Raw genomic sequence first — 56,427 nt, 5'->3', positions numbered from 1 at the left:
TGTCAGCCCATAGACACCCGATGGCAAACTAAAAGGTGGCAGGTTCGATGCGCTTTCTACGATCAGCGATCCGACCGTAATGCCCAACGTACCGTTCTGAATGCCCGTTTCCAGTGAAATGGCGATTGAGTCCTGTGTGTTCAGCCCGAAAAGCCGGGCCAATCCCAGCCCCAACAGTAAAAAGACGATATTCAGGCCAATCATGATCGGTGCCAAGGTCGCCAAATTGGAAACCAATACCGACCAGTTTGCTGCGATTGCGCCCAGAATGGTCAAAACAAATAAGGTTGTTGCAATCCGAAAGGCGGCAGTTTCAATCCGCAATGTAAAGGCAGTTATAAAGTGGCGCAAAGCAACCCCAATGGCGACTGGCACAGTCGTGATCAGAAACATCGCAACCGCCAATGTCGTCACATTGATCACGGGTCCACTATCACCCATGAAATAATCGGCCGAACCAGCGACCAGAAAAGGCACCGTTACTACGGCCAACAGGCTGACAATTGCCGTCAGCGTGATCGACAGCGCCAAAGTGCCGCCCGCCAGTTTCGTCAATATGTTTGATGTCACCCCGCCCGGACAAAACGACAGGATCATGACCCCGACGGCCAGTTGCGGTGGCAAGGTCACAATCTGTAACGTCAAAAACGTAATCACAGGCAACAGCAAAATCTGGGCCGTGGCGCCCACCAGAAATGCTTTCGGCACCTGCACAACACGTCCAAAATCGCCCAATGTCAGGCTGATCCCCAGTGAAAACATGATGAATGCCAGTGATAACGGCAATATAACGTCCAGAATGATCTCCACGCAGTGCTCCTCCTTCGCGGGATATTTTTGGGATGGTGAAACGTTTGACCAGCCAACACAAGCCGCTTGATCAAAATCGACAATGCCATCAAATCAGGCGACAAGTTTATTGACATTCTGCGCGTATGATTTCAGTGATATCCCTGTGCTTTGCACTGCGGTCCCGTAGCTCAACTGGATAGAGCACCTGACTTCTAATCAGGATGTTGAGGGTTCGAGTCCTTCCGGGATCGCCATTTCTAAAGTATTTGACGTCCGACATCTAAAGTCCGTTTTTGCGACAAAAAACGGGTTTTTGATGAAGGTGATGAGCGGACTTTTATTTACACAATGATTTCAAGGGACTGCGCCGAACCTGCAATCTCGACCTATCCAATCATCAACAGATACGGATGGTGTTGACAGCTGGAACAAAAACAGTTCACTGAATGTTCCATGGGTTCCGGAACCTCTCATTTTTGCTTGCCCGGTGGTCGTTGATCGTCGGGCGACTGCTCAAGGCCATCCTTGTGCGATGAAAGGATTCTCTCATGACCCTATCCCAGACCACCATTGCGTTTCACACTCTTACCTTCCATGACGACCTACCTGAATTGCGGGATGTCGAAAAGCGTCTGACGAATTTCCTGAAGACAACTCGTGAGAAGGCTCAGCGCGCTGAGATCGCGGCAGGTCGCACGACGGATGATGACCGCGTGTACGCGTACGATTTGATCGATGACGCCGACAAACAGCGGATCAAAGGGCGCGCCATTTGGTTCCTTGAACGGCAGCAAGCTGCGTCTGGCATGCAGCATCTTTCTGCAGAAAACCGCGTCAGGCTGACGGCCCTCAGAGGTGGGCTTCCGGTTGCCCGTGTTGCCACGGAGCATGAGGCCGATGAGATCGCCGCAGCGCTTCACGCTGAGATGCCATGGATGTCTCAGGCCACCGAGGCCGTCTGGCATGGTCTGCGTGCATCTGCTCGGGAAGGGCTGCCCGGACTGCGATTCAACCCTCTTGTCTTGGTCGGCTCTCCCGGGATCGGTAAAAGCCACTGGGCGCGTCGCCTGGCGCACCATCTTGCGGTACCGACGACCATGATTGATGCGACTGGTGAACCCGCAACGTTTGCACTCGTCGGATCTCAGCGCGGGTGGTCCAGCGCCACACCAGGCAAGTTGATGCAGACGGTTTTACGCAATCGACACGGCGGGCCATTAGTCATCGTCGATGAAGTGGAAAAGGCGGGCGATGTCCACTCAAGCAGAGGCACGCGTCACTCGCTGACCGACGCGCTTCTTCCATTGCTTGAGCGAATGACAGCCGCGACATGGGAGTGCCCCTTTTTCCAGATCAAATGCGATATGTCCTGGGTGAATTGGGTGATGACAGCCAATAGCCGCCAAGGCTTGCCTGAGCCCCTGCAAAGCCGTTGCCAAGTCTTGGACCTCCCTGACCTGACGATGGGCCAACTGCGGCAATTTGCAGAGATGGAGGGTGCCCGCCGGTGCTTGCCGGATCCTGCAATGGAAGCCTTAATGGACGTCTTCGACTTCGGGGCGATTGCAAACACTGGACTGAGCCTGCGGACAGTCAGCCGGATGCTCGACCGTGCCGAGACATTGGCCTACCAGCCAATGCTGAACTGAGTTCGCGCCGTGAATTATCAAACTATTCCGGACCATAACGGCGATATCGTCGTTCTGGGCGATCTACATTACGACAGCTACAGCCGCTTCTCCCTAAACCCAATTGATCAATGGGCTCTGCAGGACATCGTCTGGAACGCCGATGCCTTGATCCTCGCCGGCGACCTGACAAACGGTCCAGCTGATCGCTGGACGCAGGTCTTCCAATATCTTTCAGAGTTCATCCTACCTGAACGGATTTACGCGCTGCCTGGGAATCATGATTTCTACTCGGGCCATCTGACCGACGATCATATTTTGGAAAGGGTAGCGAAGAACGCTGGGGCGCACTTTGTACAGAAAACAGCTCTGCTGCATGGTGATACGCGTATCTTTTGCTGCACGTTATGGACCGATTATAACCTGAGTGGCGAGCCATCTATCGCCATGCGTAACGCTGACTTGCTGATGGCAGACTATGACATGATCGGAGCCCCACTAGATCTTAACCCCCCCGCCGACAGTATCCCGATTATGCGGCGGGAACGCCGGTTGAAACCAAGGGAAATCCTTCGCGTTCATCAAGATCATCGGGCATGGCTGGCTGATAGTTTGGCCAGCCAGCATCCCATCGGATCACATGGCAAAACAGTCGTTGTCACGCATCACGGCCCCCATCCGGCTGTCGCTGGCAAGATCGATACACTTTCTGCGGCCTTTCACTCAGACATGAGCGATCTGCTCATTCAGTATCGTCCAGACACATGGTTCTTTGGGCATTCACATCGACGGTTTCGCGCCAAAGTTCATGGAACGGATATCAGGAATGTGTCCATTGGATACGCGGGTGAGTTGATCGATGAGTCGGTTTCATATCTGCGGGATGCTTGCGTATGGAAAAACTAGGTATGACTTGCGGTGGGCCGCGTAGCTATAGGATTTCACCGTAGACTTTGTCAGTCCATGCGTAGCATACTCTCCAGTTCCATACGGATCATTTCGTTCACGGAATTGCCGTCCGCGTGGCTACGACCAATTGGTTGATTTGCTGGTTGATTGCCGAACGGAACGGACACAGCGTCCGCTAACATATCCAGAATAGCAGCACCGCCTGCGATGCCCCACAAGCCTGCGTAGTTGCGGAAGACAGGTCTACAAATTCCCGCCTCTCGTAAAACATCCATGAACTCAGCATTATAGGGGACGCAGTCAAGCTTCAGGAAGATAAGTGTTCAATGTCTCACCAGCAGTGACCAATGGCGTCGCAAACTCTGGAGTTGACAATATTCTATGAAGAACACAAGCTTAACTCCACACGGAAACTTATGCATTTTTGAAAGCTGAGAGGGGCTATTATGACCGAAGAAGAAAAAATCAGAGAAGTTATGATTAAGTTGGTAGAGAATGGCATCTATGACCTTGAGAGCTTTGCTGAGGACTTGGCGTCAAAACTATCAGACAACTGGGATCCGTCTATCGAAGGCGGTGGAGAGCTGGTCGGTGGTTGGTACGTCTTAAGAGAAGGCAACTGATAGAGCCAAGTTATCTTGAAGACGCTAGAATTCCATACTGTTGAAGATACGTATCTGCGGTATGCTAATTGGTTTTCTAGAAGTCTGGACGGCCTTTTAGATAATGATGAATTTTATGAAGATGATCGGTTCCTCCAATTTTTGGGGGAACTATCCGTTTTATGCATTTTACTCGAAAGCTATGACTATCCTAAGGGTTCCACCTCTGGTGCGATGAATGATCACTTAGAAAAACTGATCGAATATTACCTAAGAGCGTATCCATGGAAGACTGATCCGAAATTATATCGATTATCTTGTTTACTTTCAAATGCGACACAATCTGATAAGTCTAGGTCCCTGCTACAGCTTGATTACCTTCGTGATACAGCAATTTCCCAGTTTTTCTCAAAAGAAAGAACGCCATGGGAAATCTTGACATTAAAGTACAGTGAAAGCCCAACTGAACTGTGTAACAGTAACTTACTACCTTCTGAAGTTAACCTAGTCTCAACGTCCTTGCTGAACTCTAGTTGCTCACCGCACCTATTAACTAGGGAGGGGCTATATGCCATAACGCATATTGTACTTTTTTCAACTAGATTTGGAATTTGTGACATATCATCAGTAGTGAGTGACCCTGCAGTTTTGAAGGAACGGCTATTCGAGATCCTCGAATATACATTGCTCGCAGACGAAGCCGATATTTCAGCAGAGTTCATCCTGTCCATACTGGCTCTTGGAGTTAGTTGGGATGAAGTCGCTACTCAATTTAGAGAAACTAACGCAAAGTTCGAATTTCCAGCGTTGTTCGAGGATCAAGAGGCTGTCCAAGCTGAACCACAGAGATTTTGGGACAAATATCACACTTGTCTGGTTGTGTTGATGGTATGTGTTCTAGGCAATAAATCTTATGACAATAATTAATTCAGATACTAAAAGATTACTAAAAGAAATAGGGGCTGAAACGCAGATCTTTGCGGATGTAATACTAGAAAAAGAAAAAAAGACCTTGCTGGAACATATTTTCTTAAGGAGGTTTTCAAACTGCTATAATCTATTTCCAGTTCTAGATGTTGATATGCTAAATTTTGAACTCAAATCAGCTGATATAGGTGCTATCCCTGACTTAGTGGAATGTGACTATTGGTTAAGTTTAAGTGTTGAGAGTGAAAACCCAACTTTTGCTTGCCTTGTTCGAAATGAAGTTAACTACGGGAAATTGGCAAGGGAGATTGTATCAAGCAGAAAATTTGATCCCAAGACCGTGTTTTGGGCTGAGTTTAGACCATATATTCGAACCCTGGGTAACGAATTCTTCTGCGGGTACTTTACTATGCTCCAGAGTCTAAGTGAGCATCGAGATTTTGGTCTAGCTATCGCAAGGCGATGTATTGTAGATGAGAAAATTAGGTTGCTTGAGAGCGTTCTTGAAGTGATGTCTGTTTGTGCGCCGCCCGCCATTTTACAAACGATTGTCGAGGATGTGGTTGGGTTTCTGGCTCATAAAAACAGGCTGGTCTGGACTTCAAACGACGAAAAAGTGAATGATACATTGAGAGCTCTCTGTATTCTTCCTGTGCTTGATGGCTTAAGCAAAGAGGGTAACAAGTTGACACCATTTTTCAGCTATTTGAGGGACGCAAAGTGAACTTTTATCTAGCTTTACCATTTGTATTTTTGGTCCCACCGTGTACCGCTAGCGCAGATTCTCTTCTGGAGCGAAGTCACATTTTTGATGTTTCGATAGGTGAAGTGGTAGTCACGGATTTCCCTGTATTGGTAGATTCGGATCTCAGCCGCATGCCTCAGCCACCAGAAGAGGCGGCTTTGGCCGCAAATATGCTGTTTAGAGATAGTCTGGACGAATTTGAGGCTTTGCTGCGTATGCCCGCAGCAATTGTCCCCTATGAAGAAGGCCTCGAGAGCGTATTCTATCCCGACGACCGCGAAGAAGTCACTGAGACAGAAACGTACCCCGCAAGCGCAACGGTTCTAATCACGTCTTCAAATTTAGGACGGTGTACCGGTTGGGTCGTTGCTGAAAGGACATTAGTAACCGCAGGTCACTGCGTTCATGAAGGTGGTGCTGGAGGAAGCTGGGCTGAAGACGTTCGTGTCTACGCTGGCCGGAACGGTTCAGTGTCACCGTTTGGTAGTTGTGCCGTAAGCCACATGTTCTCAGTTGAAGGCTGGGTAGTGGAAAGGGACAAAAACTATGACTATGGCGTTCTGATTGCTGACTGTGAACTGGTAAGCGTAACTGGCGCATTTGGTCTAGCGGACCCCGATCAAGAATGGTTAGAAAGCGCTATAGAAGTGACTGGCTACCCGGTAGATAAGCCTTTGACGCAATGGGCCGCCGAAGATAAAGTCACACTGGTGTATGAATTAAAGCTCTTTCATCGTGCAGACACGATGTCTGGTATGAGTGGGAGCGCCGTTCATACCGGTGATCTATTTGTATTTGCTGTGCATACTAATGCGCGGCATAATGGAGCACCTTGGCGCTCTAATAACGCGGCTACTAGGTTAACGGAAGCTCGGCTGTCAAACATTGCCCATTGGATCGATTTTGAAGGGAATGACTAAATTGACTTTAATCGTTCTATGAATAAAAATTTGAAATCTCAGAATAGTCCGTAAAATGAAGCTAACCTCGAAAGGGGTTATCTTCGATCTCTGCTTTGGGAAAGCTACATTGCAGAAATTCCTGGAGAACTTGAGGGCAGCTCTGAGTCGCCCGCCATAGTGGGCCAGCGTTCTGAGATATCAGTGGCCACAGAGATCGACGCGGCATCTCCGTGCTCGACACATAGGTATAAGACGGTACCGCCGATTTTGGGTTGCCCCAATAAAAGCGGCACAGCTTGCAGGTAATCTTTGTTCACATCCGAAAAGCTAAGCTAGGCATCGCTGCTACCGAAGAGTTCTTCGACATCGACGCGTAGATACAGGTGACCAAATCCGTCGCTTCCAGATGAAAATGGCTCAACTCCGCCGGCTTGCAACCTGCTCACGAGAGTTCTCCAATCCACGTCGTATTCAGCGGCCATTGATGCTTGGGTAACAAATTTTTCATGAAACGCTGCGATATCGCTTTCTGTAACATAAAAACGCTTCACACCGGATTTTGTCACAACCACATGGCTTGCCGGCGTAAGTCTGGCACGCACAAGTCTTATAAACGCTTGGTCTCCCCGCATGCCGACCGAACGTCCAAATGCTGCTGCCGTGCAGATTACCCCAGGCAGAAGGCGTGGCCCGATCGTGATTTTATGAGGGTTTTCAGCTAACAGTTTGTTCATTTCGGCTTTGGAGACACAAAAGCTTCTGTAACCATCAACGCCTTCGAACTTGGCAAGCTGTAGACGTCCATCGCGTATGGCCTCTATAACAAAACCAACATCCAGTTTTGTTCTCGACTTAGCTTGCTGGATGACCTCCCAGTGTTTTTCGTCGGTGACCGTTTTTGCTACCAAATCATTGAGATCATTAACAAGATTTATCCCATCTTCGATGCGCCAGGGAGACTTGACAGTTGAGATATTCGTGACAGGAATGAGTAATTTCGCCTCGGCCAAAGACTTAAACTGCTTGTGTCGCGCCCATTGCCTCACGCATGGCGATCGGGCCTACTAATTTTGGGATTTCTGCGATCAGTTTGGCATACCGTACGGCATCAAACGTTTTTCGAGATGCTGGCCTGGTGTCATCCGCAGGGTAGGCTCCCGCCTCAACAAGAAGTTGGTCCAAAAACTTCTCACCCACTCCCGCTTCTTGAGCTGCTGACAACAAGCAATGAAGTTTTCTTTCTGGTAGCGTAAAGCCTAGAATTTCTTCATTTGCGGCGACAGGCCAAACCAGAATAATGCGGTCCCAAAGGACGTGCCGAAACCCGTCAAAAGCACGATCGTTGCGATGCGCTCTGGCGAGGCTTCTATATAGATCCCCAAAGGCCTTGTTTGGTAGATCACCTGCACTTGAAGCGTCGGCAGCAAGTTCTTTGTAGGCATCGCTGACCGCGTCGTTCCCTTTTGATGCTATGTCAAAACCTGTGCGTTGTGCAGCCCTCATATAAGTGAAGTCGTTAGGGTGTTTCTCGTTTCGCAGCCGCAACATCTCTGTTCCTAGAAGTCGGCAAAATGTTGTCGCTGCGTAGAGGGAATTATCAACCAAGCACGTGGGATCATGTCCGTTTTCGAGGCGCTGGTCGAGCCACAGATCATAAGCGGTCGGCTGGGTTTGCGTCAGATCAAATTTTCCGTCCTGAAGATCCTTGAGAACATCGAAAAGCCTTGCTCCGATATTGAACCGTTCAACAGGCTTTTTCCGCTCCCAAAGTGTAACTAAGGGGTGTTTGTGTCGAACGCAGACTGACATCTCTCGCAGTTGCCATTCACCGCGCATCGCCATCGCGGCCAATGGCCTTTCTGGATCCGTTTCAGCATCTTCTTGCAAGCAAATGGGGCATCCACGAACCCTCGGGTTCTTCAGGGCGCGGGAAACGAACTCCTCACCACGGAAAATCATACGCACATCGTCGGATTTTTCCGCTGTCCACGCTCTCAAAGTAGAGACAGATTTGACATCGAGGCCACCGATCGCAGCGATGATATTCAGAACCTCCTCATTTGGGTCGATCAGCTTCTTCATCGAGAAGCCCATATCGACGCAGAAATCCACCGTATCCACCCGGTTCATCGCGGCCATGCGTGAAACGAAGGAATGCAACGTTTCACGGTGAATGGGTTCAGGTCTTAGAGCTAACGGCTTCATGAAAGATCTTTGTATCAGGCTAAGGGGGGTGTACCCCAATAAAGGTGTCAGGCAACTGAAAAGCGGTACTTTCAATCGATTGAAGTTTAAACTGATATGCGCCACTACTCGTGGATAAGTTGTCCCTCGAATTCGACGGGCTTAAAATATTTGAGGACATAAATGAGCATTGAAAAGACGCTATTTGCAGCTGCGGACAAAATGCGCGGTTCGATGGATGCCGGTGAATACAAGCACATCGCACTCGGTATGTTGTTCTTGCGCTATGTTTCGATGTCATTCGAGCGCTTACATACCCGGCTCAGCGAAGATGAATACTCCGACGCTGAGGACCGCGATGAATACTTGGCCGAGAGCATCTTTTGGGTGCCGGAAAAGGCGCGCTGGTCCATGCTCGCCAAGCAATCCAAAGACGCCAAAATCGGCATCATGATCGATGAAGCCATGCGCGCGATTGAGGCTGACAACGAAACCCTCAAAGGCGCATTACCTAAGGTCTTCGGCAAGGAAAGCGTCGATCGCGCCATGCTCACCGGCCTGATGGACCTGTTTTCTAACATTAAGCTGGAAGGCACCAAGGACGACTTCGACCTGATCGGGCGCATCTACGAATACTGCATTGGTGAGTTCGCAGGCGCTGAAGGCAAGCGTGGCGGCGAATTCTACACACCCAAATCCATCGTTGATACGCTGATTGAGATGATCGAACCGACCAAGGGTCGCGTTTATGATCCGTGCTGCGGCACCGGTGGTTTCTTTGTGCAATCTGAGAAATTCATCGACGCCCATTCTGGCCAGATCGGCGACATCGCTATCTACGGTCAGGAACGCAACCACACCACCTTTGGTCTGGCCCGCATGAACCTTGCCATTCGCGGCATCTTTGCCGACATCCGGTGGAATTCCGAAGGTACACTGGTGAAGGATGCTTTCCCTGATGAACGCTTTGACTACATCCTCGCTAATCCGCCCTTCAACATCTCTGACTGGTCGGGCGAACTACTGCGTGAAGACACGCGCTGGAAATATGGTGCGCCGCCTGTGGGCAATGCCAACTTTGGCTGGATTCAGCATATTCACCATCACCTTTCCGCGTCCGGCATCGGCGGGGTGGTCATGGCGAACGGCTCCATGTCGTCGATGTCAGGGGGCGAGGGCGATATCCGCCGCGCATTGGTCGAGGGCGACGCGGTGGATGCCATGGTGGCCCTGCCGGGGCAGCTGTTTTACGGCACGCAAATTCCGGCCTGCCTGTGGATCATGGCCAAGGACAAATCCAACGGCATCGCCAAGGAAGCCAAGTTGCGCGACCGGCGCGGTGAGGTGCTGTTCATTGATGCGCGCAAGATGGGCGCGTTGGTGCCTGGTAGCCGGAAGCAAAAAGAGATGTCAGAGGAAGAGGTCGCAAGCGTCGCGCGCGCCTATCACGCTTGGAGGGGGGAGCCGGACGCGGGGGCGTATGAGGACGTGCCGGGTTTCTGCAAGTCCGCCAGCTTGGATGAGATCGCCAAGCACAACTACGTGCTGACCCCGGGACGGTACGTGGGCGCAGGAGCCTTGGAGGATGACGGCGAACCGTTTGAAGAGAAGTTTAGACGTTTGATGGGAGAGCTGCGCGGTCAGTTTGCCGAAGGGCGGCGGCTGGAGAAGGAGATTGAGGAACGGCTAGGGGCATTGGAATGAGTATTGCGCTTCCGGATACTCTGCCTTGGCCAAAAGTGCAGATGCGCGACGTTTGCACACTTCACTATGGAAAAGCGCTTACGGCAAGCAAAAGAAGGCCAGGAAACATCCCTGTATATGGTTCTAACGGGGTCACAGGGTGGCATGATACTGCGCTCAAGTCTGGCCCAACTGTAATGCTGGGCAGAAAGGGACAGGGTCCTCTGGGAGTGAAGTGGTGTGAAGGGCCCTTCTGGGTTATCGACACGGCCTACTACACATCATTCTCTAATGCTGTTCTGCCGCGATTTTTCTACTATTTCACGAACTTGATGGGGCTGAACCATCTGAAGGACGGCACGTCCAACCCCAGCTTAACAAGGGATGTTTTTTCGTTTCAGGACTTTCCTTTGCCTCCGGTCCAAGAACAAGCAGAGATCGTATGCATTTTGGAAACGTTGGATGACAAGATCGAGTTGAACCGCAAGACGGCGGCGACGTTGGAAGAGATGGCGCGGGCATTGTATCGGTCTTGGTTCGTCGATTTCGACCCCGTCCACGCCAAAGCCGCAGGCCGCGCCCCCGCCCACATGGACGCCGCCACCGCCGCCCTCTTCCCCGACAGTTTCGGCGAGGATGGCCTGCCGGATGGGTGGGAGATGGGAAGCGTGGAAGAAGTTTTCAACGTTGTAATGGGACAGTCACCTCCCGGGAACACTTACAATGAAAGCGGCGAAGGTCTCCCCTTCTTTCAAGGTCGGACTGATTTCGGTTTCAGGTTCCCAACTCGCAGAAAGTATTGCACCGCTCCAACTCGGATCGCACCTTGGGACAGCATCCTTCTCAGTGTTCGAGCGCCCGTGGGCGATCTCAATCGCGCCTGGGAAGAATGCTGCATTGGACGCGGTGTTGCTTCGCTTTCTGAGAAGTCTGGACGAAGTGCATACGGTTACGAGGCCATTTGGGCTTTGTCGGAAGATTTAAAATCCTACGATAGTGAAGGCACGGTATTCGGCTCTATCAACAAAAAGCAGCTTGCCGGATTGGAAATCGTGGTTCCATCCGAGCCGCTAAAAGACGCCTACGAAGCCGAAGCCGTTGCAATTGATGCAAGAGTTCGAAACATCACCGCTGAAATCCAAACCCTCGCCGCCCTCCGCGACACGCTCTTGCCGCGCTTGATGTCCGGCGAATTGCGCGTGTGTGAGGCCCGCGAACAGGTGGAGGAGATGGTTTGACTGCTATCGCCTCAGGAGATTTTCGAGCAAAATTGCGAATATGGGCCGATTGGGTTTGGAGTCGGCAAGAAGCGGCGTTTCACAAGGGGCTGAAGCTACAGGAAGAAACGATTACCGAAATGCTTTTGTTGCGCATTGCAGAACACACAGAAGGCCTTGGCGTTCATGTGAAGATGTTCAACAAATACGAGGAAGGTGGCCGCGCCGCCAAGAAAGGCAAGCCAGCCGTCCAAGGGAATGGTGCCGACTGGGAATGGTTTGTTGAGACGCCGGAATGCATGGTGGGGTTTCGCGTGCAGGCAAAGGTCTTGTTTCATAAGCAAGACAAGCGCGGCGGCTATGTTTTAGGGCGCTACGATGGCTTGAAAGTTGGAAGCCTGCAATCTACCGATCTGATTTCGATGGCTGGCGATGCAAACCCCATTTATTTATTTTACAACCACGGTTTGGTGAAGGACGTTCATCTTTTTAACAACTCTGGGCCACCCGACCATTTTGGTCAAACCTGCTGGGGCTGTTCTGTCGCAACTGCGGATTTCGTAGCTGCCAAGAAGAGTAATAAACTCTCAGCTCTGATTGGTGGAATGGTACCATGGCACCTTTTCTTTGGAATTGGAAAAACATGCCGAACCAAGGAGGCCATGAAAACCATGGCGGGAAATCAAAGCTTCAGGCGTGCCACACACCGCCCTGAATGGGTTCCGATGCTTTCAGATACTATCGGCGCGTTAGATGAAGATAGCAGAATATACTTGGATGAATTCTTATCCGAAAGACGGCTTGAGGGCGTCGCTCATATTAAGATTGATGAATAGCGAGATATTTTATGTTCCAAGTTAACCGTTCCGAAAACCGCCTGCAGAAGCTTGAAGAAAAGCGTTTTGCCGATCTCAATCTGCGTGAGCGAGAACATTTGCAGGAATGGCTGGCAAATCAACCAGACGCCCTGGGTGAAGAGCTGTTGATCATCCAAAAGGAGTTCGACGGGTTCGCTGACACCCGCGAGCGGCTCGACCTTTTGGCGCTCGACAAGGACGGGCAGTTGGTTGTGATTGAGAATAAGCTCGATGACAGTGGTCGCGATGTGACTTGGCAGGCGCTGAAATACACAGCCTATGTGTCAGGTCTGACGAAGTCGCAGATCGTTGATATCTATCAGCAATACCTCGACCGTTACTGCGGTGGCGGAAATGCTGTCGCCAACATTTGCGAATTCTTAGAGGAAGAAGAGCTGGACGAAATCGTCCTGAACCCCGGTAACGATCAGCGCCTGATGTTCATCGCCGCCAATTTCCGCAAAGAGGTGACCGCTACGGTGTTGTGGCTGCGCGAGCATGGCATCGACGCACGATGCTTCAGAGTGACGCCTTACACCTTCGGCGACGAGTTGTTTGTCGACATTCAACCCGTCATCCCCACACCAGAAGCTGCGGATTTCATGATTGGGATGGCAGAGAAAGAGACCGAAGCTCGCGGGGCGCAAGGTGAACAAAAAAACCGTCATAAATTGCGACGCGACTACTGGGAAATGACGCTCGATGCACTGAAGGAGGCGGGAGATACGCTCTATCAAAACATCAGCCCGGGGAAGGACCATTGGCTGAGCGCCGGGTCGGGGCTGCGGTCATGCCCCTACGCGCTCATCTTCGCTAAGTCTGAGATCAGGGTCGAGTTCACTTTTGGCCGGGCTGATGCCGTTGAGAACAAGTGGTTGTTCGACCGGCTGATTGAAAAGAAGGACGAGATCGAAGCCGCGTTTGGTCATGAGATCGAGTGGCTGCGCCTGGACAACAAGAAGGCCAGTCGCCTGCAGTTTGGGCGCCCCTGCGAAGGGTATAACCGCGAAGGATGGCCTGAATACGTGGCATGGCATGTCGAGCACATGCAGAAGTGGGAACGCGCGTTGAGGGGCCCCTTGGCGGAGTTGAACCAAGGCCTGAAATCCGGGGAGAACCTGATCTGATGGCTTGGGCAAGCGAAGCGGACCTTGAAGCGGTGTTCATGGAGGATTTGGGAACTCTTGGGTATTCCTTGCATCATGGATCCGAAATTTCACCTGAAATGCGAAATCCGATGCGTACCAGCTTTCGCGAAACTTTCCTGCTAAGGGTTTTTTTTGAGGCCCTCAAACGCTTGAACCCGGAGTTGCCAGATACGGCGATACAGGAAGCAGCCGCTCGCGTGCATGATGTGGTGTTTGCGACAGATCTGGTTCAGGAAAACCGCAGGTTACACGATCTGCTCGTCAATGGTGTGGCCCTGAGTTATTTCGCCGACGGCGAGGAGCGGAACGCGCGGGTGCAGCTCGTTGATTGGACCAACGAGAACAACGACTGGCGTGCCATCAACCAAGTTGACGTGGTCGGAAAGAACCCTCGCATTCCAGATGTCGTGCTGTTCTTGAACGGGTTGCCGTTGGTTGTAGTTGAATTGAAAGGCACTGAAGGTGCGTACATCGACGCGGCGTATCGCCAGATCGATACCTATAAGGAAGATATTCCTGACTTATTCCGGTCAACGCTGCTGACGGTGATCTCGGATGGGTTCAACGCACGCTATGGTTCTCTTTCTGCCGGTCTTGACCGCTTTATGCGTTGGCGCACCGTAGATGGGGAAACGATCGAGGCGGAAAACTCGACCCTTGCATTGCAGACACTGACTCAAGGTTTGCTGACCCCCGAAACGCTCTTGGACATGTTGCGATGGTTCGTAGTGTTCGAGGACGAAGGTAAAGGTCCGATCAAAAAAATTGCAGGCTATCACCAGTTCCACGCTGTGCGCAAAGCTGTCGAAACGGTGATGGCGGCCAGAGACACAGACGGAAAAGGCGGTGTCATTTGGCACACGCAGGGCAGTGGCAAGTCGCTTCTGATGACTTTTCTTGCGGGACGCGTAATGCACCACGCTGGGCTGGAAAACCCAACACTGCTTGTGTTGACGGACCGGAATGATCTCGACAACCAATTGTTCGGAACTTTTGGCCGCTGCAAAGATCTACTGGGGGAAGAGCCGGTTCAAGCCGATAGCATTGTCGCACTCAAGGCGCTTTTGAACCGTGAGGTGGGCGGGATTGTCTTTTCGACCATCCAGAAGTTCCGCCCCGAAAAAGGTGATATTTTCCCTGAGCTTACGTCTCGGTCAAATGTGATTGTGATGGTCGACGAAGCGCATCGTACACAATATGGGTTTGAAGCTAAGCTGAAAAAAGACACGGGCGAAGTTCAGCACGGGCTGGCTTATCAGTTGCGGCAGGCGCTTCCCAATGCGGTCTATGTGGCCTTCACAGGTACTCCGGTCGATTTGGTCGGTGCAAACACCAGAAGCGTGTTTGGCGAATACATTGATGTGTATGACATCGCGCAAGCCGTTGAAGACGGCGCCACGGTGCCGATCTACTACGAAGCCAGAGTCGCGAAAATCGAAATGGACGACGACTTGAGCAGTGAGCTTGATGAAGAGTTCGACGAGGCCACTGAAACACTGGAGGAGGATCAAGCCGCTGCTGCAGCGCGGAAATGGTCCCGTGTCGAAGCATTGGTCGGGGCTGAGAAACGTCTGGATACCGTGGTTGAGGATATCCTCACACATTTTGATGCCCGCATCGAAGCGATTGACGGGAAGGCCATGATTGTTTGCATAAGCCGCCGGATCTGTGTTGAAGTCTATGAGCGCATCGTAGCGGCGAGACCTGATTGGCACAGTGACACGGATGACAGCGGCACCGTGAAAGTCATTATGACAGGGAGTGCGACCGACCCAGCGGAATTCCGACCTCATGTACGCTCCAAGACCCGTCAGGAAACGATCAGGAACCGTGCGAAAGACCCTGATGACCCTTTGAAGATCGTTATCGTGCGGGACATGTGGCTAACTGGTTTCGATGCGCCCTGTATGCACACATTATACGTGGACAAGCCCATGAAGGGGCACGGCTTGATGCAAGCTATTGCGCGCGTAAACCGGGTTTTCAGGAATAAGCCCGCTGGCCTGATTGTCGACTATATCGGTATTGCTGCGGACTTGAAGAACGCATTGGCGCACTATTCACAGTCAGATCAACAGCAGACCGGTATTAGTGAGGCAGAAGCAGTCGCAGCCTTCATGGATGCACTTGATGTGGCGCGGTCACAGCTCCATGGCTTCGACTATTCCACCACTCTGGGTGGCACGCCGGCCGATCGACTGAAGATACTGCCAGCGGCGTTGAACCACGTCCTTGAAAAGGAACGAGATGAAGGCGAAGGTGCTGGTGCCGTAAAGCGCTTCAACGATGCTGTTGCGGGGCTGGTGAAGGCCTTCAAACTGGCTTCTGGGAGTACTCAAGCAAAATCAAGCACCGAAGAGGTCGCATTTTTCTCTGCTATTCGATCCGGATTGGAGAAAGTCGGTGCGGTTGGTCGGGTTGGTCACAACGGTTCGCCTGACTTCGCAATCCAGCAATTGGTGAACCGAGCCGTCGTATCTACGGAAGTCGTCGATATCCTTGAGGCCTGCGGGTTCGATAGACCGGACATCAGCGTCTTGTCAGATGCATTCATGATCGAAATTCAGAATATGAAGCACCGGAACTTGGCTGTTGAAGCGCTCAAAAAGCTCTTGAATGGAGAGATTACTTCGCGGACTCGCACGAACGTTGTACGCAATGAAGAATTCTCAACACGTCTTGAGCAGGCCATTGCCAGCTATCATAATCGCAGCGTTGACGCGCTTCAGGTGCTGCAAGAGTTGATCGAGATTGCCAAAGATCTGCGAGATGAGCCTGAGGATGGGCTCAGTCAGGAAGAGCGAGCATTCTATGATGCGTTGGCTCAAAATAACAGCGCTGTCGAGATAATGAGCAATCAAGAGCTGCGGGTCATCGCAGCCGAACTCGTCGATACGGTTAGGAAGAACTCAGGTACAGATTGGTGGCGCCGCGATAATGTCAGGGCAAAAATGAGGGTGACCGTTAAGAAAATCCTGCAACGGCATGGCTTTCCTCCAGACCTTGCCACGGATGCTGTGAAGACAGTGTTGCGGCAAGCTGAGGCACTAGCAACTGCAATTCTTTGAGAGCCAGGTAAGATGGCCGTCAGGTGCTTCATGTTTGAGGTACCGGTCTAACGATGTGGCGCGCTACGAGGTGCGAAAAAAAGTTCCAGTGTCGAAAATTTAGGTGCTAATTCACGGTAAAAACCGGAACGCTTTTGCATGGTAGGGTAATCTCTCTATTCGGAAGTGGTTTCTTGCTGCAGAGGACGTAATTCGATGTAATGCCCTAGATAGGGCGACCGATTTGCTGACAGGCCACCAGTTCAAGGGTCGCATCGGACTTTATATAAGTTAGCTCATGCGCTGAAGAGGGTTCTGGAAGATGAGTTCTCTACTTTGGCCCCAGGACTTTTGTATCGCTGCATATACTCGGACGAAGTCCAGTCACTACCAAATCTAGTCCAACGATCACCTGACCGCATGTGACGTTTATGCAGCCCGTTGCTCCGGGTGCCCCACGCGATCAGTGCCTCTCAAAAGGGACAATTTCTTTTCAAAAAATTTCTCGCAGCTCTATAAAAGCGAATTTTTTCCTCCTAGTTCAATTTTAGAACGGGGAAAACGGAGCTCGGTAAATGGATGGACAGGCGAAAATTGCTGATGGTTTTTGGCTAGGATTGAAGGCATGCGACGAACGCCACTCTTCGGATTTTCGCACTAAGCGTATGTAAATAAATGATTATTTGACTCGACTCGATTTCAGGTCAAAGCTTAAGTTCACCAAGTGCGAATTTTGACCAAACGGAACACAAGTCTGCGATAGGAAGGATTTGAATGAAAAAATGAAAGAAAAGAAAAGGGGCGAACCGCTGGAACGGCCACCCCCTTAAGACTGGAAAACCAGCCTGCTTCTCACGGCATGTGTATCTGAGTGATCGATCTCAGACAACGACTTTCCGGTTTCTTTGCTGACAGCGCGAATAGCGACACAGTGCTACCCTGGTCGATCGCGCAGCTAGCAATCTTTCGAAGTATCGAGGCCCCGGTCCTCTGAACCGGCCCCACTCAAAAAGCGAACACAAAAACGCATTCCTTGCTGGAATGTGACCGGAGAAATTATGCCTTACAACCGAACAGAAGAGAACCAAGATCAATACGCCAACGCTACTTTTGGCCCTCCGCCAATTGCCGACCCAGATGATCCATTCAGAGTAGTCAACTCCCATCTCGAAAAGATGGAACTCGGCAAATCTAGCAGTTCTTGCAAGCTGTCCTTTGTAACACGGCTTAACCGACACGCTGCCCTGCAGGAGTTTTGGTGCGCGTCCTATGAAGAAGCTTGCGTTTATCAGAACTTGGCTGGTCACCGTGATGTCATCAACTTCAAAGAGCAGCTGACCCGCGTTGATTTTGTCAACAAGAAGGGCAAAGCGACCTACACAAAGGTCGATGCTCATGTGTTGCTGAAAGATGCGAAGGAAGTCCTGTTCTCCGTCAAATACGATGAGAAATCCCAGCGTACATCATATATTGCGGAGATCGCACACATTGCAGGCCAGTGCAGCCGGCAGATCGCTGATCGGTTCAACCTAGGTTCGCGATATGCGTTTCATCCGATCTTTCGCAAATGTGCTGCCGAAATCCACTCAGCACGTCGTGGCTGGGACCCCGAGGCAGACCGTATCGTGCTTGAAGTGGCAAACGACCTCGGCAGGCCCGCGACCTTCGGTGAACTGGTAGAGCGATCATCTTTGAGAGGCCGCGGGCAACGTGCCGCTATTCGCTTGATCGGTGATGGGGACATCAAGAAAGACCATCTTGATCCCTTTGCCGTCGGCACACTTTGTGAGGTGGCAGCATGAACTTCTTCGGCAACCTTACGCAGGCTGATCGCGTGCTCTTTGAGGGCTACGAGGTATGGAACGTAGCGCCAAGGACGGACACTGCGACCAAGGAAGTCACGCACTATTCGCTGGCTGTTTGCACTGGAGATGACGCGAAGGTCAGGATTTTCCGGCCCAAGGAGATCAGGGAATTGATCAAGACCGAGCGGCTGGTTATCGACCGCGGTTACTATAGTGCAAAACGCGCTGAAGTTCGCAGAATGTATGGGCGCAAAGAAATCTACTTTGCAGGTAAAAAGCGCCGAGAAACGATCGGGCGCAAGGTTTTCCTCGCGCAGCGCATGGCACAGTGCTGCCGTGAAGGCATGACTCGGACGAGGCCAGGAGTTGACCAGTACCGTGCGAGGTTGCAAGCGGACTATAAGCAATTCCAAGTTCGTACGAAATACGGAACGGAAAGAGCAAACACCAATCAAAGGCTTCATCCCCTGCCATGCAATGACACGTTGCTTGGATACCTCCGAAAATTTGAGAAGTCGGCGGGAGATCCGAATGTGTTCAACCTCGAACGCGGCGGGTCCACAAATCCAGCCGTTGTAGACGACAACTTGAATTTTGTCCTGAGTATCCTGCAGCAGTATGCACAGGGCGGACCCAGCCCCAATGATGAGTTGCCAACCGGTAAATCATCAAAACGAGAGATTGCTGAGCGAGCGGTTGAAGCAGTCGCCAAGGAAAATGCTTCTCGTTTGGAGCTGGGACGTACAGACCTGATTCCAACAAGGAGTGAGCGGACTTATGAACGCTACATCGACTTGTATCTGGACCCCTTCACCGTTGCGGTCCAGCGAGAGGGGTTGGCAAAGGCCACTAGAGATTTTGGAACATCAGAAGCGGGTTTAGGCGTCAAGCAGCTGGGCGAGGTCGTCCAATTCGACGCATGGCAGTTTCATATTGTGTCGCTCGATACCACTCGGGCCCAATACAACCAGATGACAGAAGACGAACGCAGGAATGTGAAGCGCGTTCGCCGTTGGGTTGTCGCCGCAATCGACGTCGCCTCCAGAGTTATTCTTGGGTATTCGATCTGCCGCAGCCCAAACCAAAACTCCAGCCTCGAGGCGCTGCAAATGTGTTTTATGGATAAGACATACCTGCTTCGCAACGCTGGAATTCATGATTCTCACTGGAAGTACGTTTGTCCAATACAGCTTGTATCGACTGACTGTGGCTCAGAGTTTGGGAAGCATCCGTTTGGAGGCGCTGAATTTGCGGGAGCCGTGAAGCGACTTCGCTCGTCTTTCATGAATACGACTGCAGGTGTTGCCTTGCTGCGCGGTCATATCGAGAGGTTTTCCGTACTTGCGAGTTGGGTTTTGCCCGCCAAACCCCTGGCTGGACAGCAAGTAAGCCCTCGAAATTGAATGACCGCAAGCCCTATGAGGAGGCATGCATTACGGACGACGAGCTTGATGGAGTCTTTGTTACGTTTGTGGCGAAGTATCATTCTTCTTCTCACGGGGGCCTCAACAGTAAAACACCAGCTACGGTCTGGGAGGACCTGAGCAAAGACTGTTCCTTTGATGATACGCAACTTCCAGGTCCACAAGACTTGCGAGAGGCCTGTGGTTTCTCGACGACAGCAAGGATTACACAAGAAGGCATTCGTTACGCCGGTGCTGTCTATCAGAACAGACTTATCCGCGAGGACAGGCTGACGCCCGTTGCGGAACGGATCGCGGCTCCGGACGGTGGGGTAAACATCATTGTTGATCCAAGGGATATGGGAGCGATTTCAGTAGTTAGTCGCAACGATACTTTTGCCGTTCCGGCCCTTGATGACACCATGCGCGGCAAGACGCTGCGTGAGTGGTCGGCGGAATGTCAGACGAGACGGGCGGAAGCCGACGCTGATAGAAAGATGCGGCGTCATCAGCGCGACGAGGCAGATCGTGCGCGCGCCAAGATCACTCGAAACGCGATGCGGCAGAGCGACACTGGCCTTTGTGGATACACGCAAACCGAAGTTGATCGAGCGAGGCTCGAGCTGACATTCGGGAAAGGCTCGAACGAAGAGCCTTACGTTGGTCGCGATGAATATCAGGATCCAGTTTATGGCGGCTTTGAGACCGCTGAACCTGAGCCAGCATTCGCTGAGGACGAACCCACCACCGAAGAGCCGGGGGATGAGTACGGCGTGAATGCGGTGGTTCAACCTGATGGGCCGGGTAGCATGGACCGGTTCAGGACCAAAAAGAAATTCTCGAGCTGAGAAGAATAAGGAGTAGTTACAATGGCTATGGCGACAACAGCGCAGCTGGAGAACTTCCAGAAACTGAGGGCTCAAGCACGCTCAAACATCGATCTCATGGGAGTCTATTTCGAGACCCCTGATTTCAAGAAATTCAAAGAGCGCGTGTTTTCAATCCTCGTCGAACGGGAGGAAAGCCTGAAAAGCGGCCGTGACAAGGTCCGTGGCGCGGCGCTTATTGGACCGCCTGGGATAGGCAAGACCCGTATGGTGGAGCAAATCGCAGCGGACTTCCGGTCCGTCGCGGAAGCCGCAGGCGGGCTAGAATTTGGGTCTGAGATTTGGTCAGTCACAGTGCCTAGCAGGGCAACTGTAAAGGAGACCTGTGAATTGATCTTGGGCGAGCTGGGATACCCGATCTCGTCTCGGCGAGATGAAGGGTATCTGGTCCGGCTTGTGGTAAACAAGCTTCAAGATCGCGGGATTGCCGCCCTTCACCTAGACGAAGTTCAGGACAGCGGCCGCTATGTCACCAGCGATAGCATGCGCCACTTCACTGGCCGGTTTCGCAATTTCATGCAGAGCAAGCAATGGCCTGTCTGTGTCATCATCACCGGGACTTCCGAGGCCAAGACGATCATCAATCAAGATGGGGCACTGTTACGCCGGACAGAGCCCATCGAAGTCTTGCCTATGACTTTCCCGAATGATGGTCCTCTGGTCAGAAAATCGATCAAGGACTTATTAGCACAGACTGGCCTGAAGGATGAGGGTCTACTGGATGAGAATGAGTTCATCAAAATCCTAATGCATGCGTCAGCGGATCGCTTTGGAATCGCAATCGAAATCTTCATCTCGGCAACCGGCATTGCTCAAAAATACCGCAGCGATACCCTCTGCGTGGAGCACTTCGCCGAGAACTACTATGAGCGTATGAATTGTGACGATGCCCTGAATCCGTTCCTCAGCCACGATTGGCGCAACATCAACACGACGGTTGCAATGGATCGACATCTTGAAGAAACGAGGGCGACTCGAAGAAAACCACGCAAACGCTAGCTGCATAAACAGGCCAAGAAACCGAAGCCGCTCAGGATTGGGCGGCTTTTTTCGTGCCTGAACGAAAAAACGAACGGAAACACTTTGTCGAAAGACGGGATTAGCGTGTCGCAGAACGCAAACAGATTTGTCGACCTTGAAAATGTTATATATAAATATCAATTACTTAAGTTTTTCGAGAACGGTCTTTAGATGTCGAACGTCAGTATTGAACGTCAGATAACTGTGACCTTCACATCATAAACTGACCCAAAATCAGAATAATCGGCCAAGCGGCCCTTCGCACCGATCGCAGGGAAGGTCCGGTTTGAGCCCAATTAGACCGATGCTGCGATGTGCGCGCGAATGTCAGCTCGGCTTCAAAACCGAGGTTGTCACAAGTAACGGTCAGCCTTGCCCGAGTGTCTGAAGAATTGCGTTCACAATCTTTTGCCCGCCTTTTGAGGAGGGCTCAATCGGAGACATTTCCGAGAAGTCATTTTCGTCTGTGCATACCACGTCCAGTCGAACGACCGATACGCCGCGAGCCTCAGCGAGCCGCAGGATTATGGCATTAAATGCGCCAATTGCAGATGGAGCATGATCCCTCATTTCCGGCTCTGCAAAGGGTATGGCGGTGTAGATGGTGCAAGCACTTACTCTGAGGCCACGCTCAGAAATGGTATCCAACATCCAACCATACGCGATTTCAAAATCCGCCAGCGGTGATGCGATGAGCTCCTCAATCTTGGCTCCTTCCGCAACCTTAATGAGTAGATGACGGAATTTCATGAGATCGTTTCCACCTATGCTCACAACAATATCCGTCGTGTGGGTCGGCACCTTCTGAAGCTGGTTTGGAATGTCTTCAATGCAGTCGCCATCAACAGCGACCTTGAACGCCGACCAGGTCTTTGTGATTGAACGGCGCATCTGTTCGATGACGCCGGGTTCGCCTGGAATGTACTCATCGTTGTCGAAGATGGAGTCACCCATCAGGCAAATATGCTTCTCAGTCATCGGATTGCTCGTTCATGAATTTATGCTCGACAGATCATTACCTTATTGAGCTGCAAATTCAATCGCCGTTTCCGAAAGCAGCCGTTCGTTCAAATTCAGAGAGCGGCAGCATTGTCTCGCACTGCGGACCTTTGTATAAATAGTGACAAATGACTGATTTAGATCAGAAATGCTTGACACTCATGCTAATATTACCTGACGCCAACAGTGATAGAATTCACAAAATCCCCTACGTCGCTTCTAAAATGCGTGACGTTCCATAGTTCTTATTTTCAATATCCTATGCACGTTCTGCCTGTTTCATTACGCTGTTGACTATGCATAAAACGGCAATTCTTGCTTGTGACGGCAAAGATACATGGGCAGGGTCTTTAGACAGGAATGGACAAGGAAACGTGCTATGGACGCAGTCAAGGCAGGGTGTCTTTGCGGTAAAGTTCGGCTTGTGGCCCAAGGTAAGCCCTATCGCGCCGGGCTGTGCCATTGTATGGGCTGCCGCAAACATCACCGGGCGGTTTTTCTGCCCGGCGGGTCCTCAGTCTTTTCGCGTAGCGAAGACGAAATCCACCTTGATCACTCGATGCATCCAATCAATTCATACCAACATACGAACTTTGGACGACCCGCCGAGAAGCCTGGTTATCGTCCTTGCCGGACATGAAGCTGTACAGCGGTGACAGGGAACGGGAAAACAGAGGTGAGGAATAGTTGCATCCGATAATTCGGACATATATTCCCCAGACTGGAGCATTTGAGATGACATATGACATCGTGGATATGGCGACCTGGCCACGGGCGGATCAGTTTCGGTTTTTCCGCACATATGACCGCCCGCACTATGCGGTGACGTCACGGCTGAATGTCAGCCATCTTATGAATACGCGCAAGGGACAAGGTGTTTCCCCATATCGCGCGTGTCTGTTTGCCATCGGCACAGGCCTTCATTCAGTGCCTGAACTGCTGATGCGGTTTCGCGACGATGTGGTCGTTCTGCATAAGATGACGGACCTATCGATGACCGTCCCGACGCAAAGCGGCAGCTTCAATTATGCTTACGTACCTTATCAGGAAGATTTCGCTAAATTTGATGCACAGTGCAAAAATATCATCGACAAAGCTGCGCAGAAAACACAGTTGGCTGCGAATTCGGGCGAACGTGATGATGTGGCTTATCTGTCTTGCCTGCCGTGGCTTGATTATACCTCAATCAACAATGCCATGCCCGGACCATCAGATTGTATCCCCCGGGTATCATGGGGAAAATTTGTGAAAGAGGCAGATAAAAACTGGCGCATGGCCATGACCCTTGAAGTGCATCACGCGCTTGTCGATGGCGCGCAGGTTGGCGATTATTTCGCTGCCGTGCAAAAGGCTCTTGATCAGATTTAAGATCCACACAACAGATGCCTTTGACTGCCACTGCAGCCGATATACCGTTGCAGTATTCTGCGCCTCGGGATACAGGTATGAATTCCAAACCACTTCCGAAAGAGCTGTCGTGACAACAGCACACCGTACACATCCCAGTTCGCACACAGCAGTCCTGCTGCCACCCGTCTGCCGGCGTCGGTATATCGCAAACAGTTGCCTTGAAATGATAATCCAAAGGAACCCAACACAATGCTTTTAGGTGTGATCGGTGATGATTTCACAGGCTCCAGTGATGTGGGCAACATGCTGGTTAAAGGCGGTATGCACACTGTTCAATACGTCGGTATTCCGAACGTGCCTGCGGACCCTTGGGTCGAAGCAGGGGTGATCGCGCTCAAGTCCCGCTCAATCCCGGTGCAGGCGGCCATTGAACAATCGCTGGCCGCGTTGACATGGTTGCAGGATCAAGGGTGCCAGCAGATTTTGTTCAAATACTGCTCGACCTTCGATTCCACCCCCCAAGGCAACATCGGGCCCGTGACCGAGGCTTTGGCGAAAGCATTAAGCGCCCAAGGCGTGGTCATCTGCCCGGCCTTTCCCGCCACGGGACGTTCGATTTATCAGGGGCACCTGTTCGTCAAAGATACTCTTCTGAACGAAAGTGGTATGGAAAATCATCCGTTGACGCCGATGTCCGACCCTGATCTGCGCCGCTGGCTGCGCCATCAGACCAATGGCGATGTCGGCCATATTGCTTATGAGACAGTCGCAAAGGGCGTAGATGCGATCCGTCAGCGGATGAATGATGAAATCACATTGGGGCGTAATCTGGTTGTCGCTGACGCGATCCTAGACGATGACTTGCACGTGTTGGGCCACGCCTTGGCTGATCGCAAATTGCTGACTGGCGGGTCGGGCATCGCCCTGGGTCTGCCAGATAATTTTCGCCGCAATGGCAGTTTGTCAGGGTCAGGCAAAACATGGACGCCGCAGCAGGATGGCAAAACGGCGATATTGTCCGGATCCTGCTCAAATGCGACACGCGAACAGGTCAGTCGCCATATCGCCCGCCATCCATCCCGTGAAATCACAGCGCAAGCCATTATGTCAGACACATTGAATGCAGCCGATCTGGCAAATTGGGCCAAAGCCCAAGATGGCCTGCCGCTGATCTATTCTTCGGCCGATCCCAAAGCCGTACGCACCGCACAGGATCAATACGGTGGCGATGAACTGGCCCACCGGTTCGAAACATTGTTCGGCCAAATCGCCCGCGCGCTGGTCGCAGACGGTGTGACGCGGCTGATCACGGCGGGGGGTGAAACATCAGGCGCGGTGGTCGAAGCGCTGGACCCGGACCAACTGGAAATCGGACCTGAAATCGCCCCTGGCGTCCCCGCAATCCGTGCGCATGCCGATCTGGTCCTTGCACTAAAATCAGGGAACTTTGGCGGCCCAGACTTTTTCGAAGATGCCAACGCGATACTGTGCAAAACGTAACGGTTTCCAGATCCTAAAAGGATATGACAAGACATGAATTTTTCTGCAAATCTGGGGTTTCTGTTCACCGATCTGTCGTTGCCAGACGGCATTCGCGCGGCCAAAGCTGCAGGATTTTCAGCCGTTGAATGTCATTTCCCCTATGACACACGGCCTGCTGATATTATGACCGCACTGACCGAAACCGGCCTGCCCATGCTGGGCCTGAACACCCATCCCGGTAATAGGGATGCTGGTGAATTCGGGCTGTCTGCCATGCCGGGTCGCGGTGCTGACGCCCGCGCTGAAATTGACCGCGCTTGCGATTATGCCGTGGCCACCGGAACCCGGATGGTTCACGTGATGGCGGGCCGTACAGATGGTGGCCCTGATGCCGATCAGGCGTTTGTCGACACGCTATCCTATGCCACTGAACGCGCCGCCACCAATGGGCTTGATATCTTGATCGAGCCGATCAATCACCGCGATGTGCCCGGCTATCATCTGTCGCGCGTCGAACAGGCGGTTGACCTGATTGACCGCATCGGGGCACCGAACCTGAAGATCATGTTTGATTGCTATCACGTCCAGATCATGCAGGGCGATCTGATCCAACGGTTCCGCACACACCAGCACATGATCGGTCATGTCCAGATTGCTGCGGTACCTGACAGGGGCGAACCCGATCAGGGCGAACTGTCCTATCACCACATCATCCCCGCACTTCGCGACCTGGGGTACACCGCCCCCATCGGTGCCGAATACAAACCCAGGGGTACCGATACGGATGCCGGTCTTGGCTGGTTGTCGGCCTATTCTGGCTAATAACCAACTAACTGTCTGCGAATTTATCTGAGAGTTTTGGAAATAGAACGAAATCGTTGTATTGTTGTATTTGTCAAATGATATGGCAGATGAAGATTCTAGATCTGATAGGTAAGCATGATTAACGAAGTATCAGACACATTTTCAAAAAAGGAAAAATTATTCTATATTTCCTTTTTCTACTATCTTTAGTTATCACATTTTCCACTGCCGTTATGACATACATTCAAAGCCAATCTATTGCGGATACGCAACTAGAGCTTTCCCACCTTAGCCTGCAATTGGAAACGGAAGAGCGTCAACGACAAGCAGATATTGATCAGCAAAAGATACAGATTGAAAAAGCGGTGCTGTCATCGAATGAAAGCCGCCTTGCCTTGGAAGAGAAGGCAAACGAACTTCGGAAAGTAATCGCAGAATTTGATACGACAATCAAAGAAGCAGAAGAAGCAAGACGCCAGATAGAGTTCAAAACAGAATTATTAACGAAATTTGATGGCTTACTCCCAAACGGCATCTTGAGAGTATCAGAGATTAACGTAGACCAAGAAACGGTTTCGATAAGGTTATGTATTATTAATCAAGGCACTACGCGTATTGAGGCTTCTCCTGAATTTGCAACTATAAATATTGTCGAACAAAACAAGGTAACAAATACAGAAATAGAAATTGAAGACACTACATTCACATCAAGCACAGTGATAGCGGGGCAAATACTGGATACTTATGAAAATATTTATCTTGAAAGACCCCTCAATAAAAATGAGAGAATATTTCTTGAAGTAGGCTATCTTTTCTCACTTGAGCCAGCAATGAAAGATCTTATTAGATCTGCGGCAAAAACATCGAATATCGAGTTTAACGAAAGTTTGTTAGAGTTTAGATCTACTGCTAGTTTTTGGTATTCTCCAGGTGGCGCCATTACTGAAAATGGATGTAAAAACGAATTTTAAAAACTAGTTTTATGTAGAGAGCTTAGGAAAGATAAGTGATCCTGAAACAAAAAACGCCGCTTGAAAAAGCGGCGTTCTGATCTGCATCGAATTTGGGTAAATCTAAAAACCCAGACCTTCGTATTTCTTTTTGAACTTCGACACGCGTCCGCCAGTGTCCAACAAACGGCTGTTGCCGCCGGTCCATGCGGGGTGCACAGTTGGGTCGATATCCAGCGACAGTGTGTCGCCTTCCTTGCCCCAGGTTGACCGCATTTTCAGAATATCGCCGTTCGTCATTTTAACGTCGATAAAGTGATAGTCGGGATGTGTTTCTTTTCTCATCAGTCCCGCTCCTTTATGCTTTTTTGGGCTTGTATGTCGTATCTTCGGCGATACGGGCGGATTTACCGCGACGGGTGCGCAAATAATATAGTTTCGCACGACGCACGCGACCACGGCGGATAACAGCGATGCTGTCGATGTTGGTCGAATGCAGCGGGAACACACGTTCCACACCTTCACCGAATGAAATCTTGCGCACGGTGAACGATCCGGCAATGCCTTCGCCGTTCTTGCGCGAAATGCAGACACCTTCGTAGTTCTGCACACGGCTGCGCGTGCCTTCGGTCACTTTATAGCCGACGCGAATGGTATCGCCGGCTTTAAAATCAGGAATATCATTCCCAAGCGAGGCGACTTGTTCCGCCTCAAGTTCTGCGATCAGGTTCATCTGATCCACTCCTATCAATGCTCACGGTTTTTTCCGCGAAGTTTGCGCGCCCTCAGAGCTCTTGGTCTTCATCCGGGTCCCTATCATGCATCGCACAATAAGCCCGCCAGAGATCAGGTCGTCGTTCCTTTGTCAGCCTTTCGGCTTCTGCGCGCCTCCAGGAAGTGATCTTCGCATGATGGCCGGATTGAAGTATTTCCGGTATCGCGCGACCTTCCCAAACGGCGGGCCTAGTGTATTGTGGGTGCTCCAGCAATCCGTCTGAAAAACTTTCATCTTCAGTGGATTCGTGATTCCCAAGCACGCGCGGTATAAGCCGGACCGTCGCATCAATCAAGGCTTGTGCGGCAATCTCACCCCCTGTCAGGACAAAATCACCCAACGACACTTCCTGAATGCCGAAATGGTCGATTACACGCTCATCCACGCCTTCGAACCGACCGCACAACAATGTCATCCCGTCGCCTTGCGAAAACTGCTGTGCCATGGCTTGCGTCAACGGTTTGCCCCGCGGAGACAGATAGATCAGCGGCCAAACCCCGTGTGTATCACGCTGGGCATGCGCAATCGCCCGGCCCAAGACATCCGCCCGCATTACCATGCCAGCCCCACCACCCGCAGGCGTGTCATCAACATTACGATGCTTGCCGTCGCCAAAAGGGCGCAGATCGACAGTTTCCAACTGCCAAAGCCCATCCTTCAGCGCCTTGCCCGTCAGACTTTGGCCCAACACCCCCGGAAATGCTTCGGGGAACAAAGTGATCACCTTCGCCGTCCAAGTACTGGCCAACTTGGGCGCATGCGTCATCAACTCACGCGGCTGCGCCGTGACACGGATCGACTTGCGACCATGGGATTTCGGGGCATCTGTCATAGGGGTGGTTTAGGATAAGTTGGCTGGAATGGGAATGACGGGATTTAAAGACTTGAGCAGAAGAGATTAAATGATTTGAGTGAAATATATTTTTGTTCGATGAAAATAAGTTTTAGTGGTTGTTATGCAGGACAGTGCAGACGGTACCTCTAGTCATATGTTATGAAAAAATTCAAAATTTAGAGAATATTCATCATGGATCGATTGAGCGAGATTGAAACTAGCATTCTTGATGACGATGATGGATCATGCCGAGATGTGAATTTTTTACAACCGACGTGGGACGGTGTTGAAGAGTTCATAAAAAGGTCAGAAAAACTGTTTCGTGAGTACTCTTCAGCTGACGGAGAGGGCAATTCGCTTTTAGAGCCATATTGGAAAAGCGTTAAAGCTAGCGTACAGAAAACTGGGTATGTTCATTTGAGTTACGCAAACTCTTTCGAAATTATCAATAACGTGCAGATTTTTGTTTGTAGTGAAGACGACGGATCACCATTTATAGAACTGACTTTCTTTCCAGAAGATGTTGCTGTCGTAAGCAACTTGGAAACAGTCTTCATTGGTTGGGTCGGCGCTGCAAAATTTACCCTTCAGGCAAGTGAATACTTTTGCCGATATGAAAATGCTTCTTGGACAATTGGGGATATAAGCCCAGGATCTGGGGTATTTTTAGCCTCTGAAAATATCTCCACTTGAACGCCAAACTCTTTACTGGTGGCAGCGTGAAAATAACGAAAGCTGCTGGAGGCAGTTCATGTATCCCAAAAGCAGAATTGGTGTGCGGTCGCCCGTTCCGCTAGATTGGTACGTCAAAGGTTCACTTTGCTTATTCAAATGCGAGAGTGGTAAACATTTCTTAGGTGTATTTTAACCCACCTTAACGCCCGACCAATTCATACCAAATCCCTACAGCATCGCCCTCATTGACTTGGTGGCATTTTGACCCCGACTCAGTGCGCGGTGCAGTTTTGTACAAAAATTTAAGTACAAAACCCGTGTACAAAATATACAAAACTGCGTGACGGGGGGGTCTGTCGGCCCATCTGGCGCAACGGTCGGGCCGTTCATCTTCACCGAACGCATTTAATTTCCCGGGAAAAACCCCTCGGGCGGGTCGGCGATGATACGGCGTGTGGCCATATCGACTGTCGGGATAATATCGCGGGTAAAGGGCAGCAAAACAGTGTCCTTCAGACCCGGTCCGTGCACCTCAATCAGGTCGGCAGCACCGTGGTTCATCACGGATTTTACCTGTCCTAAAATCGTGCCGCCTGTGTCCAAAACATCCATGCCGATCAGGTCGGCGTGATAGTATTCATCTTCGTCCAAATCTGGCAGATCGTCACGATTTGAATAAAGCTTTACGCCTTTCAGATCGTCTGCTTCCTCTTTATTTTTCAATCCCTTAACCTGTGCAACAAAGCCGTTTTTCATTGGGCGGGACAAAGTGATGTGAAACTCTTTTTCACCCGTCTCATCGCTCAGCCGATAGCCGAAAATCGCTTGTGGATCGGCGCAAAAGCTTTTCAGCCGCACTTGGCCTTTGACCCCATAAGCCCCTGCAATTACGCCCACACAAACCAGGTCTGTCATCTGTTTTCCCCTGTACAAATCCCGCGCACGACTTCCCCGCCTGCTTGGCTGCATTTTTCGCTATGCTGCACCATCTGATACACAATCCCTGCGACAAAGGCAGCCGCCGTGAAGATCAAAAGCCGGATCAATCGGAACATTCAGACCTCATCGCTTTAGCTAACATATTGAAATCATTTTCAGATATTTCAAATTGCGCCTGTTCAAAACTTACGCCCCAGTCAGTTGTATCTATAATAAATTCAAGACGATCAAGCACAGACTGCACTGCTGTATCGCCCGTCTTTTCATACGAACACGTCCGTACCCACGCTTTGAATTTCGGATGGTCGGGCCAGTCATCCTTGTAATAAACCGTGTCGCCAACCACCTGGCCCAATGCTGTAAAGCACTGCAATGCCCCACCACTATGTGATTGCTTTGGGGAATAATAAATCACCCCGTCGCCAGAATTCATATTTTGAATGACGGCTTTCTGACCCCCTGAAAACAAACAGATATTTTCTGTAACAGCGGCTGTGACATAGGACTTATCCGCAACACCAATCCAATATCGCGTGCCCATCACCGTGTCTCGATCGTCAAATTGGCCGCGCGCGTTTCCCAACCCGCTTGTTCCAGTTCCGGGGTCAGATCGGGTGTCTCTGGCCAGCCTACGCACAGGTATCCAACCAATATCCAATCCTTGGGGCAATCCAGATCATGTATCAGCTGAACCGGGTCAAGGATCGATACCCAGCCAACCCCCAATCCATACGCCCGCGCTAAAAGCCAAAATTGCATGATCGCACTGACTACCGAATACCGTCGCATTTCAGGCATTGTAGCAGTGCCAAGGCCATGACCTTTTTCCGTCGTGTCATCGCAAAAAACAGCCAAATGAACCGGGGCATTTTGCAGGCCCGCCAGCTTTAATGTTGTGTATAATTCTGCCTGATCTCCGTCGTATTCTGATAAAGCTTCCGCGTTGTTTTTATTGAAATTTTCAATAACTTTAGCGCGGGCAGGGTCGCTTTCGACACATATAATTCGCCAAGGTTCTGACAATCCGACAGACGGGGCAGTCACAAAAGCATCAAGGCACCGCGTGAGCAGTGCCTTGTCCACCGGATCAGTGCGAAAGCGGCGCACATCGCGCCGCCATCGCATGAGCTGGATCAGCTCACCCTGGAAAAGATCCGAGAAGTCATGCATGCCGTTGAAAAGGCAAACTTACTCGCTTGCCGCTTCTTCGGTTGCATCTTCTGCTGGCGCTTCCTCGGCCGGGGCCGCAGCTTTGGCCGCTTTTTCTTCAGCGCGCTCTTTGGCTTTTTTGCCAGGTTCGGCTTTGTTAGGGTTGTTGCGTTCTTTCTTGTCCATGACGCCTGCGGCTTCCAGCATACGGGCCACACGATCAGTTGGTTTAGCGCCTTCACCCATCCAATGTTTGATGCGATCCAGATCCATTTTCACGCGATCTTCGCTGTCTTTCGGCAGCAATGGGTTATACGTGCCCAGTTTTTCGACATAACGACCATCGCGGGGCATACGGCTGTCAGCCGCAACGATACGATAAAAAGGACGCTTTTTTGAGCCGCCCCGGGCGAGCCGGATTTTCATAGCCATTGTGTATTCTCCTATTTGGCTTGGACAGGGAAAGCCCCTGTTATTCTTGATGTTTTTCGTGGTGTTGGATGACTTCCTGAATGATGAAATTCAGAAATTTCTTAGCAAATTCGGGGTCTAAGTCAGCCCGACGTGCCAAATCTTCTAGTCGTTCGATCTGGGTGGCTTCGCGGGTGGGATCGGACGGGGGAAGGTCGTGTTGGGCTTTGAGTTTGCCGACAGCCTGCGTGTGCTTGAACCGTTCGCCCAAAGTATAGACCAGGATCGCATCAAGCCGGTCGATGCTGTTGCGGTGGTCTTTCAGAACCTCGGCGGCGTGGGCTATTGGATCGGTCATTCTTTTGTTCCCAACGGATGAACCCAAGCGTAAACGGCATCATTGTGTGGTGCGGTTTGATCATCCCGTACAGCGCCCAGTTTCTGGGCCAGTCTTTCTGAACGGATATTCCCATCGTAAATATAGCTGACCAATTTCGATGGAGTCAGAAAGGTCTTGGCATAGTCAAGCGCCACAGTTGTTGCCTCAAATGCAATTCCGCGACCTTCGGCGTCTTCAAATAGGCTCCAACCCAATTCCATATGCTGTTTTTGTGGCGGGTGGTGAATGCCGCAAACTCCAACAGGTTGGTTGTTTTCTTCGATCATCCACCAACCAAAGCCCATAAGATGCCAATGCCCGACAAAGGTTGCAAATCGGCGAAACGCGTCGGCTGTATTATCAGATTTTCCAACCGTTCCAATGGCGCGATCAGATTTAAAAAAGGCTTCAACCGCAGGGTAATCATCCATAACGGCTCCACGCAGGATCAGCCGTTTTGTGCGTAAAACGGGGATCATTGCAGCGCCTCCGGTGCCGGGTGGCGGTAGACCAAATCGCCGGGATCAAGCGGCTGGGCGTCTTTATCCAGCGTCGCGCCAAGGCGTTCGGCCAATGCGATAGAGCGGGCGTTGGCGGGGTCGATATAGCTGACGGCACTGGGCCAGTTCAGCACTTCATAGACGTAGCGGCGCGCCTCGACCGCCGCTTCATAGGCATAGCCCTGACCTTCGTGCGTTTGCCAGATGAACCAGCCGATTTCAGGGGCGGGCCATTCGATAGGCTGCCAGGGGCCGACCATACCGATGGCGTCATCCGTGCCTTTCAGACAGACCGCGAATGACCCGAAGCCGCGCAGCTGCCAGTGGCCCAGTTCAAAACCGAAGGCACGATAAGCTTTCGCTTCGGTCAGATGTCCACCGGCATAGCGGGACCGTTCCGATGTCATGAAGTCACGAAACCCATCCCAGTCCTTGGGCTGGGGCATCCGCATCGTCAGGCGTTCGGTCTGCAAAACAGGGTTCATCGCGCAGCCCTGCCGTTTTTCCGCAGCACTGGTTTGCGCCGCAACCGTGGCTTGGCCTTACGCACGGCGCGCAAACGACGCGCCGCCTGGCCCGCATAGTAGGGCACAGCCTGGCGGGCCGATTGGGCCAGCGTAGGAAGATCGCCGATGGGAATCATTTCTTCTTGCCGAACCCTGATAGACCGGGGGGCAGCTGCATGCCGCCACCGCCAAGACCGGGCAATCCCCCCGGCATCTGGCCCATTTGCTTTTGTGCTGCTGCAATCTCGGCCTCGGAAGGGCCGCCTTTGCCAAACATCCCGGCCATCGCTTTTTTCAGCATCCCGCCTTTACCCATCTTCTTCATCATATCGGACATCTGGCGGTGCTGTTTCATCAGCTTGTTCAATTCGCTGACTTCAAGGCCCGCCCCTTTGGCGATCCGTTTTTTACGGCTGGCTTGCAGGATTTGCGGGTTGGCGCGTTCTTTCTTGGTCATGGAGTTGATCAAGGCGATCTGGCGGCGCAGAATACTGTCATCCAAACCTGCCTTTTCGGCCTGTTTCGCCATCTTGCCAGCGCCGGGCATCATGCCCATGATCCCTTCCATGCCGCCCATTTTCAGCATCTGATCCAGCTGCATCTTCAGGTCGTTCATGTTGAACTGACCTTTCTGAAAGCGCTTCATCATGCGTTCGGCTTTTTCAGCCTCGATCGTTTCCTGGGCTTTTTCCACAAGGCTGACGATGTCGCCCATGCCCAGAATACGACCAGCGATCCGTTCAGGGTGGAATTCCTCAAGCGCGTCCATCTTTTCGCCAAGGCCCACGAATTTGATGGGCTTGCCGGTCACAGCGCGCATAGACAGCGCCGCACCGCCGCGCCCGTCACCATCCATCCGGGTCAGGACCACGCCGCTGATGCCGATCTTGCCGTCGAATTCCTCGGCCACCTCAACCGCGACCTGACCGGTCAGGCCATCGACCACCAGCAGGGTCTCACGCGGGTTCACCGCATCGCGGACATCTTCGACCTCTTGCATCAGGGTCTGGTCGATCTGCAGACGTCCGGCGGTGTCCAGCATATAGACGTCATAGCCGCCCAGGGTCGCCTGCTGCTTGGCGCGTTTGGCGATCTGCACGGCAGTCTCACCGGCCACAATCGGCAAGGTGTCCACACCGATCTGCGTGCCCAGAACCGCCAGCTGCTGCATCGCGGCCGGGCGATAGATATCAAGCGAAGCCATCAACACCCGCTTGCCGTTCTTTTCGGTCAGGCGCTTGGCCAGTTTACCGGTCGTCGTGGTTTTTCCCGACCCCTGCAAACCCACCATCAGAATGGGCGTGGGTGGATTGTCGATCTTCAGCGCGCCAGGGTCTTCTTCGTCGCCCGCCAGAACATGAACCAGTTCGTCATGCACGATCTTGACGACCTGCTGACCGGGCGTCACGGATTTGGTCACCGCCTGACCGGTGGCTTTATCCTGAATGGCTTTGATAAAATCGCGGGCCACGGGCAGCGAAACGTCCGCTTCCAACAAGGCAACGCGCACTTCGCGCAGGGCCGTTTTGACGTCTTCGTCAGACAACGCACCTTGCTTGGTCAGCTTGTCGAAAACGCCAGAGAGACGTTCGGATAGATTTTCAAACATGCCCTCGGCCCTCCTTCGGCCTGATTAACCCATGTGTCGCTTAACGTAGGAAGCGACCGTTCAAAGCACAATTGCACCCGTGGGCGAAACTCGCTGACGGATGGCGATCTCTTTCAAGTAAGAGACCGGAAGTTTTGAACTTCCGTTGTGATTAAGGCGGATTTAGAGGGTGAGGTAATCTGAGTCAAGCCAAACCTAAAGGGTCAGGCCAACTTGCGCCACGATACCAAAGTGATCTGATCCAAGTTGCGGGCGGCTTTCTATCTGGCCGTGCGCTGGTGCAAAAATATGGTCAATTGGTAAAACGACAAGATCGCGCAAGGGAAAAGTACGTATAACAGGCCCGGCAATCTTGGTATCTGTAACATCAACAAAATGACCAAGAATGTATGACCACGGTACCATATTGAAATCGCCACCTATCAGAATGGGACCGTCAAGCGGTTCTAAAATATCAATAATCTTCTCAGCTTGTCCGCGTTGACCATGGGGCCATGGCCAATGCAGGTGGATTGAAACCAGCCAGACTTTACCGTCTGGCGTTTCAAACTGCGCGGCCACCATACCAAGTTTTTCAGGGCAAATGACAGAATCCTTGATGATGGGCCATCGCGATGCAATCGCCACATCCCCGATCGCAGCAAAAGGGCAAACAGCCTGATATGGCACCGCATTTTCGATACCATTCAGGACGGACCAATTACGACGACTGACTTCTTGTAATGTCACAAAATCTGCGTTTGCCGCGTTTATGTCATTAATGATTGGGCGATGATCCACCATCCGGAACGACAGGTTTTTCTGATACAGTGCATATGGTGATGCTAAATCTTGCGATCTTTGAAAATCGATTAGAATTGGTAATGACGCGAAACCCGCAAAAAAAATTATAAGCAGTACAGCACGCCATTTTTTGAAGAATGCTAATATAAAAGCGGTCATCAGACATAAAATTGCAAGCTCAATTCGAAATACAGCCAATGAGTCACCTAATGGATGAACGGCACCACCATAGCTTGCAAAAAGCGGTAAAAGAGGACTGCTGATTATGATTATTCTTATAAGGATTTGATTTCCAACTTTTCACATCATTATATGATTACAGCATATAAAATACCTAGTTTGGCGAATACTGCAGAATTTTTAAATACAAGGTACATTCATGGAAGCGCTATTACTTATTATTGGTGAACTACTTGTTTTTGCAATTTATCCATTTCTAAGTGTGATCTTTGGTATTGTTGCGGCGATATTAGAGGCCGTTGTTACCTTTTTTATTATGATCTTTCAGGCTTTGTTTGAAGCGAAGCGCGATAAAAAGACTGAACAAAAGACACCCGATCAAGCACCTGCACCTATAAAACGCAAACGCAGAAAATATCTGCATTGGATCGCAGTACCGCTGGTCTTTGTTGGTGTTGCGGTGGTCACAATTAACTATCTGGCTTTTGATGCTGCTGTGGGTCTGGCTTTGGGGCAGATCGAAAAGCGTACCGATTATGAAATCGAATATACGGGTGCATCGGGTGATATCTTTACGGGCCAGCTGACCATCCGTGATCTTGAGATACGCGATAGAACGGGTCTTCGTGATACAGGGTTGATGATGGGCTTTGCGGAAAATCTTGAGATTGACGTGAACATGTGGACGTTGCTGTCGCGGGATGTTGTGATCGAAAAGCTGGTTCTGAATGATGCCGTGGGCACAATCGTTCTGCCGCCCAAAAGAGAAAAGCAAAACACAGATAGGTCCCAACGTGACGGTGAACCCCGTCGCAAACGCGGTTTTACAGTGAATGATCTTGCATTCTCCGATATCTCGATCATTGCCATTGGCGCGGATCAAAAATCGCATTCGTTACAGATCGCGCAGGCCACCAGCCAACCGTTCCGCAGTCACATGGCGGTTTTTGATCTGTTTTTACGCTCTAATCTGGATGCAAATGTGAATGATGTACCACTGGTGGTGCGGACCACAGTACTGTCAGAGTACGGGCGGCGGACAGAATGGAGGTTTGATGATGTGCCGGTTACCACGGCCGCATCATTTGTTGATCGTGCGCCCTTTACCTGGCTGAATGGCGGAACGATTTCGGCGCATGTTCAGGACGAATGGGATCTGACGGACGATTACATCGACATGGATTGGCAACTTGATCTGAAAGACACTAAAATAGACGCACCCGATGATGCTGGGCGTACGCAACGATTAGTGATTTCAGTGCTGGATAAGGTTGTCGAAGATCGTGGTGGGAACGCTAGTTTGGGCTTTCAGATGCGCTTTGATCAGGACGGGCTGCGCAACGGTGCCACCACAGATATGACAGTGTTTTGGGATGCGCTGCTTGACGGTGTCATAAAGGCAATTTCGGATAATCTTGGGGAACGCGCCGAAGAAACCGAAGAGCGTATAAATACCTTGGGCGATCGGATCAAAGGCATTTTCCAAAGTGATGATCAGATCGCGCCGGAATAAGCCTGCGCGCACCATTTATTGATTGTGTCGACAATATTCTGCGGTCCGCGTTGATCGGTATAAACCTCATGCAAGGCATAGATGCCTTCGTCTTGGCCTGGCCCAATCTTCACAGACGGACGGTACAGTACAACATCCGACTGCATATTCCCTTTTTTAACGCTCAGGTGTTCTTCAAGAACGGCCTGCTGCACATCCGACAAATCAAACTGGACCTGGTCGTATTTGAAAACTGTTCTTCTACGTAATGTGACCGTACCATTTTTGGCATCAAAGATCGCTTGTGTGCGTTCGACAAAAAACACAAACAGCAACCCACCTGTCAGCCCACCGATGATCAGGGGAAAAAGCCCCTTCCAACTGCCCGACAGGATCGTTCCGATGCTGACCCCCGTAATCGCGAATGTAACGGCAGCGATGCCAATGCCATGAATCCAAGGTGTGTAATCAAGGATAAGCTGATCGGGGGTATTGCGTGTGATTTTCATGGCTTAGATGTGAAACGACTTTGTGGCCGAAATAGGGAAAGCATGATCAAACATATGGATGGAATAGCTGGGCCGATGTATGGATTGCATTGGGCGGACGGCGGGTCGATCCGGACGACATTACTGTTTACAGAATGGCGCGGCATCAGGATTAAAAACTGGCACACACCACTGTAGCTTGATCTTAACTTATCCACACCGCCATGTATAACCGAGCGCCGTCTTCTTATGTCATGGAATGAACAAAGCCTTAGGCAATATAAAACGGCGCGAAAGAGGATCCTTCGCGCCGTTCGTCTTCTTCCCGTGAGTATGGCGGGTCGTTAGGTATTAGGTTGAATGACGATCTCAACCCGGCGGTTTTGCGCGCGACCTTCTGGGGTCAGGTTGCTGGCGACGGGCTGTTCTTCACCGCGACCGATGGTACGCAAGCGACGCTGGCTGACGCCACCTTCGGTTAGAACTGATCCAACAGACCGCGCACGACGTTCTGACAAATCTTGGTTATAACCTGCAGGTCCGGTGTTATCGGTGTGACCAATAATGATCACGCTGCTGTCAGGATAATCGTTCAGGCTGCGCGACAGAACAAACAGATCGCTGCGTAGATCGGGACGCACGCGTGTACTGTCCACTGCGAACAACAGATCCTGAGGCATTGTCACGATCAGGCGTTCGCCTGTGTTAACAACATCGATGTTGTTATTCAGATCATTGCGCAATTCGGCAGCTTGTTTATCCAGCTGGCGGCCAATCAAAGCACCACCACCTGCACCGGCAAGACCACCGATGATTGCACCGCGACGGCGTTCATCGCCATCGTCACCCGCTGTTGCCGATCCAATGATCGCACCAGCAATACCACCAACGATTGCACCGGTTTTGGTGTTACGGTTCGGGTCCGTTCCACCAGAGGTGTTTGGATCCGTACAAGCCCCCAGCAACATAATGGAAACCGTTGCGGCAAGACCTAGAAATTTCGCTTTTATCATATTCGCCTCTTCATATTTTTTGGCAGCGCGTACGCTTGACTGCTCAACTATCTGCTATAATCGCTTTGTTATCCAATATCACCCGATTTTTTGGCGGATATTTGCGTAAGTCAAAGCGACTATACATTAATCAAACGCGTTTATTTTTAGGAAAATTAGCATTCTATATTGATGAGTTACAAATATTAGGTTTCTTTTGAAAGGTCTATACTTATGAATTTTCCATGCGCAAAAACAGAAAATTGCGAAAGTTCGCGCCATTCTTTTGAGCTCTTTAATGTCGGTTCGTCATGAATATCACATAGTGTCGCTTCGCTTGCCAGATTGACTAATTTAAGAAAGTTATAGATCAACTCTTGTTCGGTATCGCTAAAAACGTCAGGTGCAGCTGAGTGATCGATTGGCAACCAATCATCGACCATATTGATTACTTCGAATGCTCCAAAAGGTGCCATAGCTTTGTAAGAGGATGTAAGATCCAGCAATTAAATCACTCTGTTACGAATGCGTTTATGTATTACTATTTGGTCAATTTCTTCCATAACAATTGTCTAAATCACATGGCGAATAAAATGCAAAATACCTATGCCTCAGCCCGAGCCGCCTCATACGCCAGCATTGCGCGTTTGACGGGCAGGCCCCAGTGGTATCCGCCCAAGCCCCCGGACTTTCGCATGGCGCGGTGGCAGGGGATCAGCCAGCTGACCGGGTTGCGGCCCACGGCGGTGCCGACGGCGCGGACGGCTTTAGGGGATCCTACAGCGTTGGCGATTTCGGAATAGGTCGTGACCTGACCAGTTGGGATGGATAACAGGGCCTCCCACACTTTGATCTGGAACGGGGCCCCCAAAAGATGCAATGCGGTTTGACCCTGTTGGCCAAATGTGGCAGCGACCCATTGTTCTAGAAACCCCTTGTCTTCGCGGTACTCAGCTTTGGGCCAACGCGATTGCATATCGGCCATTGTGGATGCTTCGCCCGTTTCGGCGGCAAAGGCCAAACCACACAGCCCTTTTTCCGTCCCCATCGCCAAAGCGCGGCCAAAGGGGCTATCGAACCAACCGTACCGGATGGTCAACCCTTCACCGCGGCGGGCATAATCACCGGGACTCATCGCTTCCCATTTTACAAAAAGATCGTGCAGGCGGCTTGTGCCGGACAAGCCGGTGATGTTTGATGTCTCAAGCACTGTAAACCGGTCTTGCAACAGCGCCTTGGCGTGGCCCAATGTTAGATATTGCTGATAGCGTTTGGGTGATACGCCGACCCATTGACTGAACACACGCTGGAAATGTGACGGACTCATCTGCATTTCATTTGCCAACTCATCCAGTGACAACAGCGCACCATCGTCACGGTCGATGATATCCAAAGCACGGCGCATAACTTGATAGTGATAGGTCGTGTCGGGCATTGTTCTTCTCCTGTGTCACCAAGCTAGACTGTCCGCTGTCAATCTGCGACCCGTTTCTTGCGGCAAATTCACTTGCCTGATGCGTCGGGGCAAGGCATACCGCCCGGAATGGCAAAACAGCTTGATTATCACACGATCCGCAAGATCTTTACCCGCTTTCAAGAGGCTGAGCCTGAGCCAAAGGGCGAGCTTGAGCATACCAACGCCTATACATTGGTGGTTGCTGTGGCGCTTTCGGCCCAAGCGACAGACGTTGGGGTTAACAAGGCGACGCGCGATCTGTTCAAAATCGCGGATACGCCGCAAAAGATGCTGGATCTGGGCGAAGATCGATTGATCGGATATATCAAAACCATCGGTCTTTATCGCAACAAAGCTAAGAACGTGATGAAACTTAGCCGCATTCTGGTGGATGATTATGGGGGGCAGGTCCCAAATTCCCGGGCGGCGCTGGAAAGCCTGCCGGGCGTCGGGCGCAAGACGGCCAATGTTGTGTTGAATATGTGGTGGGGCCAACCCACACAAGCGGTCGACACCCATATTTTCCGTGTTGGTAACCGCACAGGCATCGCGCCAGGCAAAGACGTCGTAGCCGTAGAACGTGCCATCGAAGATCACATTCCTGCTGATTTTCAGCTTCATGCCCATCACTGGTTGATTTTGCATGGTCGATATGTGTGTAAGGCCCGCAAACCCATATGCGCCAATTGCCTAATCCGTGATCTGTGCCCTTTTGAGGATAAAACCCTATGAAAAAGTACCAAGTTGTTGGCATTGGAAATGCCATTGTTGATATTCTAAGCCATGCCGAAGACAGCTTTCTAAAGGACGCAGGGATCGAAAAAGGCATTATGCAACTGATCGATATGGATCGTGCCGTTGATCTTTATTCCAAGGTCGGCCCTGCACGTGAAATCAGCGGTGGGTCCGCAGCCAATACAATTGCCGGGATTGCACAGCTTGGGGGGCGGACAGCCTATGTTGGCAAAGTGAAAGACGACCAGCTTGGCGCGATCTTTGCCCACGATCTGCGCGCGCAAGGCGCAGACTATGACACTGTATTGGCCCCCAAAAGCGATCCGCAGGAAACAGGCCGGTCGATTATCGTTGTGACCCCCGACGGTGAACGGTCGATGAACACTTATCTGGGTGTGACGGAACATCTGAAAGTGTCTGATATCATCGACGCGCAAATGCAGGACGCCGAATGGATTTATCTGGAAGGATATCGATTTGACGGACCCGAAAGCCATGATGCTTTTGCCAAGGCGATCAATGCCTGTAAGGGGGCTGGTGGCAAGGTGTCATTGACACTTAGCGATCCGTTTTGCGTTGAACGTCACCGCGATGCGTTTCGCACGATGATCCAGGATCATGTGAATCTATTGTTTTGTAATCGGGCAGAATTGATGGCGATGTATCAAGGTCTGGATTTTGAAGATGCTTTGGCGAAAGCTGCTTCTGAAGTTGATATATTAGCCTGTACTGACAGTGAAAACGGCGCGCATATTTTGTCAGGCGATCAGCGTTGGCATGTGCCTGCTTATCCAACAACAGTCGTCGATGCGACGGGTGCGGGCGATCTGTTCGCTAGTGCATTCTTATGGGGCATTGCCAATAACTATGATCTAGAGGTCTGCGGCCAAATGGGCTGTATTTCAGCAGCCGAGGTTATCAGCCACATTGGCGCGCGCAGTGAAGCCAATCTGAAAGACTTGTTTCAAAAACAAGGTATTGCGGTTTAGGCTGAATTTCTGCGTATCGTAAAAATCGTTTAGCGTTCCCGTTCGGAAAGACTGTCGTTACACAGTTATCGTGAAAGTCGTGCGATGGATTATCTTTTTGTCCTGATTGGGCTGGTCGGCCTTATCATAGGTGGTGAATGTCTGGTTCGCGGCGCGGTCGCAATTGCCAAAAAGTTTAATGTATCGCCAATGATTATTGGTCTGACCTTAGTCGGTTTTGGAACGTCGACCCCAGAGCTTGTGACCAGTGTTCAGGCTGCGTTTGCAGGATCAGCAGGCATTTCCATGGGTAACGTCGTTGGCAGCAATATTGCAAATATTCTGCTTATCTTGGGCGTGGCTGCCGTTATTTGTCCGTTGGCGGTGACACCCTCTGCATTGCGGCGCGACGGGGTGGTATTGGTGTTGGCATCTTTGCTTTGTCTTATTGTGGTGATGAACGGGTCGCTTAGCCGTCTTGTTGGGATGTTGTTGATAAGCGGGCTTGTTACCTATCTTTTGTTCACGATCAGTGTCGAGCGTCGGAACAAAACCAAAGCGACTGAAACCTATCAGGCCGAAGCGGATATTGTGACGACGCCAAATGGGATGATGGTGCCGGTGGTCTTTCTTGTTGGCGGTCTGGTCCTAACGATTTTCAGCGCGCGCTTTCTGGTGATGGGGGCCGTTGCAATCGCACAGGATTTGGGTCTGTCAGAGGCCGTGATCGGTTTAACAATCGTTGCCGTGGGAACATCGATGCCAGAGCTGGTGACATCCATCATCGCCGCACGCAAAGGTCAAAGCGATGTCGCGTTGGGTAACGTTATTGGCAGTAATATCTTCAATATACTTGGTATTCTTGGCGTCACCGCTGTTCTGCAGCCTTTCCAAATTCCTGCCGTGATTGCGGAATTCGATATCTGGGTGATGGTGGCTGTAACCTTGGGGTTGGTTGTTTTTGCAATCACAGACTGGCAAATCAAACGTCGCGAGGGCGCAATCTTCGTTGGCGGGTATATTGTTTATTTAGGTTGGCTTTTGCTTCACGCTTAGACTTTGCGACAATACAAGAATGCTAAGATAGTAAATTCACAACTTAAAGGCGTTTTTTTGGGATATCTTCTTGTATATATTAAGGAATTATGTTTCATATATGAATGTCTAAACTACATTTTGTATGAACTGGTCAGGTGGAATGCTGCGGTTTATAAATTCGCTTTCTCAAAGACAGAAATCCATCATTCTTCTTGGGTTAGACATCTTTCTTGTTCCGATTGCGGTTGTTTGCACGATACTTCTTCATGCTGATTTGCTAAGCCCACTTTCGCGCTACTCAAGTATGTGGCCGCTATTGCCGCTGCTAATGCTTTCAGCGGGTCTTATTGCACAAACAACTGGCATCGCGCGCACCATGCTGAACGCCTATGCTGTATCGGCCTTTTTGCATACGGCCCTTTTTGCGATATCGCTTTCTGTAATCGCTTTTCTTTTATCGCTGCTAAGCGCAGTAGACACGCCGGTTACCGTTTTCGTATCATTTGCGATCAATTTCTTTCTGTTATCTGCAGGCAGTCGGTTGATTTTAATACAGATTATGATGGCGCTTTACCGGGTGAATGAACCCGTAAGGCGCGTTCTGGTTTATGGGGCTGGGCGTACAGGTATTCAATTGGTGACAGCACTGCGCCGTCACCCGCGATTGCAGCCTGTCGCGTTTGCAGATGATAATGCAGCTTTGGCTGACCTAACAGTCAAGGGTTTGCCGGTTTTTCGGACGGCCAATCTTGAAAACACGATTCAAGAAATGAAAATTCAACGCGTTATTCTGGCAGTTCCATCTTTGTCTGATGCAAAATCAAACCAGTTGACCAAACGGATTGAAAGGCTTGGTATAGATGTTCAGGCTTTGCCGTCTTTTGCGCAATTGACCGGTGAAGAGGTTCCTTTCGATCAGTTGTCGCCGTTACGTATCAGCAATCTTTTAGGTCGTGAGCCACAGGAAAATAAATCGGCGACAGTTTGCGAAGATTATAAAAACAAGTCAGTTCTGATCACTGGGGCAGGTGGAACCATCGGATCTGAGCTGTGTCGTCAAATTCTGGACTGCAAGCCACGACGCATTGTTCTTTTCGATCTAAGCGAACTGGGCCTTTATACAATTCAACAAGAACTGCTAGCATTGAAGTCTGCTGAAAATACGGTTGAGATTGTGCCAATTCTGGGGTCCATCACGAATGAAATTCTGGTTCAAAAATCGCTGCAAATGCATAAAATTGACGTGATTTTACATGCGGCAGCATATAAGCATGTGCCGCTTGTTGAACACAACCCGATAATCGGATTGCAAAACAATGTCTTAGGTACAGCTGTTCTGGCAAGTGCGGCACATAAGTATGGCGTTCAAAGGTTTGTGCTTATTTCAAGCGACAAGGCTGTGCGCCCTGCGAATATCATGGGGGCTTCAAAGCGGTTTAGTGAACTGATCGTTCAGGATCTAGCCACGAGGGCCAAGGCGACAACGTTTTCGATTGTGCGATTTGGTAACGTTATGGGATCATCCGGATCGGTGTTGCCCTTGTTCGAAGATCAAATCTCACGCGGGGGGCCAGTAACGGTTACGCATCCTGATATCACGCGATATTTCATGACGTCGCAAGAAGCTGTGAAATTGGTCTTGAAAGCAGGTCATTTTGCCAAGGGCGGGGATGTCTTTGTTCTGGATATGGGCAAGCCAGTACGCATTCTGGATGTGGCGCACCAAATGATCCTGGCAACAGGCTATTCAGTCAAAACCAAAGATAATCCACACGGTGATATTGAAATCATGTTTACAGGGCTGCGCCCAGGGGAAAAGCTGCATGAAGAGCTGATGGTGAATGCGGGTGACCAGATTACGCTGCATGATAAAATCTTTCGTGTCCGCGAAGCCTATTTGTCTGAACTTGAAATGGCTCGCGCACTTCGGATGCTAAGTGATGCAATTTCTGAAAATAATGCCGATCAGGCCCGCGCTGTTTTGACAGACTGGATATATGGTTACAGCTTTGCGGCCCAAAAAGCTGGATCATAGATGGATGTTTTCCTTCCCTCAACCATGGTTGTGAGTCATAATACGTCAAATAAAAAAATACATCGCAAAAATAAGCGATGGAATAAAATGAAAAGAGGCAGTGCTGTGGGATATGTTTCGCGACATAGCTTTCTGGTTATATTTTTCGGGGTCTGCGTGTTGGGCCCCAGTCGGGCTGAGCAGCCTGATATTATAACTTTGAATTTTCAGGGCGTGCCGGGTTTGATCGATATGCCCAGTGCACAAAGTTTGCCTGATGGTGAATTGGGTGTGAGTGTATCGCATTTTTCCGGCATCACGCGAAACACACTGACCTTTCAGATTACAGATCGTTTGTCCGGTAGTTTTCGCTATAGCGGCACACAGGATTGGCCGAACAGTGGGTTCGACACCTATTATGATCGTAGTTTTGATTTGCGTTATCGCGTTCTGGATGAAGGGCGAATTTTACCGGATGTGACAGTGGGCCTTCAGGACTTTGCTGGCACGGGTCTGAACTCAGCTGAATACATAGTGGCCACGAAAACCATCGTTCCCAAACTGCGCTTCACGACAGGTGTTGGATGGGGTCGACTTGCGACCTATGGTGAATTTTCCAGCGTATTTGGTTCAGATGACCGATCCACGGATTTCGAACCAACGGGCGGCACAATTAACGAAGGGCGCTGGTTCCGGGGGCCGATGGCTTTCTTTGGTGGTGCTGAATGGGATGTTGCCGAAAATATAACGCTGCAGGCTGAATATTCTTCTGATGATTATGTCGAAGAATCCAGCCGTGACATCGTGGACCGTGCAGCCCCTTTCAATTTCGGGATACAGTATCGCCCGCGTGACGGTTTGGCTTTGGGTGCCTATTACATGTACGGCAGCGAAATTGGGGCCCAGGTATCGTTCATATTCAACCCCAAAAATTCAGCTTACGGCACGGAAACGGCGCCCTTGCCGGTACGTGTTACCGAACGTGACCTGCAAGCCAGCCAATCTTGGGGCGCCGCACCAGAGCTTTCGACTGCACAGAAAGACCAACTCGCGCTTTCGACCGTTCAATTGTTCAAGGAACAGGGGCTTGAGATGGAGTCCCTTAAGATCGACGGTGCAATTGCCACAGTCTGGTTCAGAAATCCGACATACGATATCGAAGCGCAAGCCATTGGCCGGGCTGCGCGATCACTCACGTATTCCATGCCCGAGCAGGTCCGCCGTTTTGTTCTGGTTCCAACGCGCCTTGGGGTACCATTGTCCAAAATCACGATTGATCGCGGTGATCTGGCGCGTGCCGAGTTCGATATAAATGGTGCTGCCCGTCTGAAGCAGCAGGTCAAAATTGAAGACGCTGCCGATACGCCCCTTGGCGGAGAGCGCGTTGACGATCTGTATCCCCGCTTCAATTATTCAATTGGCCCTTATGTTTCGACTTTGTTGTTCGGATTGGAAAACCCTGTACAGGCTGATGTCGGCGTTCGTGTTGCTGGCCGCTATGATGTAGCACCCGGATTGTCGTTCAACGGGTCGATCCGCAAACGTCTTATCGGCAACTTAAGCGAAGGTGTTGACGTCAGCGAATCTGAGCTGGAGCCCGTTCGCACAGAACGTCCACGTTATGATCGCGAAGGTGATCCTGCATTGGAACGTCTGACCGTTGACTACCATTTTCGTCCTGGCACAAACCTTTATGGCCGTGTATCAACTGGATATCTGGAACGTATGTACGCAGGTGTTTCCACAGAAATGCTTTGGAAGCCAGTCGATAGCCGTTTAGCCCTTGGGGCTGAATTGAACTATGCGCGCAAGCGAGATTACGATCAAGATCTACAACTGCTGGATTTTGACGCATACACTGGATTTCTATCGGCCTATTATGATTTTAATAACGGCTTTCAGGCTCAGGTTGATATTGGGCAATATCTAGCGGGTGATCAGGGCGGAACGTTCACGTTGGCGCGTGAATTTGATAATGGCTGGCGCGTTGCAGCCTTTGCAACTTTTACTGACGTGTCATACGAAGAATTTGGCGATGGGTCTTTTGACAAGGGTATTACTTTGACCGTTCCTATATCGACCGTAACCAGCAAACCATCGCGCGAGACAGCCAACCTTGTTATCAGGCCCTTCCAGCGGGATGGTGGCGCACGACTGCAAGTCGAAGATCGGTTGTATCCAATTGTGCGCGATTATCATGAACCGCAGCTAAACGATACGTGGGAGCGCGTTCAAAGATGATTTTTCGGATCAAACCGATCGTGTGGCTGCTTTGTTTCCCCATGCTTGCGTCTTGCAGCAGTGGCAGTGGGCTTGAAACATCAGCATTGCAAGGATTGACCACCACATTGGCCGATGTCTTTCGCGGCAATAAAGACCGTCAGGCGGCAAATGCAAACTTTAATCCGGCGACATCTATTACACGTGCGCAGGTTGCATCTTTGCCCGCCAGAACATGGGTTGCACATCTTGACGAACGGAACGCATGGGCCAGCTTGACCTTGCTTGGTAATAACCGCGGTGTGCGTACATATCTGACCGAGGATAGCATATCAGTCAGCCTGCGTCAGGGTGTTTTGGTTGCAACGCGCGGATTGGGGAATGACGTTCATGTCGCAAACCCAAACCCTACACTTGCTGCTTTATCTTCGCAGGGAACGCGCGGGCGTTATACGCGCGAGATGACATTTCTTGACCCAACATCACAGAAAATCAGCACATTATTCAGTTGTACAATGACCCCAATCGGGCCGACAGCAGTTACAATTGCGCAGACACGTCAAGCGACGCGGCAATATTCAGAAGATTGTCAAAGCGACACTCGAAAAATCACAAATCTGTTCTGGACGTCAACATCTGGTGCGATGACCCGTACACGCCAGTGGGTCAGTCCAACAGTTGGGTATTTAGATACCTATTTAGTAAAGCCCTGAGGTAAAACGGCAATAAATTGTATAAATTTAAGACAAGGCGTGCTTGTTGTGAATTTTTACTGTATGTTGTTATCAAATGCTTAATCGACAAAGGAAGCAGATCATGAAAAACCTTACTGCGCTGGCAACGATTACTGCCATTGTGCTTTCATCGACTTCCGCATTTGCGGGCAGTGTTGGTGGCGCCAATGTTGAAGGCGAACCTGTAGTGGTTAGCGAAAATCAAGGTGAACCCCAAGGGTCACTTGGTCTTGGCGGTCTTGGAACAGCTGGTGTTGTTCTGGCGGGTGTTGCCTTGCTTGCAATTGCAGCGGCTGCATCAGATGATGGCGATTCATCTTCTGATCACTAAAGAGCTACGAAATAACAAAACAACGCCTGCATTTGCGGGCGTTTTTTGTTTCTGATCTTCGTCTGGTGGAAAGATTTTTATAAATATTTGTTTTTGAAAGAAAATGTTGATATTTATGATATCAGAAAAGCCGATTTTATGCGGCACTTTTCTAAGATGCCCACGTTTTCATTGCCGGTATTTTACCCAAATTTAGTTAAATCACGTTTTCAACCGCAAGAAGGCTGGCGGCGGTATGCAACCTAGCATTTATGATACTGCATTTGTTGCTGACCTTTTTGATCGGTGCTCGTCAAATTATCGAAGATGGAGTGCTGTAAGTTCCTTTGGTTTTATCTGTCTGTGGCGTCGCCAGTGTTTTGCCCGTCTGATCCGGCCAAAGCAATCTGGTTTGTTGCAGTCGATCTGATGGCAGATACGCGTAGAGGTTTGGCCACATCTTCTTCGGCGGTTCACAGACCTGGACAGAATCACAGCACTTCATATTTCGCACCGTATGCATTTGGAGGCGGTTGAACGCCTTCACGTTCAATATGCAAATAAGATCACGCATCTAGAGGCGGATATCTTACAGATGGATCTTCCTGCTGACTATGCGGATCTTGTTGTATCAACATTTGGTCTCAAAACCTTTGATACAGACCAGCAATCTATTTTGGCCAATCAGATTGCTCGCATCTTGAAGCCAGCGGGCAGTTTTCTTTGATTGAAGAATCAGACCCAAAGGGCTGCCTATTACGCCAGATTTATCGCTTATATCTTGGCCAAATTTTACCTCAAATCGAAAGGTTTTTTTAAAGGGCACCCATGACTTTAGCATGATCGGCACTTATATGCGTAATTTTGAAAACAGTGGCTATATAGCCAATGCATTACGCAGTGCTTGTCTGACGGTGACAATGAAGAAACACGTATTTGGCTGTGCAACACGTGTCGCTGGGTATAAGCTATTACAGCCTTTCATGGATACGTCGTGATCACAGCTTAGCTGGATATTTTCATATTTAGACAGGTCAATACAGCGGGTAAAAAGCTGCATCACCACTATCTTTGTGCGACACCTGCTTTGATCAGACCTTCAAGAAAATGCCGACCGCCATTGGTTTCAAGTCCCGGATAACCCGCTTCATGCAAGGCTTTGATAGAAAAATGCGGCTCTACGGCAAGCAGGCGTTCCAGATACTGACTGGCTTTATCAAATTCACCAAGATGGGCGTGACTTGACACCAAAACGCGCAACAGTGAATTGAAGTCAGGCCGTTCCGACAGTGCCATGGCACCGGCTTCAATCGCTGTTTTGTGCTCACCTGCGAAATTCGCTGTAATTGCACGTGTGGTTTGGAAATAGTAATTGATCGGACTTTGTGCACCTAGATGGCAAGCCCATCGTGCCATTGATGCTGCGCGCTTTGGCTGCCCGGCGTAGGCATGCAGCATTGCGTAAAGATCCCATGCCAGGGTTACTGTTGGATTACGCTTTAACGCACTTTCAAACAGACCGGCTGCAAAATCGTATTCACCAAACAGATATGAATGAACATGTGCGACAAGCGTCGCGACAAGTGCGTTGTTACGATCCAGTTCAAGTGCATTACGGGCGTGGGTTTGCGCCTTTTCAATCACTTCGGCGTCTTCAAAGCTGAACCGTTGACCCACACGAAATGTCATCAGAAACGCCATCCAAGCATTGGCTTGAGCGGAATTATTCAATTTCAGATGCCACTGTAAAATACGCTCGGATCGGTCCAGATCGTCCCGCGATAGTCTGAACATATAGGCTACAGCGGCTGACAAACGGGCATCTTCTTCAGCAATTTCAGACCCGTCGCGATGCAGAAAAAACTGAATGGTTTCATCAACGCTGCGAGAAATCAGATCATGCGCAAACGATGATCCCAAACGTCGTGCATCCTGACGATACGTGCTGCGTTCGGCTGACCAAAGCAGCGTTGCATCCTGTGGGTTTTGAAACATCAAGGCTGTTCGCAGTGTCGACGGACCTGCATAAAATCGCATCTGCATAGACAGCGCACTGCTGTTTGGCGGTGCTGATATCCATGGCGCGTTAACGGATGGCGCTGCTGCAGTGGCAAGATCGACAACTCTCAGATCACCGACTTGAATCAGTGACCGGGTTAGCATCTGCTGTAAATCTGCCTGTACTTGTTCAATCGCTAAGCCGTCACCATAGATTTGGGCGGGCAAAAGCGTAATCAGCCATTCGCGTTGCGCGTTTGTTGCAGGAACACGATTGGGTTCAAAGTTTCCCTGACGCGGTAAAGAATCGGCGCGTTCTGATTTTGGATCAAGGGCATGCTGGAAATCTGCGTCTTCGACACGGCGTTCCCAGATCTGACGTTCATTTACAAGCCATTCATCAAACTCTGGATCTTTGACCTCAAGACCTTCGAGAAAATATTCGGATGGGCTGAAAGCGGCTTGTTCATTGTCGTCGAATTGTCGATTGGGGTCCATCAAAGCAAGTGCATCAATGTCGATCGCATCCATGTTCAACGAAACGGTGTTCTTGTCCGCCTGAATAACATCATCCGCAATATCACCAAAGGCACGACGAATATCTAATAATGCCTGACGCAAACTGGCAGACGCCTGGTCTTCCGCGCTGTCACTCCATAGCTTATGGCGCAGCCAAACGCGAGTTCTAGATCCGCGGGGTGCCACGGCCAACATCGCAAGTATCGCGCGCGATTTCTTGGATTTGGGCGTGATATCAGCTTCGTTGGCATCCAAAACTGTAAACGGCCCAAAAAGAAACATCTTTATAGCCGGATCAGCTTCATTCCAGATATTTTTAAGTGCTTTGGTAATAGCAGGCCCCTGTTGCGTATTTTCTACGTTAGTCACGTTTGATTCTTGCGCAGAGTCCCACAGGGGTAAAGCGAAAACTCGCAAAATGCTGCAATATTTCTATAGACATAGATCTGTTCTGTATATTGTCCGCTTTTCCAACCAAATATAATCGATTAAGGCTGGTGTAAGATACCATGGTAAATTACTATATTTGTATTATCCATTTCGATTTTTGACGAGGCATTGCAATGCGGATATTTTCGGCTTTTGTCGTATTTCTATTATCATGTTCGATCAGTTTTTCCGAAATCATACTTCATGAAACCCCTGGTGATCTTTCGCCAACACGGGATTTGGAATGCATTGCCTTATCGGACATCACCTCTGATCTAACGCCACCAGATCTTGGTCTGGGTGTTCAAGACTGCATGAAGCAAGGTCGATTTGATGATGCCGTTGAACTGTATATCGTCATGCAACTTTTTGCGCGATATGACACGCAGCGCGTGGCTGATATTTCTGCGCGACAGGCAAGCCACGTACTCTCTATCGAAACCTCTGCGTCGCAGGGAGAAGTTGCACAAAAAGAATTAGGACGTGCATTTACCCGTTTTGGCAAAACCGGTTCACCAAGACATTCGGCAGTGTGCAATCATGTTGGCAGTCTGGCACCGCCAAGCTATCATCCGTCATACATGATCAAGCATGGTTTGGCTTTTATTCAGGGTAAACCACGCAAAGATTTTGTTCCCGGTTTTAATGCCAGCGCAACGTGGTCCGATGTTCTTGAAAGTTATTTGAAATGCAGCTGATCCATCAGCTTGGACGACCATAGGCAAAAATTCACTCGTACGGGGTGACGTATGGGAAAAGATGCTGTAATAAAAATCTGACAACACGACGGAGGAATGCCGGATGATTCATAACAGGACCCCAGATCAGCGCTAAACGCCGGTCCTGTTAGGCTTGGCGAACACGCGCCAGCCCCCATCCCATATATTCCACCTTTTGTTCCCAAGGAACACCGTCATGTTTCGCTTTTTCGAAAATCTTGTTGACCCTTTTCAACCTTTTGCGGCTAAGACTCCGCCCAAGACGTTGCTGCCTTATATCTGGTCGCAGGTCAGAACACTCAGGGGCTGGTTGCCCATTATGGCGATCACCAGCCTGATCGTCGCGGTCGGTGAAAGCTTGCTGATCTTTTATTCCGGGCGTGTGATCGACCTGATGGGTAATTCAGGGGCTAGCGTATTTTGGGATGCGCACGGCATCGAGATGATCATCGCAGCCGCTATTATCTTGCTGCTTCGGCCACTTATGATTTTTCTCAACCATTTGTTTTTAGAACAAACACTGGTGGGAACGTTGCATGTACAGGCACAATGGCGGTCGCATCGGCATATGCTGGGTCAATCCATGGGCTTTTTTCAGAACGACTTTGCTGGTCGTCTGGCAAACCGCGTTATGCAAATGGGATCTGCGACCGAGGATTCTGTTTACATGATGATGGAAGCGATCTGGTTTTCGCTGATTTACATCATCGGTGCCACGCTGATCATCAGCCATATCAATCCTTGGCTAGCGTTGATGTTGTCGATCTGGCTGGTGCTGTATCTTGCATACATGCGGGCATTGGTGGTGCGTGTCGCACATGCTTCGGAAAAATGGTCCGATGGTCGGTCATTGGTGACGGGGCGGGTCGTGGATGCTTATACCAATATTGAATCTGTCAAGCTGTTCGCTAACGGCGAGGCCGAAGAAAAATATGTGCTATCCGCTTTCAAGCGGTTGCAGTTAAGGCTGCATCGATTTTTACGGCTGGCCACAGAATTACATCTGGTTCTGAACCTACTGAATGGTTTTTTGCTTGTTGGTGTGGGCGGCACGGCCGTTTACCTATGGTCACTTGATCGCGTTACCGTTGGTGATGTGGCTGCCGCAATGGCATTGGCGATCCGTTTGAACGGGATGAGCGGCTGGATCATGTGGGTGTCTATCCGGCTTTTTGAACATTTCGGTGTGATCCGCGAAGGTTTGCGCAGCATTTCCGTGCCGCACTCTGTTGTCGATGAACCCAAGGCACCTGCTTTGAATATGGGCGTGGGTCATATTGAATTCGATACGATCAGTCATCACTACGGCAAAGGGAAAGGTGGGCTGGATCAGGTCAGCTTGACGATTGAACCAGGTCAGAAAGTGGGTCTGGTGGGTCGGTCCGGTGCAGGAAAGTCATCCTTAGTGAACCTATTGTTGCGATATCGCGATGTCGAACAGGGGCGCATCCTGATCGATGGGCAAGATATTGCAGGTGTGACCCAAGATAGTCTGCGCAAGACGATTGGCGTTGTCACCCAAGACAGCTCGCTTCTGCACCGTTCAATCCGGGCCAATATCCTGTATGGTAGGCCTGACGCGACCGAGGCGCAGATGATCAAGGCCGCAAAACATGCTGAGGCGCATGAATTTATCCAAGGGCTGCGCGATCCCAAAGGGCGAACAGGGTATAACGCCTATGTTGGGGAACGTGGTGTGCAACTGTCGGGTGGCCAACGCCAGCGGATCGCGATTGCGCGGATGATCCTCAAAGATGCCCCAGTTTTGGTTCTGGATGAAGCCACAAGCGCGTTGGATAGCGAGGTCGAAGCCGCTATTCAGAAAACGCTTTATGGTGTGATGCAGGGCAAAACCGTGATCGCCATTGCGCACCGATTGTCTACCATCGCACAGATGGACCGTATCGTCGTTCTGGATGCGGGACGCGTGGCCGAAGATGGCTCGCATGATCAGTTATTGAAATATAATGGCATCTACGCGGGTCTTTGGCATCGACAGTCTGGCGGTTTTTTGGGCGATGCTGCTGCAGAGTAATCAAGATCCCGGGCTTGATCCGGGGTCTTGCTATTCTGATACGTGATCCATGAATACAACTTGTCAATTCAACGGTGGTTTCGTAAAGTTTGTACTGCTCTGATACAATCTAAAAGTAAAAAAACCCCAATGCTGGATCTTGAAAAATTGCAGCCGATTGCCAAAGGCGGCAAAAAAGATGTCTATCAGCATCCGCATGATGATGGTTTGTTAATCAAGGTGATTTCAGACAGACGTCAGAAAAAGGAAGCGTGTCGGGGTCTGTGGGAGAGGTTGAAAAAGCCCAGTTATACCCGCGAATATCTGCGCGAAATTGATATGGTTTACAGAACTGTCAAAAAGGCGGGCAATTACGATAAGCCATTGCCTATTCCATCCATTATTGGATTGATTCACACCAGCAAGGGCCTGGGTTTGACCTGTGAAAAAATATGCGATGGACATGGGGATCTTGCGCAAACATTGCGGCAGATTATCAAACAAGGCGAATTCGATGATATAATGCTAAACAAGTTCAACAATTTTGTTCAAGCTTGTTTCGATCTGCAGGTTGTTACGACGGACCTGATGCAGGACAATGTTGTTTATGACCGCAAAAACGACTGTTTTCGTGCGATCGATGGGTTTGGTGAGTTGACTGCAATTCCTCTGCGCGTCTGGTTTCGATCCCTGAACGATCGCCGATTACAACAGCAGTTTCAAGTAAAGTTCGCTGATCGCATGGCCTTTAACTGGAATGCGAAAGATCGTCGATTTTCATTCTAATCGGCGTCGCTTTGAAATTGCCACCCTTTGCGCCTTGGTACGCGAACGGCCAACATTGGTTTTAACAAGGGACTGCGAAACCGGTTCAGATCCAATGCTTCGTGCACACCTATGGTTTCTTCGCCCGCAAATTGGGTGCGTACAGCCGCGCGTGTGTAAAATGGTGCATCCAGCATTGGTTTGACTTCATGTGGCCGATATCCAGCATCGGCCCGAGTTTCGCGGCGAACCTGCCATTTTGATCTTTTGAACGGCACCTTGGGTGACGCATCCAAAACACGAATATCACCTGTATCTTCGAACTTTAAACCGACGGCCAATTTGGATCCATCGCGCCGATCAGCGTCATAAAAGCAAAGCGATCCATCCGACAAAGGATATCGACCCCATGTCCAATAGCTAAAGTCATCTTCAAGTGCTCGGGTGCCGAAGTTCGCGTCAAAATATCCGTGCCCTTCCCATTGCCAGCCTTTACTTTCTAGATCGACTTTGATGTGTGCTTTTGGCGCAAAGGGCCGCCAGACATGGGTTCCGGCGGGGGTCAGCGGCATTTCGACATGGGTTATATGATCAGGCGTTATGACGATTTGCCCGCGAACACGGCTGATGATCGGAGGGCCTGAAACCTCGTTAATATTAATCACTAGCTGTGATTCGTTCCAGTGCATCTGGCTGGGGCCAACCTGGAATGTATTGTCTGATACGCGCAATGCGGCTTCGCCGCGATCTGTCATCGTAAAACGCCCGCCTTTACCATAGGTTGCAACGTTGATGCAGCAGTGATTGGCGGGATTCTTGCGGCCCGACCAGCGGTACCAAGGCGAAAAGACCGACCCTATAAAACCGATGACCGAGACGGCTTTTTCACCGCAGTCGCTGATCCCGTCAATGTACCACCAGGCGTAACCGTCTGGCGGGACGTCGATGTTAAAGCAAGGTCGGTCAATATCGCCTCGGCCGCGTGCCGGGCGGAGAGGGTGGCCATCGGAATGCCCGCCCCCGGATGGGTTCCGCCCCCAGTCAGATACAAGCCCGGTAACTTCGTTCGCGTCGTCGGTCGCGCAAAGGCTGCCATCATCCCATGTGGGCTGCGCCCGTAAAGGGAACCGGCCGACGCTGGAAACAGCTGATTGAAATCTGCCGGTGTCGTCAGGCTGGAGGGTCCCGGAAGTGGATCGAAGGTTAGTCCGAACCGGGCCAGTGTCTTGAATACCAGTATCTGGCATTGTTCAAACTCCTGTTTATGGGTCTCTTGTGGCGGGCCGTTCATGATAATCTCAAACCGCCCATTACCTTGGTCGCAGACATAAAGTGTGGGGTCAGTGGGCATTTTGCCCTGTTGCAAGGCATCAAATTCAGCCTGGGGGGTTACGCCGAAAAAGACATTATGATGGGCAAGTTTGGGGCCCTCATAGTTAGCGGAAAAGGCCCAC

Annotated in this window: 59 protein-coding genes, 1 tRNA gene and 1 pseudogene (2 of these 61 running past the window's edge); 35 read left to right on the top strand and 26 right to left on the bottom strand. The window is 50.6% G+C overall.

Annotated elements, in window-relative coordinates:
* Positions 1–810, bottom strand: the 5' portion of a protein-coding gene (locus HRQ87_RS00560; RefSeq protein ID WP_174134413.1) for a bile acid:sodium symporter. It extends 66 nt beyond the left edge of the window; 810 of the gene's 876 nt are visible here — the first part of the coding sequence; it begins with the start codon at positions 808–810; its stop codon lies off the left edge, out of view.
* A gap of 159 nt (positions 811–969) precedes the next feature.
* Between HRQ87_RS00560 and HRQ87_RS00555 the strand changes: the two genes are divergently transcribed.
* The 3 genes from HRQ87_RS00555 (at position 970) to HRQ87_RS00545 (ending at position 3,326) form a co-directional block, all read left to right on the top strand.
* Positions 970–1,046, top strand: a tRNA-Arg gene (locus HRQ87_RS00555).
* A gap of 294 nt (positions 1,047–1,340) precedes the next feature.
* The gene (locus tag HRQ87_RS00550; protein WP_174134412.1) at positions 1,341–2,441 is read left to right on the top strand and encodes an AAA family ATPase; all 1,101 of its coding nucleotides are present in this window, start codon (positions 1,341–1,343) and stop codon (positions 2,439–2,441) included.
* A gap of 9 nt (positions 2,442–2,450) precedes the next feature.
* Entirely contained in the window at positions 2,451–3,326 is an 876-nt protein-coding gene (locus tag HRQ87_RS00545) for a metallophosphoesterase (RefSeq protein ID WP_174134411.1), read from the top strand.
* 50 nt (positions 3,327–3,376) lie between these two features.
* On the opposite strand, the gene HRQ87_RS00540 is transcribed toward HRQ87_RS00545, so the two are convergent.
* The gene (locus HRQ87_RS00540; RefSeq protein WP_174134410.1) at positions 3,377–3,604 is read right to left on the bottom strand and encodes a hypothetical protein; all 228 of its coding nucleotides are present in this window, start codon (positions 3,602–3,604) and stop codon (positions 3,377–3,379) included.
* A 171-nt stretch (positions 3,605–3,775) separates the two neighbouring features.
* Between HRQ87_RS00540 and HRQ87_RS00535 the strand changes: the two genes are divergently transcribed.
* The 4 genes from HRQ87_RS00535 to HRQ87_RS00520 are packed head-to-tail and all read left to right on the top strand — an operon-like array spanning position 3,776 to position 6,523.
* Positions 3,776–3,952, top strand: a complete 177-nt coding sequence (locus tag HRQ87_RS00535) for a hypothetical protein (RefSeq protein WP_174134409.1) — start codon at positions 3,776–3,778, stop codon at positions 3,950–3,952.
* Between the two features lie 15 nt (positions 3,953–3,967).
* The gene (locus HRQ87_RS00530) at positions 3,968–4,858 is read left to right on the top strand and encodes a DUF6895 family protein (protein WP_174134408.1); all 891 of its coding nucleotides are present in this window, start codon (positions 3,968–3,970) and stop codon (positions 4,856–4,858) included.
* Positions 4,845–5,582 (top strand): hypothetical protein, encoded by a 738-nt coding sequence (locus HRQ87_RS00525; RefSeq protein ID WP_174134407.1) that lies wholly within the window; start codon positions 4,845–4,847, stop codon positions 5,580–5,582. Before HRQ87_RS00530 ends, HRQ87_RS00525 begins: the two co-directional genes overlap by 14 nt.
* Positions 5,579–6,523: a trypsin-like serine protease gene (locus HRQ87_RS00520; protein WP_174134406.1), complete on the top strand. Its 945-nt coding sequence runs from the start codon at positions 5,579–5,581 to the stop codon at positions 6,521–6,523. The genes HRQ87_RS00525 and HRQ87_RS00520 overlap by 4 nt, the downstream gene beginning before the upstream one ends.
* Positions 6,524–6,837: 314 nt before the next feature.
* On the opposite strand, the gene HRQ87_RS00515 is transcribed toward HRQ87_RS00520, so the two are convergent.
* Positions 6,838–7,515 carry a hypothetical protein gene (locus HRQ87_RS00515; RefSeq protein WP_174134405.1) on the bottom strand — a complete coding sequence of 226 codons (678 nt, stop codon included), beginning with the start codon at positions 7,513–7,515 and terminating at the stop codon, positions 6,838–6,840.
* 4 nt (positions 7,516–7,519) lie between these two features.
* The gene (locus HRQ87_RS00510; protein ID WP_174134404.1) at positions 7,520–8,710 is read right to left on the bottom strand and encodes a TniQ family protein; all 1,191 of its coding nucleotides are present in this window, start codon (positions 8,708–8,710) and stop codon (positions 7,520–7,522) included.
* Between the two features lie 162 nt (positions 8,711–8,872).
* Here HRQ87_RS00510 and HRQ87_RS00505 point away from each other — a divergent pair, with 162 nt between their 5' ends.
* The 9 genes from HRQ87_RS00505 (at position 8,873) to HRQ87_RS00465 (ending at position 21,735) form a co-directional block, all read left to right on the top strand.
* Entirely contained in the window at positions 8,873–10,393 is a 1,521-nt protein-coding gene (locus HRQ87_RS00505; protein ID WP_174134403.1) for a type I restriction-modification system subunit M, read from the top strand.
* On the top strand, positions 10,390–11,610 hold the full coding sequence (locus HRQ87_RS00500; protein WP_174134402.1) for a restriction endonuclease subunit S: 1,221 nt from the start codon (positions 10,390–10,392) through the stop codon (positions 11,608–11,610). Before HRQ87_RS00505 ends, HRQ87_RS00500 begins: the two co-directional genes overlap by 4 nt.
* Entirely contained in the window at positions 11,607–12,425 is an 819-nt protein-coding gene (locus HRQ87_RS00495; RefSeq protein ID WP_174134401.1) for a hypothetical protein, read from the top strand. Before HRQ87_RS00500 ends, HRQ87_RS00495 begins: the two co-directional genes overlap by 4 nt.
* Positions 12,426–12,436: 11 nt before the next feature.
* Entirely contained in the window at positions 12,437–13,573 is a 1,137-nt protein-coding gene (locus HRQ87_RS00490) for a DUF4268 domain-containing protein (protein ID WP_174134400.1), read from the top strand.
* Entirely contained in the window at positions 13,573–16,662 is a 3,090-nt protein-coding gene (locus HRQ87_RS00485) for a type I restriction endonuclease subunit R (protein WP_174134399.1), read from the top strand. The genes HRQ87_RS00490 and HRQ87_RS00485 overlap by 1 nt, the downstream gene beginning before the upstream one ends.
* 1,037 nt (positions 16,663–17,699) lie before the next feature.
* Entirely contained in the window at positions 17,700–18,443 is a 744-nt protein-coding gene (locus HRQ87_RS00480) for a hypothetical protein (RefSeq protein ID WP_174134398.1), read from the top strand.
* Entirely contained in the window at positions 18,440–19,849 is a 1,410-nt protein-coding gene (locus HRQ87_RS00475; protein ID WP_174134397.1) for a hypothetical protein, read from the top strand. Before HRQ87_RS00480 ends, HRQ87_RS00475 begins: the two co-directional genes overlap by 4 nt.
* Entirely contained in the window at positions 19,846–20,697 is an 852-nt protein-coding gene (locus tag HRQ87_RS00470; RefSeq protein ID WP_174134396.1) for a hypothetical protein, read from the top strand. Before HRQ87_RS00475 ends, HRQ87_RS00470 begins: the two co-directional genes overlap by 4 nt.
* Positions 20,698–20,718: 21 nt before the next feature.
* Positions 20,719–21,735, top strand: coding sequence for an AAA family ATPase (locus HRQ87_RS00465; RefSeq protein WP_174134395.1), 1,017 nt, complete (start codon positions 20,719–20,721; stop codon positions 21,733–21,735).
* A 387-nt stretch (positions 21,736–22,122) separates the two neighbouring features.
* On the opposite strand, the gene HRQ87_RS00460 is transcribed toward HRQ87_RS00465, so the two are convergent.
* Positions 22,123–22,734 (bottom strand): SGNH/GDSL hydrolase family protein, encoded by a 612-nt coding sequence (locus tag HRQ87_RS00460; protein WP_174134394.1) that lies wholly within the window; start codon positions 22,732–22,734, stop codon positions 22,123–22,125.
* A gap of 400 nt (positions 22,735–23,134) precedes the next feature.
* Here HRQ87_RS00460 and HRQ87_RS20115 point away from each other — a divergent pair.
* The 5 genes and pseudogenes from HRQ87_RS20115 (at position 23,135) to HRQ87_RS00440 (ending at position 27,362) form a co-directional block, all read left to right on the top strand.
* Positions 23,135–23,442, top strand: a pseudogene (locus HRQ87_RS20115) (GFA family protein).
* 48 nt (positions 23,443–23,490) lie between these two features.
* Positions 23,491–24,123: a chloramphenicol acetyltransferase gene (locus tag HRQ87_RS00455; RefSeq protein ID WP_174134393.1), complete on the top strand. Its 633-nt coding sequence runs from the start codon at positions 23,491–23,493 to the stop codon at positions 24,121–24,123.
* A gap of 231 nt (positions 24,124–24,354) precedes the next feature.
* Positions 24,355–25,605, top strand: a complete 1,251-nt coding sequence (otnK, locus tag HRQ87_RS00450) for a 3-oxo-tetronate kinase (RefSeq protein WP_174134392.1) — start codon at positions 24,355–24,357, stop codon at positions 25,603–25,605.
* Positions 25,606–25,638: 33 nt separating this feature from the next.
* Entirely contained in the window at positions 25,639–26,409 is a 771-nt protein-coding gene (locus tag HRQ87_RS00445; RefSeq protein WP_174134391.1) for a hydroxypyruvate isomerase family protein, read from the top strand.
* Positions 26,410–26,624: 215 nt separating this feature from the next.
* Positions 26,625–27,362, top strand: a complete 738-nt coding sequence (locus HRQ87_RS00440; protein WP_174134390.1) for a hypothetical protein — start codon at positions 26,625–26,627, stop codon at positions 27,360–27,362.
* Positions 27,363–27,464: 102 nt separating this feature from the next.
* On the opposite strand, the gene rpmE is transcribed toward HRQ87_RS00440, so the two are convergent.
* Genes rpmE through trmD form a run of 3 tightly spaced genes read right to left on the bottom strand, consistent with a single transcriptional unit; the run spans position 27,465 to position 28,948 of the window.
* Positions 27,465–27,686 carry a 50S ribosomal protein L31 gene (rpmE, locus tag HRQ87_RS00435; protein WP_174134389.1) on the bottom strand — a complete coding sequence of 74 codons (222 nt, stop codon included), beginning with the start codon at positions 27,684–27,686 and terminating at the stop codon, positions 27,465–27,467.
* A 13-nt stretch (positions 27,687–27,699) separates the two neighbouring features.
* Positions 27,700–28,074: a 50S ribosomal protein L19 gene (rplS, locus tag HRQ87_RS00430; protein ID WP_174134388.1), complete on the bottom strand. Its 375-nt coding sequence runs from the start codon at positions 28,072–28,074 to the stop codon at positions 27,700–27,702.
* 52 nt (positions 28,075–28,126) lie between these two features.
* Positions 28,127–28,948, bottom strand: coding sequence for a tRNA (guanosine(37)-N1)-methyltransferase TrmD (gene trmD / locus HRQ87_RS00425; protein ID WP_174134387.1), 822 nt, complete (start codon positions 28,946–28,948; stop codon positions 28,127–28,129).
* Between the two features lie 195 nt (positions 28,949–29,143).
* Here trmD and HRQ87_RS00420 point away from each other — a divergent pair, with 195 nt between their 5' ends.
* Entirely contained in the window at positions 29,144–29,644 is a 501-nt protein-coding gene (locus HRQ87_RS00420) for a hypothetical protein (RefSeq protein ID WP_174134386.1), read from the top strand.
* 387 nt (positions 29,645–30,031) lie between these two features.
* Here HRQ87_RS00420 and rimM read toward each other — a convergent pair whose 3' ends face one another.
* From rimM to HRQ87_RS00365, 11 genes are all read right to left on the bottom strand, one after another.
* Entirely contained in the window at positions 30,032–30,541 is a 510-nt protein-coding gene (rimM, locus tag HRQ87_RS00415; RefSeq protein WP_174134385.1) for a ribosome maturation factor RimM, read from the bottom strand.
* Positions 30,538–30,681: a hypothetical protein gene (locus tag HRQ87_RS00410; RefSeq protein ID WP_174134384.1), complete on the bottom strand. Its 144-nt coding sequence runs from the start codon at positions 30,679–30,681 to the stop codon at positions 30,538–30,540. The genes rimM and HRQ87_RS00410 overlap by 4 nt, the downstream gene beginning before the upstream one ends.
* A complete protein-coding gene (locus HRQ87_RS00405) occupies positions 30,669–31,106 on the bottom strand; it encodes an EVE domain-containing protein (RefSeq protein ID WP_174134383.1) in 438 nt (145 codons plus the stop codon). Before HRQ87_RS00405 ends, HRQ87_RS00410 begins: the two co-directional genes overlap by 13 nt.
* A complete protein-coding gene (gene bluB, locus HRQ87_RS00400) occupies positions 31,106–31,735 on the bottom strand; it encodes a 5,6-dimethylbenzimidazole synthase (RefSeq protein WP_174134382.1) in 630 nt (209 codons plus the stop codon). Before bluB ends, HRQ87_RS00405 begins: the two co-directional genes overlap by 1 nt.
* A gap of 18 nt (positions 31,736–31,753) precedes the next feature.
* Positions 31,754–32,146 (bottom strand): 30S ribosomal protein S16, encoded by a 393-nt coding sequence (rpsP, locus tag HRQ87_RS00395; RefSeq protein ID WP_174134381.1) that lies wholly within the window; start codon positions 32,144–32,146, stop codon positions 31,754–31,756.
* Positions 32,147–32,186: 40 nt separating this feature from the next.
* Positions 32,187–32,483: a chorismate mutase gene (locus HRQ87_RS00390; protein ID WP_174134380.1), complete on the bottom strand. Its 297-nt coding sequence runs from the start codon at positions 32,481–32,483 to the stop codon at positions 32,187–32,189.
* Entirely contained in the window at positions 32,480–32,983 is a 504-nt protein-coding gene (locus HRQ87_RS00385) for a GNAT family N-acetyltransferase (protein WP_174134379.1), read from the bottom strand. Before HRQ87_RS00385 ends, HRQ87_RS00390 begins: the two co-directional genes overlap by 4 nt.
* Positions 32,980–33,489, bottom strand: a complete 510-nt coding sequence (locus tag HRQ87_RS00380) for a GNAT family N-acetyltransferase (RefSeq protein ID WP_174134378.1) — start codon at positions 33,487–33,489, stop codon at positions 32,980–32,982. The genes HRQ87_RS00385 and HRQ87_RS00380 overlap by 4 nt, the downstream gene beginning before the upstream one ends.
* On the bottom strand, positions 33,486–33,647 hold the full coding sequence (locus HRQ87_RS00375; RefSeq protein ID WP_174134377.1) for a hypothetical protein: 162 nt from the start codon (positions 33,645–33,647) through the stop codon (positions 33,486–33,488). Before HRQ87_RS00375 ends, HRQ87_RS00380 begins: the two co-directional genes overlap by 4 nt.
* A complete protein-coding gene (ffh, locus tag HRQ87_RS00370) occupies positions 33,644–35,119 on the bottom strand; it encodes a signal recognition particle protein (protein ID WP_174134376.1) in 1,476 nt (491 codons plus the stop codon). The genes HRQ87_RS00375 and ffh overlap by 4 nt, the downstream gene beginning before the upstream one ends.
* A gap of 195 nt (positions 35,120–35,314) precedes the next feature.
* On the bottom strand, positions 35,315–35,902 hold the full coding sequence (locus HRQ87_RS00365; RefSeq protein ID WP_246251595.1) for an endonuclease/exonuclease/phosphatase family protein: 588 nt from the start codon (positions 35,900–35,902) through the stop codon (positions 35,315–35,317).
* 379 nt (positions 35,903–36,281) lie between these two features.
* Here HRQ87_RS00365 and HRQ87_RS00360 point away from each other — a divergent pair, with 379 nt between their 5' ends.
* On the top strand, positions 36,282–37,595 hold the full coding sequence (locus HRQ87_RS00360; RefSeq protein ID WP_174134374.1) for an AsmA family protein: 1,314 nt from the start codon (positions 36,282–36,284) through the stop codon (positions 37,593–37,595).
* On the opposite strand, the gene HRQ87_RS00355 is transcribed toward HRQ87_RS00360, so the two are convergent.
* On the bottom strand, positions 37,577–38,083 hold the full coding sequence (locus HRQ87_RS00355; protein WP_174134373.1) for a hypothetical protein: 507 nt from the start codon (positions 38,081–38,083) through the stop codon (positions 37,577–37,579). The two genes, HRQ87_RS00360 and HRQ87_RS00355, sit on opposite strands and share 19 nt — an antisense overlap.
* Positions 38,084–38,137: 54 nt before the next feature.
* Between HRQ87_RS00355 and HRQ87_RS20410 the strand changes: the two genes are divergently transcribed.
* Positions 38,138–38,260: a hypothetical protein gene (locus HRQ87_RS20410; RefSeq protein WP_281356556.1), complete on the top strand. Its 123-nt coding sequence runs from the start codon at positions 38,138–38,140 to the stop codon at positions 38,258–38,260.
* Between the two features lie 146 nt (positions 38,261–38,406).
* Here the strand turns inward: HRQ87_RS20410 and HRQ87_RS00350 are convergent, their stop codons facing one another.
* The 3 genes from HRQ87_RS00350 to HRQ87_RS00340 form a co-directional block, all read right to left on the bottom strand.
* On the bottom strand, positions 38,407–39,075 hold the full coding sequence (locus tag HRQ87_RS00350) for a YiaD family glycine zipper/OmpA-like lipoprotein (protein ID WP_174134372.1): 669 nt from the start codon (positions 39,073–39,075) through the stop codon (positions 38,407–38,409).
* Between the two features lie 185 nt (positions 39,076–39,260).
* Positions 39,261–39,560, bottom strand: coding sequence for a hypothetical protein (locus HRQ87_RS00345; protein WP_174134371.1), 300 nt, complete (start codon positions 39,558–39,560; stop codon positions 39,261–39,263).
* Between the two features lie 98 nt (positions 39,561–39,658).
* Positions 39,659–40,489 (bottom strand): bifunctional helix-turn-helix domain-containing protein/methylated-DNA--[protein]-cysteine S-methyltransferase, encoded by an 831-nt coding sequence (locus HRQ87_RS00340; RefSeq protein WP_174134370.1) that lies wholly within the window; start codon positions 40,487–40,489, stop codon positions 39,659–39,661.
* A 108-nt stretch (positions 40,490–40,597) separates the two neighbouring features.
* Between HRQ87_RS00340 and nth the strand changes: the two genes are divergently transcribed.
* The 8 genes from nth (at position 40,598) to HRQ87_RS20110 (ending at position 49,256) form a co-directional block, all read left to right on the top strand.
* Complete coding sequence (gene nth / locus HRQ87_RS00335) at positions 40,598–41,242, top strand: endonuclease III (protein ID WP_174134369.1); 645 nt, start codon at positions 40,598–40,600, stop codon at positions 41,240–41,242.
* Complete coding sequence (locus tag HRQ87_RS00330; RefSeq protein ID WP_174134368.1) at positions 41,239–42,234, top strand: adenosine kinase; 996 nt, start codon at positions 41,239–41,241, stop codon at positions 42,232–42,234. Before nth ends, HRQ87_RS00330 begins: the two co-directional genes overlap by 4 nt.
* An 84-nt stretch (positions 42,235–42,318) precedes the next feature.
* Positions 42,319–43,269, top strand: a complete 951-nt coding sequence (locus HRQ87_RS00325; protein WP_174134367.1) for a calcium/sodium antiporter — start codon at positions 42,319–42,321, stop codon at positions 43,267–43,269.
* A 142-nt stretch (positions 43,270–43,411) separates the two neighbouring features.
* A complete protein-coding gene (locus tag HRQ87_RS00320) occupies positions 43,412–45,286 on the top strand; it encodes a polysaccharide biosynthesis protein (protein WP_174134366.1) in 1,875 nt (624 codons plus the stop codon).
* 87 nt (positions 45,287–45,373) lie between these two features.
* Positions 45,374–47,506, top strand: coding sequence for a YjbH domain-containing protein (locus HRQ87_RS00315; RefSeq protein WP_174134365.1), 2,133 nt, complete (start codon positions 45,374–45,376; stop codon positions 47,504–47,506).
* Positions 47,503–48,198, top strand: a complete 696-nt coding sequence (locus HRQ87_RS00310; protein WP_174134364.1) for a YjbF family lipoprotein — start codon at positions 47,503–47,505, stop codon at positions 48,196–48,198. The genes HRQ87_RS00315 and HRQ87_RS00310 overlap by 4 nt, the downstream gene beginning before the upstream one ends.
* A 103-nt stretch (positions 48,199–48,301) precedes the next feature.
* Positions 48,302–48,550: a hypothetical protein gene (locus HRQ87_RS00305; protein ID WP_174134363.1), complete on the top strand. Its 249-nt coding sequence runs from the start codon at positions 48,302–48,304 to the stop codon at positions 48,548–48,550.
* A gap of 496 nt (positions 48,551–49,046) precedes the next feature.
* A complete protein-coding gene (locus HRQ87_RS20110; RefSeq protein ID WP_246251594.1) occupies positions 49,047–49,256 on the top strand; it encodes a class I SAM-dependent methyltransferase in 210 nt (69 codons plus the stop codon).
* 338 nt (positions 49,257–49,594) lie between these two features.
* On the opposite strand, the gene HRQ87_RS00295 is transcribed toward HRQ87_RS20110, so the two are convergent.
* A complete protein-coding gene (locus HRQ87_RS00295; protein WP_343035107.1) occupies positions 49,595–51,415 on the bottom strand; it encodes an AfsR/SARP family transcriptional regulator in 1,821 nt (606 codons plus the stop codon).
* Between the two features lie 194 nt (positions 51,416–51,609).
* Here HRQ87_RS00295 and HRQ87_RS00290 point away from each other — a divergent pair, with 194 nt between their 5' ends.
* From HRQ87_RS00290 to HRQ87_RS00280, 3 genes are all read left to right on the top strand, one after another.
* Positions 51,610–52,173 (top strand): hypothetical protein, encoded by a 564-nt coding sequence (locus tag HRQ87_RS00290; protein ID WP_174134362.1) that lies wholly within the window; start codon positions 51,610–51,612, stop codon positions 52,171–52,173.
* Positions 52,174–52,390: 217 nt separating this feature from the next.
* Entirely contained in the window at positions 52,391–54,229 is a 1,839-nt protein-coding gene (locus HRQ87_RS00285; protein WP_174134361.1) for an ABC transporter ATP-binding protein, read from the top strand.
* 129 nt (positions 54,230–54,358) lie between these two features.
* Complete coding sequence (locus HRQ87_RS00280) at positions 54,359–54,994, top strand: YrbL family protein (RefSeq protein WP_174134360.1); 636 nt, start codon at positions 54,359–54,361, stop codon at positions 54,992–54,994.
* Here the strand turns inward: HRQ87_RS00280 and crtC are convergent.
* Both crtC and crtD read right to left on the bottom strand, forming a co-directional pair.
* Positions 54,991–55,875 carry a carotenoid 1,2-hydratase gene (crtC, locus tag HRQ87_RS00275; RefSeq protein ID WP_174135316.1) on the bottom strand — a complete coding sequence of 295 codons (885 nt, stop codon included), beginning with the start codon at positions 55,873–55,875 and terminating at the stop codon, positions 54,991–54,993. The genes HRQ87_RS00280 and crtC overlap by 4 nt on opposite strands.
* Positions 55,830–56,427, bottom strand: partial view of a 1-hydroxycarotenoid 3,4-desaturase CrtD gene (gene crtD / locus HRQ87_RS00270; RefSeq protein ID WP_174134359.1) — the 3' end only. 941 nt of this gene lie beyond the right edge of the window; only the last 598 of its 1,539 coding nucleotides appear in the window; its start codon lies off the right edge, out of view; the stop codon is at positions 55,830–55,832. Before crtD ends, crtC begins: the two co-directional genes overlap by 46 nt.

Origin of the sequence: Parasulfitobacter algicola (assembly GCF_013315265.1) — a bacterium.
Classification (GTDB): Bacteria; Pseudomonadota; Alphaproteobacteria; order Rhodobacterales; family Rhodobacteraceae; genus Parasulfitobacter; species Parasulfitobacter algicola.
Note: the sequence above shows the minus strand (reverse complement) of the source record. Positions and strands in the feature narration are given on the sequence as shown.

Excerpts from the sequence above, each read along its gene's own strand:
- HRQ87_RS00550 (WP_174134412.1), top strand. The coding sequence starts at position 1,341 with ATGACCCTATCCCAGACCACCATTGCGTTTCACACTCTTACCTTCCAT.
- HRQ87_RS00540 (WP_174134410.1), bottom strand. The coding sequence starts at position 3,604 with ATGGATGTTTTACGAGAGGCGGGAATTTGTAGACCTGTCTTCCGCAAC.
- HRQ87_RS00535 (WP_174134409.1), top strand. The coding sequence starts at position 3,776 with ATGACCGAAGAAGAAAAAATCAGAGAAGTTATGATTAAGTTGGTAGAG.
- HRQ87_RS00525 (WP_174134407.1), top strand. The coding sequence starts at position 4,845 with ATGACAATAATTAATTCAGATACTAAAAGATTACTAAAAGAAATAGGG.
- HRQ87_RS00510 (WP_174134404.1), bottom strand. The coding sequence starts at position 8,710 with ATGAAGCCGTTAGCTCTAAGACCTGAACCCATTCACCGTGAAACGTTG.
- HRQ87_RS00505 (WP_174134403.1), top strand. The coding sequence starts at position 8,873 with ATGAGCATTGAAAAGACGCTATTTGCAGCTGCGGACAAAATGCGCGGT.
- HRQ87_RS00500 (WP_174134402.1), top strand. The coding sequence starts at position 10,390 with ATGAGTATTGCGCTTCCGGATACTCTGCCTTGGCCAAAAGTGCAGATG.
- HRQ87_RS00490 (WP_174134400.1), top strand. The coding sequence starts at position 12,437 with ATGTTCCAAGTTAACCGTTCCGAAAACCGCCTGCAGAAGCTTGAAGAA.
- HRQ87_RS00485 (WP_174134399.1), top strand. The coding sequence starts at position 13,573 with ATGGCTTGGGCAAGCGAAGCGGACCTTGAAGCGGTGTTCATGGAGGAT.
- HRQ87_RS00480 (WP_174134398.1), top strand. The coding sequence starts at position 17,700 with ATGCCTTACAACCGAACAGAAGAGAACCAAGATCAATACGCCAACGCT.
- HRQ87_RS00475 (WP_174134397.1), top strand. The coding sequence starts at position 18,440 with ATGAACTTCTTCGGCAACCTTACGCAGGCTGATCGCGTGCTCTTTGAG.
- HRQ87_RS00465 (WP_174134395.1), top strand. The coding sequence starts at position 20,719 with ATGGCTATGGCGACAACAGCGCAGCTGGAGAACTTCCAGAAACTGAGG.
- HRQ87_RS00460 (WP_174134394.1), bottom strand. The coding sequence starts at position 22,734 with ATGACTGAGAAGCATATTTGCCTGATGGGTGACTCCATCTTCGACAAC.
- HRQ87_RS00455 (WP_174134393.1), top strand. The coding sequence starts at position 23,491 with ATGACATATGACATCGTGGATATGGCGACCTGGCCACGGGCGGATCAG.
- otnK (WP_174134392.1), top strand. The coding sequence starts at position 24,355 with ATGCTTTTAGGTGTGATCGGTGATGATTTCACAGGCTCCAGTGATGTG.
- HRQ87_RS00445 (WP_174134391.1), top strand. The coding sequence starts at position 25,639 with ATGAATTTTTCTGCAAATCTGGGGTTTCTGTTCACCGATCTGTCGTTG.
- HRQ87_RS00440 (WP_174134390.1), top strand. The coding sequence starts at position 26,625 with ATGACATACATTCAAAGCCAATCTATTGCGGATACGCAACTAGAGCTT.
- rpmE (WP_174134389.1), bottom strand. The coding sequence starts at position 27,686 with ATGAGAAAAGAAACACATCCCGACTATCACTTTATCGACGTTAAAATG.
- rplS (WP_174134388.1), bottom strand. The coding sequence starts at position 28,074 with ATGAACCTGATCGCAGAACTTGAGGCGGAACAAGTCGCCTCGCTTGGG.
- trmD (WP_174134387.1), bottom strand. The coding sequence starts at position 28,948 with ATGACAGATGCCCCGAAATCCCATGGTCGCAAGTCGATCCGTGTCACG.
- HRQ87_RS00420 (WP_174134386.1), top strand. The coding sequence starts at position 29,144 with ATGGATCGATTGAGCGAGATTGAAACTAGCATTCTTGATGACGATGAT.
- rimM (WP_174134385.1), bottom strand. The coding sequence starts at position 30,541 with ATGACAGACCTGGTTTGTGTGGGCGTAATTGCAGGGGCTTATGGGGTC.
- HRQ87_RS00410 (WP_174134384.1), bottom strand. The coding sequence starts at position 30,681 with ATGTTCCGATTGATCCGGCTTTTGATCTTCACGGCGGCTGCCTTTGTC.
- HRQ87_RS00405 (WP_174134383.1), bottom strand. The coding sequence starts at position 31,106 with ATGGGCACGCGATATTGGATTGGTGTTGCGGATAAGTCCTATGTCACA.
- bluB (WP_174134382.1), bottom strand. The coding sequence starts at position 31,735 with ATGCATGACTTCTCGGATCTTTTCCAGGGTGAGCTGATCCAGCTCATG.
- rpsP (WP_174134381.1), bottom strand. The coding sequence starts at position 32,146 with ATGGCTATGAAAATCCGGCTCGCCCGGGGCGGCTCAAAAAAGCGTCCT.
- HRQ87_RS00390 (WP_174134380.1), bottom strand. The coding sequence starts at position 32,483 with ATGACCGATCCAATAGCCCACGCCGCCGAGGTTCTGAAAGACCACCGC.
- HRQ87_RS00385 (WP_174134379.1), bottom strand. The coding sequence starts at position 32,983 with ATGATCCCCGTTTTACGCACAAAACGGCTGATCCTGCGTGGAGCCGTT.
- HRQ87_RS00380 (WP_174134378.1), bottom strand. The coding sequence starts at position 33,489 with ATGAACCCTGTTTTGCAGACCGAACGCCTGACGATGCGGATGCCCCAG.
- HRQ87_RS00375 (WP_174134377.1), bottom strand. The coding sequence starts at position 33,647 with ATGATTCCCATCGGCGATCTTCCTACGCTGGCCCAATCGGCCCGCCAG.
- ffh (WP_174134376.1), bottom strand. The coding sequence starts at position 35,119 with ATGTTTGAAAATCTATCCGAACGTCTCTCTGGCGTTTTCGACAAGCTG.
- HRQ87_RS00365 (WP_246251595.1), bottom strand. The coding sequence starts at position 35,902 with ATGGTGGATCATCGCCCAATCATTAATGACATAAACGCGGCAAACGCA.
- HRQ87_RS00360 (WP_174134374.1), top strand. The coding sequence starts at position 36,282 with ATGGAAGCGCTATTACTTATTATTGGTGAACTACTTGTTTTTGCAATT.
- HRQ87_RS00355 (WP_174134373.1), bottom strand. The coding sequence starts at position 38,083 with ATGAAAATCACACGCAATACCCCCGATCAGCTTATCCTTGATTACACA.
- HRQ87_RS20410 (WP_281356556.1), top strand. The coding sequence starts at position 38,138 with ATGGATGGAATAGCTGGGCCGATGTATGGATTGCATTGGGCGGACGGC.
- HRQ87_RS00350 (WP_174134372.1), bottom strand. The coding sequence starts at position 39,075 with ATGATAAAAGCGAAATTTCTAGGTCTTGCCGCAACGGTTTCCATTATG.
- HRQ87_RS00340 (WP_174134370.1), bottom strand. The coding sequence starts at position 40,489 with ATGCCCGACACGACCTATCACTATCAAGTTATGCGCCGTGCTTTGGAT.
- nth (WP_174134369.1), top strand. The coding sequence starts at position 40,598 with ATGGCAAAACAGCTTGATTATCACACGATCCGCAAGATCTTTACCCGC.
- HRQ87_RS00330 (WP_174134368.1), top strand. The coding sequence starts at position 41,239 with ATGAAAAAGTACCAAGTTGTTGGCATTGGAAATGCCATTGTTGATATT.
- HRQ87_RS00325 (WP_174134367.1), top strand. The coding sequence starts at position 42,319 with ATGGATTATCTTTTTGTCCTGATTGGGCTGGTCGGCCTTATCATAGGT.
- HRQ87_RS00320 (WP_174134366.1), top strand. The coding sequence starts at position 43,412 with ATGCTGCGGTTTATAAATTCGCTTTCTCAAAGACAGAAATCCATCATT.
- HRQ87_RS00315 (WP_174134365.1), top strand. The coding sequence starts at position 45,374 with ATGAAAAGAGGCAGTGCTGTGGGATATGTTTCGCGACATAGCTTTCTG.
- HRQ87_RS00310 (WP_174134364.1), top strand. The coding sequence starts at position 47,503 with ATGATTTTTCGGATCAAACCGATCGTGTGGCTGCTTTGTTTCCCCATG.
- HRQ87_RS00305 (WP_174134363.1), top strand. The coding sequence starts at position 48,302 with ATGAAAAACCTTACTGCGCTGGCAACGATTACTGCCATTGTGCTTTCA.
- HRQ87_RS20110 (WP_246251594.1), top strand. The coding sequence starts at position 49,047 with ATGCATTTGGAGGCGGTTGAACGCCTTCACGTTCAATATGCAAATAAG.
- HRQ87_RS00290 (WP_174134362.1), top strand. The coding sequence starts at position 51,610 with ATGCGGATATTTTCGGCTTTTGTCGTATTTCTATTATCATGTTCGATC.
- HRQ87_RS00285 (WP_174134361.1), top strand. The coding sequence starts at position 52,391 with ATGTTTCGCTTTTTCGAAAATCTTGTTGACCCTTTTCAACCTTTTGCG.
- HRQ87_RS00280 (WP_174134360.1), top strand. The coding sequence starts at position 54,359 with ATGCTGGATCTTGAAAAATTGCAGCCGATTGCCAAAGGCGGCAAAAAA.